Source organism: Streptomyces sp. NPDC104814 (assembly GCF_055583185.1).
In genome coordinates, this window is record NZ_JBVJOL010000003.1 from 282,095 (window position 1) to 337,674 (window position 55,580).

53 protein-coding genes and 1 riboswitch (1 of these 54 cut by a window edge) are annotated in these 55,580 nt (G+C 71.3%); of the genes, 22 read left to right on the plus strand and 31 right to left on the minus strand.

What is annotated here, in order from left to right:
• The 7 genes from ACZ64A_RS14395 to nagB all read right to left on the minus strand — a co-directional run.
• Window positions 1-492, minus strand: the 5' end (the start) of a protein-coding gene (locus tag ACZ64A_RS14395) for a ribonucleotide-diphosphate reductase subunit beta (RefSeq protein ID WP_469810501.1). It extends 522 nt beyond the left edge of the window; the window shows 492 of its 1,014 coding nt (coding positions 1-492); the start codon lies at window positions 490-492; its stop codon lies off the left edge, out of view.
• On the minus strand, window positions 492-2,849 hold the full coding sequence (locus ACZ64A_RS14400; protein WP_469810502.1) for a ribonucleoside-diphosphate reductase subunit alpha: 2,358 nt from the start codon (window positions 2,847-2,849) through the stop codon (window positions 492-494). Before ACZ64A_RS14400 ends, ACZ64A_RS14395 begins: the two co-directional genes overlap by 1 nt.
• A gap of 123 nt (window positions 2,850-2,972) precedes the next feature.
• A riboswitch (cobalamin riboswitch) is annotated at window positions 2,973-3,097 on the minus strand.
• 52 nt (window positions 3,098-3,149) lie between these two features.
• Entirely contained in the window at window positions 3,150-3,656 is a 507-nt protein-coding gene (locus ACZ64A_RS14405; protein WP_469810504.1) for a GNAT family N-acetyltransferase, read from the minus strand.
• A gap of 73 nt (window positions 3,657-3,729) precedes the next feature.
• On the minus strand, window positions 3,730-5,367 hold the full coding sequence (mctP, locus tag ACZ64A_RS14410; RefSeq protein WP_469810506.1) for a monocarboxylate uptake permease MctP: 1,638 nt from the start codon (window positions 5,365-5,367) through the stop codon (window positions 3,730-3,732).
• Complete coding sequence (locus tag ACZ64A_RS14415; protein WP_469810507.1) at window positions 5,364-5,630, minus strand: DUF3311 domain-containing protein; 267 nt, start codon at window positions 5,628-5,630, stop codon at window positions 5,364-5,366. Before ACZ64A_RS14415 ends, mctP begins: the two co-directional genes overlap by 4 nt.
• Before the next feature lie 151 nt (window positions 5,631-5,781).
• Window positions 5,782-6,540, minus strand: a complete 759-nt coding sequence (locus ACZ64A_RS14420) for a GntR family transcriptional regulator (protein ID WP_469810508.1) — start codon at window positions 6,538-6,540, stop codon at window positions 5,782-5,784.
• Window positions 6,541-6,735: 195 nt separating this feature from the next.
• On the minus strand, window positions 6,736-7,521 hold the full coding sequence (nagB, locus tag ACZ64A_RS14425) for a glucosamine-6-phosphate deaminase (protein WP_469810510.1): 786 nt from the start codon (window positions 7,519-7,521) through the stop codon (window positions 6,736-6,738).
• A gap of 823 nt (window positions 7,522-8,344) precedes the next feature.
• On the opposite strand from nagB, the gene ACZ64A_RS14430 reads away from it, so the two are divergent.
• Window positions 8,345-9,820 carry a sensor histidine kinase gene (locus ACZ64A_RS14430; protein WP_469810511.1) on the plus strand — a complete coding sequence of 492 codons (1,476 nt, stop codon included), beginning with the start codon at window positions 8,345-8,347 and terminating at the stop codon, window positions 9,818-9,820.
• Between the two features lie 207 nt (window positions 9,821-10,027).
• On the opposite strand, the gene ACZ64A_RS14435 is transcribed toward ACZ64A_RS14430, so the two are convergent.
• Together ACZ64A_RS14435 and ACZ64A_RS14440 are read right to left on the minus strand one after the other, a co-directional pair.
• Complete coding sequence (locus tag ACZ64A_RS14435) at window positions 10,028-10,285, minus strand: WhiB family transcriptional regulator (RefSeq protein ID WP_003992873.1); 258 nt, start codon at window positions 10,283-10,285, stop codon at window positions 10,028-10,030.
• A 322-nt stretch (window positions 10,286-10,607) separates the two neighbouring features.
• The gene (locus tag ACZ64A_RS14440) at window positions 10,608-11,576 is read right to left on the minus strand and encodes a diacylglycerol/lipid kinase family protein (RefSeq protein WP_469810512.1); all 969 of its coding nucleotides are present in this window, start codon (window positions 11,574-11,576) and stop codon (window positions 10,608-10,610) included.
• A 117-nt stretch (window positions 11,577-11,693) separates the two neighbouring features.
• On the opposite strand from ACZ64A_RS14440, the gene ACZ64A_RS14445 reads away from it, so the two are divergent.
• Window positions 11,694-12,152 carry a hypothetical protein gene (locus ACZ64A_RS14445; protein WP_469810514.1) on the plus strand — a complete coding sequence of 153 codons (459 nt, stop codon included), beginning with the start codon at window positions 11,694-11,696 and terminating at the stop codon, window positions 12,150-12,152.
• Window positions 12,153-12,231: 79 nt separating this feature from the next.
• Here the strand turns inward: ACZ64A_RS14445 and ACZ64A_RS14450 are convergent, their stop codons facing one another.
• The 3 genes from ACZ64A_RS14450 to ACZ64A_RS14460 form a co-directional block, all read right to left on the minus strand.
• The gene (locus tag ACZ64A_RS14450) at window positions 12,232-13,416 is read right to left on the minus strand and encodes an RNA polymerase sigma factor SigF (RefSeq protein WP_469810515.1); all 1,185 of its coding nucleotides are present in this window, start codon (window positions 13,414-13,416) and stop codon (window positions 12,232-12,234) included.
• Window positions 13,413-13,829, minus strand: coding sequence for an ATP-binding protein (locus ACZ64A_RS14455; protein WP_103781358.1), 417 nt, complete (start codon window positions 13,827-13,829; stop codon window positions 13,413-13,415). Before ACZ64A_RS14455 ends, ACZ64A_RS14450 begins: the two co-directional genes overlap by 4 nt.
• A 328-nt stretch (window positions 13,830-14,157) precedes the next feature.
• On the minus strand, window positions 14,158-14,418 hold the full coding sequence (locus ACZ64A_RS14460) for a UBP-type zinc finger domain-containing protein (RefSeq protein ID WP_469810516.1): 261 nt from the start codon (window positions 14,416-14,418) through the stop codon (window positions 14,158-14,160).
• A 61-nt stretch (window positions 14,419-14,479) separates the two neighbouring features.
• Here ACZ64A_RS14460 and ACZ64A_RS14465 point away from each other — a divergent pair, with 61 nt between their 5' ends.
• On the plus strand, window positions 14,480-16,078 hold the full coding sequence (locus ACZ64A_RS14465; protein WP_469810517.1) for a Na+/H+ antiporter: 1,599 nt from the start codon (window positions 14,480-14,482) through the stop codon (window positions 16,076-16,078).
• Window positions 16,079-16,112: 34 nt separating this feature from the next.
• Here ACZ64A_RS14465 and ACZ64A_RS14470 read toward each other — a convergent pair whose 3' ends face one another.
• Window positions 16,113-17,009: a 1-aminocyclopropane-1-carboxylate deaminase/D-cysteine desulfhydrase gene (locus tag ACZ64A_RS14470; RefSeq protein WP_469810518.1), complete on the minus strand. Its 897-nt coding sequence runs from the start codon at window positions 17,007-17,009 to the stop codon at window positions 16,113-16,115.
• A gap of 43 nt (window positions 17,010-17,052) precedes the next feature.
• Window positions 17,053-17,643 carry an N-acetylmuramoyl-L-alanine amidase gene (locus ACZ64A_RS14475; RefSeq protein ID WP_469810520.1) on the minus strand — a complete coding sequence of 197 codons (591 nt, stop codon included), beginning with the start codon at window positions 17,641-17,643 and terminating at the stop codon, window positions 17,053-17,055.
• 293 nt (window positions 17,644-17,936) lie between these two features.
• Here ACZ64A_RS14475 and ACZ64A_RS14480 point away from each other — a divergent pair, with 293 nt between their 5' ends.
• The 5 genes from ACZ64A_RS14480 (at window position 17,937) to ACZ64A_RS14500 (ending at window position 21,918) form a co-directional block, all read left to right on the plus strand.
• Entirely contained in the window at window positions 17,937-19,343 is a 1,407-nt protein-coding gene (locus ACZ64A_RS14480; RefSeq protein WP_469810521.1) for a family 2B encapsulin nanocompartment shell protein, read from the plus strand.
• A complete protein-coding gene (locus ACZ64A_RS14485; protein WP_469810825.1) occupies window positions 19,334-20,482 on the plus strand; it encodes a polyprenyl synthetase family protein in 1,149 nt (382 codons plus the stop codon). The genes ACZ64A_RS14480 and ACZ64A_RS14485 overlap by 10 nt, the downstream gene beginning before the upstream one ends.
• 121 nt (window positions 20,483-20,603) lie before the next feature.
• Window positions 20,604-21,224, plus strand: a complete 621-nt coding sequence (locus ACZ64A_RS14490) for a GNAT family N-acetyltransferase (RefSeq protein ID WP_469810522.1) — start codon at window positions 20,604-20,606, stop codon at window positions 21,222-21,224.
• 60 nt (window positions 21,225-21,284) lie between these two features.
• Window positions 21,285-21,542, plus strand: a complete 258-nt coding sequence (locus ACZ64A_RS14495) for a hypothetical protein (RefSeq protein WP_469810523.1) — start codon at window positions 21,285-21,287, stop codon at window positions 21,540-21,542.
• Between the two features lie 40 nt (window positions 21,543-21,582).
• Complete coding sequence (locus ACZ64A_RS14500; protein ID WP_469810524.1) at window positions 21,583-21,918, plus strand: DUF952 domain-containing protein; 336 nt, start codon at window positions 21,583-21,585, stop codon at window positions 21,916-21,918.
• A gap of 59 nt (window positions 21,919-21,977) precedes the next feature.
• Here ACZ64A_RS14500 and ACZ64A_RS14505 read toward each other — a convergent pair whose 3' ends face one another.
• Genes ACZ64A_RS14505 through ACZ64A_RS14515 form a run of 3 tightly spaced genes read right to left on the minus strand, consistent with a single transcriptional unit; the run spans window position 21,978 to window position 23,657 of the window.
• Complete coding sequence (locus ACZ64A_RS14505) at window positions 21,978-22,808, minus strand: VOC family protein (protein ID WP_469810525.1); 831 nt, start codon at window positions 22,806-22,808, stop codon at window positions 21,978-21,980.
• 35 nt (window positions 22,809-22,843) lie between these two features.
• Complete coding sequence (locus ACZ64A_RS14510; protein WP_469810527.1) at window positions 22,844-23,254, minus strand: VOC family protein; 411 nt, start codon at window positions 23,252-23,254, stop codon at window positions 22,844-22,846.
• A 10-nt stretch (window positions 23,255-23,264) separates the two neighbouring features.
• Complete coding sequence (locus ACZ64A_RS14515; RefSeq protein ID WP_469810528.1) at window positions 23,265-23,657, minus strand: helix-turn-helix transcriptional regulator; 393 nt, start codon at window positions 23,655-23,657, stop codon at window positions 23,265-23,267.
• A gap of 164 nt (window positions 23,658-23,821) precedes the next feature.
• On the opposite strand from ACZ64A_RS14515, the gene ACZ64A_RS14520 reads away from it, so the two are divergent.
• The 6 genes from ACZ64A_RS14520 to ACZ64A_RS14545 all read left to right on the plus strand — a co-directional run bounded on the left by ACZ64A_RS14520 (window position 23,822) and on the right by ACZ64A_RS14545 (window position 30,881).
• Complete coding sequence (locus tag ACZ64A_RS14520) at window positions 23,822-25,312, plus strand: right-handed parallel beta-helix repeat-containing protein (protein ID WP_469810529.1); 1,491 nt, start codon at window positions 23,822-23,824, stop codon at window positions 25,310-25,312.
• A gap of 158 nt (window positions 25,313-25,470) precedes the next feature.
• Window positions 25,471-26,532, plus strand: coding sequence for a substrate-binding domain-containing protein (locus ACZ64A_RS14525; protein ID WP_469810530.1), 1,062 nt, complete (start codon window positions 25,471-25,473; stop codon window positions 26,530-26,532).
• Between the two features lie 140 nt (window positions 26,533-26,672).
• The gene (locus ACZ64A_RS14530; RefSeq protein ID WP_469810531.1) at window positions 26,673-28,010 is read left to right on the plus strand and encodes an ABC transporter substrate-binding protein; all 1,338 of its coding nucleotides are present in this window, start codon (window positions 26,673-26,675) and stop codon (window positions 28,008-28,010) included.
• On the plus strand, window positions 28,010-28,957 hold the full coding sequence (locus ACZ64A_RS14535) for a carbohydrate ABC transporter permease (RefSeq protein ID WP_469810532.1): 948 nt from the start codon (window positions 28,010-28,012) through the stop codon (window positions 28,955-28,957). Before ACZ64A_RS14530 ends, ACZ64A_RS14535 begins: the two co-directional genes overlap by 1 nt.
• Window positions 28,954-29,862: a carbohydrate ABC transporter permease gene (locus ACZ64A_RS14540; RefSeq protein ID WP_469810533.1), complete on the plus strand. Its 909-nt coding sequence runs from the start codon at window positions 28,954-28,956 to the stop codon at window positions 29,860-29,862. Before ACZ64A_RS14535 ends, ACZ64A_RS14540 begins: the two co-directional genes overlap by 4 nt.
• A gap of 38 nt (window positions 29,863-29,900) precedes the next feature.
• Entirely contained in the window at window positions 29,901-30,881 is a 981-nt protein-coding gene (locus tag ACZ64A_RS14545) for a hydroxyacid dehydrogenase (protein WP_469810827.1), read from the plus strand.
• Window positions 30,882-31,049: 168 nt separating this feature from the next.
• Here ACZ64A_RS14545 and sodN read toward each other — a convergent pair whose 3' ends face one another.
• Window positions 31,050-31,445 (minus strand): superoxide dismutase, Ni, encoded by a 396-nt coding sequence (gene sodN, locus ACZ64A_RS14550; protein WP_103781377.1) that lies wholly within the window; start codon window positions 31,443-31,445, stop codon window positions 31,050-31,052.
• A 145-nt stretch (window positions 31,446-31,590) separates the two neighbouring features.
• Here sodN and sodX point away from each other — a divergent pair, with 145 nt between their 5' ends.
• Window positions 31,591-32,034: a nickel-type superoxide dismutase maturation protease gene (sodX, locus tag ACZ64A_RS14555; protein ID WP_469810828.1), complete on the plus strand. Its 444-nt coding sequence runs from the start codon at window positions 31,591-31,593 to the stop codon at window positions 32,032-32,034.
• On the opposite strand, the gene ACZ64A_RS14560 is transcribed toward sodX, so the two are convergent.
• The 4 genes from ACZ64A_RS14560 to ACZ64A_RS14575 form a co-directional block, all read right to left on the minus strand.
• Window positions 31,938-32,567, minus strand: coding sequence for a CGNR zinc finger domain-containing protein (locus tag ACZ64A_RS14560; RefSeq protein WP_469810534.1), 630 nt, complete (start codon window positions 32,565-32,567; stop codon window positions 31,938-31,940). The genes sodX and ACZ64A_RS14560 overlap by 97 nt on opposite strands.
• Before the next feature lie 209 nt (window positions 32,568-32,776).
• The gene (locus ACZ64A_RS14565) at window positions 32,777-33,529 is read right to left on the minus strand and encodes an amino acid ABC transporter ATP-binding protein (RefSeq protein ID WP_361631351.1); all 753 of its coding nucleotides are present in this window, start codon (window positions 33,527-33,529) and stop codon (window positions 32,777-32,779) included.
• Window positions 33,530-33,615: 86 nt separating this feature from the next.
• Window positions 33,616-34,554 (minus strand): amino acid ABC transporter permease, encoded by a 939-nt coding sequence (locus tag ACZ64A_RS14570; protein WP_469810535.1) that lies wholly within the window; start codon window positions 34,552-34,554, stop codon window positions 33,616-33,618.
• A gap of 39 nt (window positions 34,555-34,593) precedes the next feature.
• Window positions 34,594-35,556, minus strand: a complete 963-nt coding sequence (locus ACZ64A_RS14575) for an ABC transporter substrate-binding protein (RefSeq protein WP_469810537.1) — start codon at window positions 35,554-35,556, stop codon at window positions 34,594-34,596.
• 582 nt (window positions 35,557-36,138) lie between these two features.
• Here ACZ64A_RS14575 and ACZ64A_RS14580 point away from each other — a divergent pair.
• From ACZ64A_RS14580 to ACZ64A_RS14595, 4 genes are all read left to right on the plus strand, one after another.
• Entirely contained in the window at window positions 36,139-37,362 is a 1,224-nt protein-coding gene (locus ACZ64A_RS14580) for an NAD(P)-dependent malic enzyme (protein WP_469810538.1), read from the plus strand.
• Between the two features lie 330 nt (window positions 37,363-37,692).
• On the plus strand, window positions 37,693-38,658 hold the full coding sequence (locus tag ACZ64A_RS14585) for a zinc-binding dehydrogenase (protein ID WP_469810540.1): 966 nt from the start codon (window positions 37,693-37,695) through the stop codon (window positions 38,656-38,658).
• A gap of 121 nt (window positions 38,659-38,779) precedes the next feature.
• Window positions 38,780-38,989 carry a helix-turn-helix domain-containing protein gene (locus ACZ64A_RS14590; RefSeq protein WP_014674937.1) on the plus strand — a complete coding sequence of 70 codons (210 nt, stop codon included), beginning with the start codon at window positions 38,780-38,782 and terminating at the stop codon, window positions 38,987-38,989.
• Window positions 38,989-39,555: a Clp protease N-terminal domain-containing protein gene (locus tag ACZ64A_RS14595; protein ID WP_469810542.1), complete on the plus strand. Its 567-nt coding sequence runs from the start codon at window positions 38,989-38,991 to the stop codon at window positions 39,553-39,555. The genes ACZ64A_RS14590 and ACZ64A_RS14595 overlap by 1 nt, the downstream gene beginning before the upstream one ends.
• A gap of 18 nt (window positions 39,556-39,573) precedes the next feature.
• Here ACZ64A_RS14595 and ACZ64A_RS14600 read toward each other — a convergent pair whose 3' ends face one another.
• Window positions 39,574-40,614: a PadR family transcriptional regulator gene (locus tag ACZ64A_RS14600; RefSeq protein ID WP_469810544.1), complete on the minus strand. Its 1,041-nt coding sequence runs from the start codon at window positions 40,612-40,614 to the stop codon at window positions 39,574-39,576.
• A gap of 1 nt (window position 40,615) precedes the next feature.
• Entirely contained in the window at window positions 40,616-41,569 is a 954-nt protein-coding gene (locus tag ACZ64A_RS14605) for a DUF4097 family beta strand repeat-containing protein (RefSeq protein ID WP_469810545.1), read from the minus strand.
• A gap of 139 nt (window positions 41,570-41,708) precedes the next feature.
• On the opposite strand from ACZ64A_RS14605, the gene ACZ64A_RS14610 reads away from it, so the two are divergent.
• Window positions 41,709-42,560: a hypothetical protein gene (locus ACZ64A_RS14610; RefSeq protein WP_469810547.1), complete on the plus strand. Its 852-nt coding sequence runs from the start codon at window positions 41,709-41,711 to the stop codon at window positions 42,558-42,560.
• Between the two features lie 239 nt (window positions 42,561-42,799).
• Here ACZ64A_RS14610 and ACZ64A_RS14615 read toward each other — a convergent pair whose 3' ends face one another.
• From ACZ64A_RS14615 to ACZ64A_RS14635, 5 genes are all read right to left on the minus strand, one after another.
• Entirely contained in the window at window positions 42,800-42,982 is a 183-nt protein-coding gene (locus tag ACZ64A_RS14615) for a DUF6104 family protein (protein ID WP_005312030.1), read from the minus strand.
• Window positions 42,983-43,068: 86 nt separating this feature from the next.
• The gene (locus ACZ64A_RS14620; protein WP_469810548.1) at window positions 43,069-46,902 is read right to left on the minus strand and encodes a multifunctional oxoglutarate decarboxylase/oxoglutarate dehydrogenase thiamine pyrophosphate-binding subunit/dihydrolipoyllysine-residue succinyltransferase subunit; all 3,834 of its coding nucleotides are present in this window, start codon (window positions 46,900-46,902) and stop codon (window positions 43,069-43,071) included.
• A gap of 292 nt (window positions 46,903-47,194) precedes the next feature.
• Window positions 47,195-48,304 carry a sensor histidine kinase gene (locus tag ACZ64A_RS14625; protein ID WP_469810550.1) on the minus strand — a complete coding sequence of 370 codons (1,110 nt, stop codon included), beginning with the start codon at window positions 48,302-48,304 and terminating at the stop codon, window positions 47,195-47,197.
• A complete protein-coding gene (locus ACZ64A_RS14630; protein ID WP_469810551.1) occupies window positions 48,301-49,038 on the minus strand; it encodes a response regulator transcription factor in 738 nt (245 codons plus the stop codon). Before ACZ64A_RS14630 ends, ACZ64A_RS14625 begins: the two co-directional genes overlap by 4 nt.
• Window positions 49,039-49,162: 124 nt before the next feature.
• Complete coding sequence (locus tag ACZ64A_RS14635; RefSeq protein WP_469810553.1) at window positions 49,163-49,840, minus strand: spermine/spermidine synthase domain-containing protein; 678 nt, start codon at window positions 49,838-49,840, stop codon at window positions 49,163-49,165.
• A gap of 223 nt (window positions 49,841-50,063) precedes the next feature.
• Here ACZ64A_RS14635 and ACZ64A_RS14640 point away from each other — a divergent pair, with 223 nt between their 5' ends.
• Window positions 50,064-50,915, plus strand: a complete 852-nt coding sequence (locus tag ACZ64A_RS14640; protein WP_469810554.1) for a rhomboid-like protein — start codon at window positions 50,064-50,066, stop codon at window positions 50,913-50,915.
• A 105-nt stretch (window positions 50,916-51,020) separates the two neighbouring features.
• Here ACZ64A_RS14640 and ACZ64A_RS14645 read toward each other — a convergent pair whose 3' ends face one another.
• The gene (locus ACZ64A_RS14645) at window positions 51,021-51,671 is read right to left on the minus strand and encodes a GNAT family N-acetyltransferase (RefSeq protein ID WP_469810556.1); all 651 of its coding nucleotides are present in this window, start codon (window positions 51,669-51,671) and stop codon (window positions 51,021-51,023) included.
• Between the two features lie 235 nt (window positions 51,672-51,906).
• On the opposite strand from ACZ64A_RS14645, the gene lon reads away from it, so the two are divergent.
• Window positions 51,907-54,321 carry an endopeptidase La gene (gene lon / locus ACZ64A_RS14650; protein WP_469810557.1) on the plus strand — a complete coding sequence of 805 codons (2,415 nt, stop codon included), beginning with the start codon at window positions 51,907-51,909 and terminating at the stop codon, window positions 54,319-54,321.
• 385 nt (window positions 54,322-54,706) lie between these two features.
• On the opposite strand, the gene ACZ64A_RS14655 is transcribed toward lon, so the two are convergent.
• Window positions 54,707-55,528: a lysozyme gene (locus ACZ64A_RS14655; protein WP_469810558.1), complete on the minus strand. Its 822-nt coding sequence runs from the start codon at window positions 55,526-55,528 to the stop codon at window positions 54,707-54,709.
• Between the last annotated feature and the right edge of the window lie 52 nt (window positions 55,529-55,580).

A 55,580-nucleotide genomic window follows, 5' to 3' on the forward strand; every position in this document is an offset into this window, starting at 1 on the left:
CCGGTCCGCCTTGGACTCCAGGCGCTCCAGCTTCTCGACCTCGTTGATCCACTTGAAGCAGAACCCGGCCTTCTCCCGGATGGAGGGGATGTTCTCCACCGCGTCGAAGGCGGCTGCGCGGTCGTCCGGGTCGGGCAGGTAGGTGTCCAGCAGCGTCAGATAGAACTGGACGTGCACGGCCTCCTCGAACAGCTGCCGCGACAGGTACAGGCGCGCCTCGGGGGAGTTGATGTGCTTGTACAGCGTCAGCACCAGGTTGTTCGCGACGATCGAGTCGCCCGTCGCGAAGAACGCCACCAGCCGGCCGATGAGGTGCTGCTCCGCCGGCGTCAGCTTCGCGAGGTCGGCGACGTCCGAGTGGAGGTCGACCTCCTCCACGGTCCAGGTGTTCTTGATGGCGTCCCGGTAGCGCTCGTAGAAGTCCGGGTAGCGCATGGGGCGCAGGGTCAGTTCGAAGCCCGGGTCGAGGAGGTTCGTGTTACGGGTGGTCATCACTGGCAGGCCTCGCAGGACTCGGGGTTTTCCAGGGAGCAGGCGATCGCCTCGTCGGTGGCCGCCTGCTGGACGGGAACGGTGGCCTGCGCCCGGGCGGCGCGGGCGATGCGCGTCGCGGGGCGCGAACGCAGGTAGTACGTCGTCTTCAGCCCGGACTTCCAGGCATAGGCGTACATCGAGGAGAGCTTGCCGATCGTCGGCGTCTCCAGGAACAGGTTCAGGGACTGGGCCTGGTCCAGGAACGGGGTCCGCGCCGCCGCCATGTCGATCAGACCGCGCTGCGGGATCTCCCACGCCGTGCGGTACAGCCGGCGCACGTCCTCGGGGATCCACGCGAAGTCCTGCACCGAGCCGCTCGACTCGCGCAGCGCCTCCCGGGTACGGGCGTCCCACACGCCGAGCTTCTTCAGGTCGGCGACCAGGTAGGAGTTCACCTGGAGGAACTCGCCGGACAGCGTCTCGCGCTTGAACAGGTTCGACACCTGCGGCTCGATGCACTCGTACACGCCCGCGATGGAGGCGATGGTCGCGGTCGGCGCGATGGCGAGCAGCAGGGAGTTGCGCATGCCCGTGTCGGCGATACGGCGGCGCAGCGCCGCCCAGCGCTCCGGCCAGGTCAGCTCCACGTCGTAGTGGTCGGGGTGCAGCACGCCCCGGGCGGTGCGGGTCTTCTCCCAGGCCGGCAGCGGGCCGTTGCGCTCGGCGAGGTCGGCGGACGCCTCGTACGCGGCGAGCATGATCCGCTCGGCGATCCGGGTGGACAGCGCCTTGGCCTCGGGGGAGTCGAACGGCAGCCGCAGCTTGAAGAAGACGTCCTGCAGACCCATCGCGCCCAGGCCCACCGGGCGCCACTTGGCGTTGGAGCGGCCCGCCTGCTCGGTCGGGTAGAAGTTGATGTCGACGACGCGGTCGAGGAAGGTGACGGCCGTGCGGACGGTGGCGTCCAGCCGCTCCCAGTCGATGTCCCCGTCGGCCACGAAGGCGCCGAGGTTGACCGAGCCGAGGTTGCACACCGCGGTCTCGCCGTCGTCCGTCACCTCCAGGATCTCCGTGCACAGGTTGGAGGAGTGCACGACGTGCCCGGGCAGGGCGGTCTGGTTGGCGGTGCGGTTGGCGGCGTCCTTGAAGGTCATCCAGCCGTTGCCGGTCTGCGCGAGGGTGCGCATCATGCGGCCGTACAGCTCACGCGCGGGCAGCGTCCGCTTCGCCAGCCCCGCGTCCTCCGCCTTGCGGTACGCGGCGTCGAACTCCTCGCCCCACAGGTCGACCAGCTCGGGCACGTCGGCCGGGGAGAACAGCGACCACTGCGCGTCGGCGTTCACCCGGCGCATGAACTCGTCCGGGATCCAGTGCGCGAGGTTCAGGTTGTGCGTACGGCGGGCGTCCTCACCGGTGTTGTCCCGCAGCTCCAGGAACTCCTCGATGTCGGAGTGCCAGGTCTCCAGGTACACCGCGGCCGCGCCCTTGCGCCGCCCGCCCTGGTTCACCGCGGCGACCGAGGCGTCCAGCGTCTTCAGGAACGGCACGATGCCGTTGGAGTGCCCGTTGGTACCGCGGATCAGCGAACCGCGGCTGCGGATACGGGAGTACGACAGACCGATGCCGCCGGCGTGCTTGGAGAGCCGGGCGACCTGGTGGTAGCGGTCGTAGATGGAGTCCAGCTCGTCCAGCGGGGAGTCGAGCAGATAGCAGGACGACATCTGGGGGTGCCGGGTGCCGGAGTTGAAGAGGGTGGGGGAGGAGGGCAGGTAGTCGAGGCGGCTCATGAGCCCGTAGAGCGCCGCGACCTCGTCCACGGAACGGACCGTGTCGTCCTCGGCGAGACCGCTCGCCACCCGCAGCAGGAAGTGCTGGGGCGTCTCGATCACCTTGCGGGTGATCGGGTGGCGCAGCAGGTAGCGGCTGTGCAGGGTGCGCAGGCCGAAGTAGCCGAACCGGTCGTCGGCGCCGGGGTCGACGAGGGCGTCGAGCCGCTCGGCGTGCAGCCGCACGAACGCGGCGGTCCGGTCGGCGACGAGCCCCTCGCGGTGCCCCACGGCGACCGACCCGGTGAACGACGTGACGCCCTGGGAGGCGGCCTCCGCGCGCACGGAGAGGGTGAGCAGACGGGCGGCCAGCCGCGAGTAGGCGGGGTCCTCGGAGATGAGCCCGGCTGCGGCCTCCGTGGCCAGCTCCCGCAGCTCCGCCTCGTCGGCGTGCGCCGAGCGGCCGCGCAGCGCGGCGGCGGCGACCCGGCCGGGGTCGGCGTCGGGGAGGTCGGCGGTCAGCTCGGTCAGGGTGCGCAGCAGGGCGGCACCGGGGCCGTCCTGGTCCCGTTGGACGGCTGAGGCCGGATCGGCTGGCGCGATGGTCACGTGGGGCTCTCCCTCGCTCGGCACGGGGCCTCGGCGAGGGCAGGGGGCAGCACACGAGCGCACGCGGCGTCGCGTCCACCGGCCCATTCCACGAGGCCCGGACGTCAGGGCACGCCGGCCGGGTGGCCGGGTGCACTGTCGGCAGGTCCTCGGACTGAACCAGCGTGCGCGAAGCACGCATGTACACCGTTGCGGGACAGTTCCGGATTCGCACCGGATTCCCCTGCGGCGACAGCGAGCATGAGCATACATCTAGTGCCGGGCTGTCGCGTCACCCCCAGATGTTGTGTTGCGCTGATCTCACAGCGTCAACGCGTAGGTGAGCAGCATGATGTCGTCGAGCTCGGGGAGCGGGTTCCAGTCCCGCTCGGGCGTACGGACGAAGCCCAGGCGTTCGTAGATGCGGTGCGCGGCGTGCATGGTCCGCTGCGTCGACAGCACGATCCGCCGGCAGCCCTCGACGGCCCGTGCCCGCTCGACGCAGGCCCGGACCAGCGCCTCCCCGGCGCCCCGGCCACGGGCCTCGCGGCCGACAGCGAGCATGCGGATCTCGGCCTCGCCGGGGCGGGCGATGTCGGCCATGGGACCGCCGTCCGGTACGAAGGTGACGCCGCCGAGGAGTTCGCCGTCCGCCGTGGCGACCAGCACCTCGGCCGCGGCTGCGCGCTTGGCGACGTCGCGCAGCTCACCCAGGTAGGCGTCGCTCTCGCCGAAGTCCAGGAGCCCGTCCAGGAGATAGGCCTGGGCGGTGATCTCACCGAGGGCGGCGTGTTCACGGGGTGCGACGGGCCGGATCACTATGTCCATGACGGCGAGTGTGCCCCACGGGTACGACGACGGGCCGCCGGTTTTTCACCGGCGGCCCGTGCGCTTGGGGTCCTCAGTGACCGGCGCCCGCCGTGGCCGGGGGGAGTTCGGCCTTGACGCCCGGGTCACCGGCGTCCGCCGTGTAGTCCTCCGGGCGCGTCTCGTCGACGCCGTCGGGGGCCTTGACGGCCTTCAGGACGACGGTGAGGACGACGGTCACCACGACGTTCAGGACGAACGCCGTGAGACCGATGTAGCCGATCTCGCCGATGCCGGGGATGTCCTTCGCGGAGCCGCCGAAGTGCTTCTGGCCCGGGTTGGTGGGCGACGGAACCCCGTAGGCGACGAGGGTGCCGTAGACCATGCCGACCGCCCAGCCCGCCAGCAGCGCCCAGCGGTGGAACCACCGCGTGAACAGGCCGCCGACCAGGGCCGGGAAGGTCTGCAGGATCCAGATGCCGCCCAGCAGCTGGAAGTTGATGGCGACCGTCTTGTCCATGGTGAGGACGAAGACCAGCGCGCCCACCTTCACCAGCAGGGAGACGATCTTGGAGACCTGGGCCTCCTGCTTCGGCGTGGCGTCCGGCTTGATGAAGTCCTTGTAGATGTTGCGCGTGAACAGGTTGGCCGCCGCGATGGACATGATGGCCGCCGGGACCAGCGCGCCGATGCCGATCGCCGCGAACGCGATGCCCGCGAACCAGTCCGGGAACATGTCCTCGAACAGCTGCGGGATGGCCAGCTGGCCGTTCTGCACCTTGATGCCGGCCGCGATCGCCATGAAACCGAGCAGCGCGAGCAGGCCCAGCATCAGGGAGTACAGCGGCAGGATCGTGGTGTTGCGCCGGATCACCTCACGGCTCTTGGACGACAGCGTCGCGGTGATCGAGTGCGGGTACATGAACAGCGCGAGCGCGGAGCCCAGGGCCAGGGTGGCGTACGTCCACTGCTGGGCCTCACCCGGGACCAGCGCGCCGCGCGGCTTGTGCGTCTTCGGGTTGACCTGGCTGAACGCGTGGGCCGCCTTGGCGAAGATGTCGTCGAAGCCGCCCAGCTTGATCGGGATGTAGATGATCGCCACCGCGATGACGATGTAGATCAGCGCGTCCTTCACGAACGCGATCAGCGCGGGGGCCCGCAGCCCGGACGAGTACGTGTACGCCGCCAGCACGCCGAACGCGATCAGCAGCGGCAGGTCCTTGACGAACCAGTTGGTGTTCTCGCCGCCGCCGACGCCCATCACGTCCAGCACGGCCTGGATGCCGACGAGCTGGAGCGCGATGTACGGCATCGTTGCCAGGATGCCGGTCAGCGCCACCGCCAGCGACAGCCCCTTGGAGCCGAAGCGGCCGCGCACGAAGTCCGAGGTCGTCACGTACCCGTGCTTGTGCGACACCGACCACAGCCGGGGCAGGAACATGAAGATCAGCGGATAGACGAGGATCGTGTACGGCACCGCGAAGAAGCCGGACGCGCCCGCCGCGTAGATCGCCGCCGGCACGGCGACGAACGTGTACGCCGTGTACAGGTCACCGCCGAGCAGGAACCAGGTGATCCAGGTGCCGAACGAGCGCCCGCCCAGGCCCCATTCGTCGAGGCTGTGCTCGTTCTCGGCCTTGCGCCAGCGCGCGGCCAGGAAGCCCATCACGGTGACGAGCAGGAAGAAGAAGATGAAGACGCCGAGCGCGACGCCGTTCACGCCGTCCTTCACTTGTCCGCACCACCCTTCACGGAGGCACGGGCGCGCTGGTCACGCCGCCACAGCTGGTACGCGATCACCGTCAGCGCCGTGGAGACGACCACCCACAGCATCTGGTACCAGTAGAAGAAGGGGATCCCGATGAACGCCGGGTCCACCTTCGCGTAACTCCCGACCCACAGCATCGCCACGAAGGGCGCGACAAGACAGAGGGCGATGACGACGCGCACGGGCGTCACCGTCGCCGGTCTGGACACATCTGGCGCATTCGTCATCGCGCGGTTCCGTCCCCTCACTGATCACCTGTGCAATGCGCAGGAAATCTAGGTCAGGTGCAGCAGGAACGGAACCCCTCGTCCGGATAACGGGCGTTGACGCTCTGGACCGTTATACGACCGCGACTGCGACGGGATCTGACGGAGCCTCCTACGGCCGCTTCAGGCGGGCCACGAACTTGTAGCGGTCCCCGCGGTACACCGACCGCACCCACTCCACCGGCTCGCCCTGCCGGTCGAAGGAGTGCCGGGAGAGCATCAGCATCGGCAGGCCCACGTCGGTGCCGAGCAGCCCGGCCTCGCGCGGGGTGGCCAGCGAGGTCTCGATGGTCTCCTCGGCCTCGGCGAGGTGGACGTCGTAGACCTCGGCGAGCGCCGTGTACAGGGACGTGTACTTCACCAGGGAGCGGCGCAGCGCCGGGAAGCGCTTGGCGGAGAGGTGGGTGGTCTCTATGGCCATCGGTTCGCCGTTGGCCATGCGCAGCCGCTCGATGCGCAGCACCCGGCCGCCGGCGCTGATGTCGAGCAGATCGGCGAGCCGGTCGTCGGCGGTGACGTAGCCGACGTCGAGCAGCTGGGAGGTGGGCTCCAGGCCCTGGGCGCGCATGTCCTCGGTGTACGACGTCAGCTGCAGCGCCTGCGAGACCTTCGGCTTGGCGACGAACGTGCCCTTGCCCTGGATGCGCTCCAGCCGGCCCTCGACCACCAGCTCCTGCAGCGCCTGGCGGACGGTCGTGCGGGAGGTGTCGAACTCCGCCGCGAGCGTCCGCTCCGGCGGGACCGGGGTGCCGGGCGGCATCGTCTCGGTCATGTCGAGCAGGTGCTTCTTCAGGCGGTAGTACTTGGGCACGCGCGCGGTACGGACGGTGGCGCCACTGTCGTTCTCCGCACTGCTCACGTCGGTGCTCATGCTCTGCCTTCCCGGCTCCGGTGCCGAAGCGGCCGACACGCCATCGGCCGCGGGCTCACATCGTGGCACGGCTTCGTGCGGGGTGACCTCAGTGGGCGCCTCCGCACGCTCCGTGATCTCCTCTGTATACCGTCGGCGCCCTTGCTGGTCTAGTCCAGCGAGAGCGCTGTCCGCGGTGGCCTGCGGCGGGGGCGGTCAGATGCCCTGCCACTCCGGCTTGTTCGCGTACGTGTGCCGGAAGTAGTCCGCCAGCTTGAGCTTGGACGCCGCCGCCTCGTCCACGACCACCGTCGCGTGCGGGTGCAGCTGCAGCGCGGAGGCCGGGCAGACCGCCGCGACCGGGCCCTCGACGGTCGCCGCCACCGCGTCCGCCTTGCCCTCGCCCGTGGCCAGCAGGACCAGGTGGCGGGCCTCCAGGATGGTGCCGATGCCCTGTGTGATCACGTGGTGCGGCACCTGTTCGATGGCGCCGTCGAAGAAGCGGGCGTTGTCCACCCGGGTCTGCTCGGTCAGCGTCTTGATCCGCGTCCGGGACGCGAGCGAGGAGCACGGCTCGTTGAAGCCGATGTGCCCGTCGGTCCCGATCCCGAGGAGCTGGAGGTCCACCCCGCCGGCCTCCGGCAGTGCCCTGTCGTACGCCTCGCACGCCGCCTGCACGTCCTCGGCGGTGCCGTCCGGGCCGAGGAACCGCTCCATGCCGATGCCGAGCGGCTCCAGCACCTCACGGCGCAGCACCGAGCGGTAGGACTCCGGGTGGTCGGCGGGCAGCCCCACGTACTCGTCGAGCTGTGCGACCCGGGCCCGGCCGGTGTCCACGGCGCCGGAGCGCACCTTCGCCTCCAGCGCCCGGTAGATGGGCAGCGGCGTCGAGCCCGTGGCGACGCCGAGCAGGGCGTCGGGCTTGCGCCGCAGCAGCTGCGCCATGGCCTCGGCGATCAGCTCGCCGCCCGCCTCGGCGTCCGGAACGATGACAACTTCCACGCTGGCCTGCCGTTTCGAAGAGGGGACTCGGGGAGGGGACCGGGGTGGCCGGGACCGGGGAGGCGGGGGTGAGCCGCCGGGGGCCCGGTGCCCGGATTCGGGCACTGTGGTTTAGACCAATCTAACAGAGGCGGGCGTCCCTCTCCCAGGGTCTCCGCACCACTTCGCGCCCGCCACCGCCGGGCGGCGCGGTGCCTGCTCCGGCCTCCTGGGCGCCCGCCCGTGCCCGTCCCGGGCGCGCCCCGTCCCGTCCCGTGCCCCGCCGCGGGGCCGCCGGCCGGGGCGTGGGCCGGGCGCGGGCCGGGGCGCGGGACGGGGCGAGCCGGGAGGAACCGGAAGCGTTCGCGGAATTTGCCGCGACGGTGTGGCCCCGTTGCTGACCAGGGCGGGCTAGGCTGCGGTGCATCAACTTCACAGAGGCTGCGCGAGCGCGATTCGCACCGGCGCATGGACAGGCCCAGTGGTCTAGTCCAGAATCGTCAGGACGGTGCGAGCACGACCGAGCGCAGCGATCACAGCCTCCGTCTTCCCCGCACAGGAAGACGGATCGAGGAACCGGAGCTCTCTGCCCTGACTGCCCCGGCTCCTCACCTTCGGCCGACCGGGACCGCACACCCCACGGCCGATATTGCTCCGGGCTGCGGTGCCGGGAGGGTTGAGGGTCCCTCCCAGGCGCCGCGGCCCGCGGGTGTCTCCGGGGCCACGGCCCCGCGGTCACGGGCCCGTCCCTTGCAGGGGCGCCGACCGGCCCGCCCCCTCCCCGCCGCCCAGGTGCGCGCCGTGTATTTCAGGGCCGTACAAACCGCCAGGTACGCTCGCACCCGTGCCCTCCATGAACGAACTGGTCCGCCAGCACACCGCCCTCGACGACTCCGACCTCGAGTGGCTGCATCTGCTGGTGTCGGAGTGGCAGCTGCTCTCCGACCTCTCCTTCGCCGACCTGGTCCTGTGGGTGCCCACCCGCGACGGCACGCGGTACGTCTCGGTCGCCCAGATGCGGCCCAACACCGGCCCCACCTCCTACCAGGACGACATGGTCGGCCACCTCGTCCCGCGCGGCCGCCGGCCCCTGCTGGACGCGGCGCTCGACGAGGGCCGGATCGTGCGCGAGGGCGACCCGGAGTGGCGCGAGGAGGTCCCCGTCCGGGTCGAGTCGATCCCCGTCCGGCGGGAGGGCCGTGTCCTCGGCGTGATCGCCCGCAACACCAACCTGCTCACCGTGCGCACCCCGAGCCGGCTGGAGCTGACCTATCTGCAGAGCGCCTCCGACCTCGCGCAGATGATCGCGGCCGGCTCCTTCCCGTTCCCGGACCAGCAGGTGGACATGGACGCCTCGCCGCGCGTCGGCGACGGCCTGATCCGGCTCGACGCGGACGGCATCGTCCAGTACGCCTCCCCGAACGCGCTGTCCGCCTACCACCGGCTCGGCCTCGCCTCCGACCTGGTGGGCCAGCACCTGGGCCAGACCACCGCCGAACTCGCCCCGACCCGGGGCCCGGTGGACGAGGCGCTCGCCAAGGTCGCCAGCGGCTGGGCGCCGCGGGAGTTCGAGATCGAGGCCAGTGACGGGGTCATCCAGGTCCGGGCGATCCCGCTCAAGCCGAAAGGCACGCGCATCGGTTCGCTGGTGCTGCTGCGGGACGTGACGGAACTGCGGCGCCGCGAACGCGAGTTGATCACCAAGGACGCCACCATCCGGGAGATCCACCACCGGGTGAAGAACAACCTCCAGACCGTCGCGGCCCTGCTGCGGCTCCAGGCCCGGCGCATCGACTCCGACCGGGGCAGGGAGGCGCTTGAGGAGGCGGTCCGCCGGGTCGGCTCCATCGCCATCGTGCACGAGACGCTGTCCCAGAACCTGGACGAGCGGGTGGAGTTCGACGAGATCGCCGACCGCGTGCTGTCCATGGTCGCGGAGATCTCCCCGGGCAAGGTCACCGGCCGGCGCACGGGCCGCTTCGGCATCCTGGACGCCGAGGTCGCCACGCCGCTGTCGATGGTGCTCACCGAGGTGCTGCAGAACGCGCTCGAGCACGGCTTCCACCAGGGCGACACCGGCACGGTCGAGGTCTCGGCGGTGCGCGGCGGTACGACGAAGGAGGCGCGCCTGCTGGTCACGGTCCAGGACGACGGCGTCGGCCTGCCGGAGGGCTTCGACCCGCGGACCGCCGGAAATCTCGGGCTGCAGATCGTCCGCACCCTGGTCGAGGGCGAGCTGGGCGGCACCTTCGACATGGTCCCGGCGCCCGAGCGCGGCACCCGGGTGATCCTCGACATCCCGGTGCGGGCGCAGAAGTAGCGGTTGTCACGCAGAGTAAGTGGCGCCCGCCACACCCGCGTCGAGGGCCACGTCACAACGGTCCGGGGACAGCAAAAAGCCCCGGACCGCCATTGGTCCGAGGCTAGTGCTCGACTTCTTCGTTCACTGCGCGCTGCGGCTCGGGGGCGGGAGATGCGCACGCGATGTGCGCGCCGCCAAGCTCAGGCTGTCAGCAGGGGTGGATCCTCAGGCGGAGGCCTGACGGGCCCGGTTGCGGGCGGCGCGGCGCTTCATGGCACGGCGTTCGTCCTCGCTGAGACCACCCCAGACGCCGGAGTCCTGACCGGACTCGAGCGCCCACTGCAGACACTGCTCGATCACCGGGCAGCGACGGCAGACGGCCTTGGCTTCCTCGATCTGCAGCAGCGCAGGACCGGTGTTGCCGATGGGGAAGAAGAGCTCGGGGTCTTCCTCGCGGCAAACGGCGTTGTGACGCCAGTCCATGGCTGCTACCTCTCCTTGGTATGACTGTGCAAGTTGCTTGTGAATGTGAACGCTTTCACGAATCCCTCAACAAGTGAAGGGCCGACCGCCGAGTCTTCCCCGGCGTGGTCCTGTGTTTTGGTGAGGGGTTCTGGTGATCAGTGGAGGCCGGTCTTGCGGGCCGTCCCGATCGCCACGTAGAGACTCGCAAACCTCAGCGGCGGATACAACCCCTTCAAGAAAGTTTTTTTTGATTCTTCGGTGTCGACTAGGTCACAGCCGTACTTCCATGGGGTGGATCCTGGCCTAAACGTTCGAGTGAAAGGACTTTGGCCCGTTCTGCTCACACAATCACACGCAGTGCACGGCGTACACCTGTGAACGTCACGCTGGTACGCAGCCCCAGATGGTCACCGTCCATCTGGAGGGGGAGCGGCACCTTCGAATGCAAGGTGAACGCGTCCAGATCGTGCAGTGCGACGGCATGCTTGCCCCGGGGTCCGCGCTCCGGGGACGAAGTGAGCAACTGGGTGCCATACCGGGCAACCGCGGCCGTGGAGAGACGGCTGAGACCGAACACATCGAGCCCCGCGTCGAACGAGGCCTGCGGTGAGGCGTAGATCGGACGGTTGCCGAGAAACGTCCACGGCGAGGTGTTCGAGACTATGGACAGGACGAGATCCGTGAGCGGCTCCTCGCCCTCCCGCTCCAGCGTGATGGAGCCGTGCCGGCGATTCGACTCGCCCAGCAGCTGACGCACCACCTGCCGTACGTACAGGGCGTGGGTCGACTTGCTGCCGCGCTCGCGGTGCTGTTCCACCCGGCCCACCACACCCGCGTCGAAGCCGAGCCCCGCGTTGAAGGTGAACCAGCGCCGGGGCACCGCCTCGTCCTCCGTGCCCGGCGTGCCGGAGGCCAGACCCAGGCCGACCGTGCGTTCGCTGCCCTCGCGCAGCGCGTCCAGCAGGGCGCCGGTCGCCTCCACGGCGTCGTTGGGCAGGCCCAGCGCGCGGGCGAAGACGTTCGTGGAACCGCCGGGCACCACCGCGAGGCCGGGCAGTCGCGCCGGATCGGGGCCGGCGTGCAGCAGGCCGTTGACCACCTCGTTGACCGTGCCGTCGCCGCCGAGCGCCACGACCAGGTCGATGTCGTCGCTGGTGGCGGCCTGCCGGCCGAGGTCGCGCGCGTGCCCGCGGTACTCGGTGGTGACCGCCTCCAGCTTCATCTCGCTGGCGAGCGCGTGGATGAGCACGTCGCGTGTGCGCGCACTGGTAGTGGTTGCCGCCGGGTTGACCACGAGAAGTGCACGCATGACGTGCAGCGTACCTACTGAGCGGTACTCGTACGAGGGCGAGGTAGGGAACAGGTAAGAGGAGGACCGGTGGGGCTTGCCCCGGGGGACGCGTCGGGTGAGGGCTACCCTTCAGGGGTGAGCAGTGAGCAGACCCCCACCCCCACGCAGACCCAGGACACCGCCGGCCCGCGCCCGCGGCGTCTGACGTACGCCGCGGTACTCGCCGGCCTCGAAGGGCTCGCGCTGCTCGTCGGCGGGGTGTGGATGCTCGTCCTCGCTCTGACCGGCTCCCCCGACGACCGGCAGCAGGCCGTGACCGGCGGGGTGACGATCGTCGTCCTCGCGCTGCTGCCGCTGCTGGCGGCCCGCGGGCTGCTGGCCCGCCGCAGCTGGAGCCGCGGCCCGGCCGTCATCACGCAGATCATCGCGCTGCCGGTGGCCTACAACCTGATCCACGCCGACGGTGCCGCCATCCCGGCGGGCATCGCGCTGACCGCCGCGGCCGTCACCGCCCTGGTCCTCCTGGTCAACGGCGAGACGACCCGCGCCCTCGGCATCCGGGGCCCGGGGGCGGGACCCGGGGCGCAGAAGTAACGGCGACGGCTCCCGTGGGCGCTCACGCCCGCACCGGGAGCCGTCGGTGACACGGAGGAGTCCGTCACGGAGGAGTCCGTCACTCCTCCACGAGCAGCTTCTCCCGCAGCTGGGCCAGGGTCCTCGCCAGGAGCCGGGACACGTGCATCTGGGAGATTCCGACCTCCTGCGCGATCTGCGACTGGGTCATGTTGCCGAAGAAGCGCAGCAGCAGGATCCGCTTCTCGCGCGGCGGGAGGCCCTCCAGCAGCGGCTTGAGCGACTCGCGGTACTCGACCCCCTCCAGCGCCTCGTCCTCGGCGCCCAGGGTGTCGGCGACCGCCGGGGACTCGTCGTCGGTGTCGGGGACGTCCAGGGACAGCGTGGAGTAGGCGTTGGCCGACTCCAGACCCTCCAGGACCTCCTCCTCCGAGATCCCCAGCTTCTCGGCGAGCTCGTGCACCGTGGGCGAGCGGCCGTGCAGCTGGGACAGCTCCGCCGTGGCCGTCGTCAGCGACAGCCGCAGCTCCTGCAGCCGGCGCGGCACCCGCACCGCCCAGCCCTTGTCGCGGAAGTGCCGCTTGATCTCGCCGACGACCGTCGGGGTCGCGTACGTGGAGAACTCCACGCCGCGGTCCGGGTCGAAGCGGTCGACGGACTTGATCAGCCCGATGGTGGCGACCTGGGTGAGGTCGTCGAGCGGCTCGCCGCGGTTGCGGAAGCGGCGCGCGAGGTGCTCGACGAGCGGCAGGTGCATCCGGACCAGTCTGTTGCGCAGCTCCGCGTACTCCGGGCTGCCGTCCTGCAGCGCGCGCAGCTCGACGAACATCGCCCGCGCCCCGCTGCGGTCCTGCGGGCCGTGCTGCGTGACGTGCACCTCGCGCACGGCCGGCGCGTCCGGCGCCCGCACGTCGCGCACGGCCTGACCGTCCGGCGCCTGTTCCTCGGCGTCTCGCTCGTGCTCGCTCATCGTCCCGCCCGTTGCCCTTCCCCGAGCCCCGGCTTCCGCTGGGACAGGGGTGCCCCCGTTCCGCCAGCCCCGGGGCGTGCCCCGTCCGGCGCCTTCGTCTGGCCGCGGGCCGCCGTCGGCGGTGCCCCGCAGACCGGCGTCCACCGCCCCGGCCCGGGAGGACTCGTCCTCCGGGTGCGGCCGGGCCTGCTCGGGGATGCCGTCGATGCCGTCCGCCGTACGCCGGGAAACACCCTGAGCGCCCAGGGCGTTCTCGGGCGGCAGTTCCCTGGTGCCACGCTCTTCGTCCCGCACCGGCCCGTCCCCGTTCCTCACGCCGGCCCGGGTCCCGCGCCGCGCTGTTTGTAGAGGCTGATCGAAACGGTCTTGTCCTCGTCCACGGCGGAGGAGACCTTGCCCGCGAGAGCGGACAGGACGGTCCAGGCGAACGTGTCCCGCGAGGGGGCGTGCCCGTCCGTGGTCGGCGCCGAGACGGTGACCTCGAGTGAGTCGTCGACGAGCCGGAAGACGCAGGAGAGCACCGAGCCCGGCACAGCCTGCTGCAGGAGGATCGCGCAGGCCTCGTCCACGGCGATGCGCAGGTCCTCGATCTCGTCCAGGGTGAAGTCCAAACGGGCCGCGAGACCGGCCGTGGCCGTCCGCAGCACCGACAGGTAGGCACCCGCAGCCGGCAGCCGGACCTCCACGAAGTCCTGGTTCACCGCGGGCTCGCCTGCGATCTGGGACACCCTCACCTCCAAGGTGGTACAAGCTGTTCGGGGCCGAGGGTCGCCCCCCGGGTCAACGCGAAGTGTGGTACTGCGGTGACGCTATCGCGCCCAGAAGTTTCCTGTCCCGGGACCCCAACCCCTTGCCGTCACTCATAGTAAAGCTCCGGATACGCTCCGTGGCTAGAGGGTGTGCGGGCCCAATTGGGAACAGCGCGCGCCGGATTGACGTACCCAGGCGTCAGACGCTCGAACCGTACCCGGTACGGCACCTTCCGGTCTCCTCACGCGGCCCCTTTCCCGCCCGCACGAACCCCGTGCGCGGCGCCCGGCACCCGTGACCGGCCGCTCACACCAGCACGTGGTCGACGAAGCACCAGCGCCAGTCCTCGCCCGGTTCGAAGGTCCGCATCACCGGGTGACCGGTTTCCTTGTGATGCTCGGTGGCGTGCCGGTGCGGCGAGGAGTCGCAGCAGCCCACGTGGCCGCACGTCAGACACAGCCGCAGCTGCACCGGGTGGGTGCCGTCCCGCAGGCACTCCGGACACGTCTCGCTGAGCGGAGCCGGTTCCGGACGCGGCAGCGCGTCGGCGTGCGTGCACTGTTTCATGATTGCCAGGTTACGACGGGCGTGCGGCGAGCGGCGCCAAGGACGAGGGTGGGCGAGGACGATGGACGTGATGCCACTGCTGTTGCTGGTGGCGGGCAGTGCGGCGGTCGCAGCGGCCGCCCGGCGCACCCCGGTGCCGGCACCGCTGCTGCTGGTCGCGGTCGGCCTCGCGATCTCCTACGTCCCCGGCATCCCCGACTACCGGCTCGACCCCGAGGTCGTCCTGCCCCTGCTGCTGCCGCCGCTGCTGTACACCTCCGCGGTCGACAGCTCCTACCTCGACCTGAGGGCGCAGATGCGGCCCGTGGCGCTGCTGTCGGTCGGCTACGTCCTGTTCGCCACCGTCGTCGTCGGCTGGGCCGCGTACGTCCTGGTGCCCGGCCTGCCGCTCACCGCGGCACTGGTGCTCGGCGCGGTCGTCGCGCCGCCGGACGCGGTGGCGGCGACGGCGGTGGCGCGCCGGGTCGGGCTGCCCTCGCGGATCACGACCATCCTCCAGGGCGAGTCCCTGCTGAACGACGCCACCGCGATCACCGCCTACAAGGTGGCGCTCGCCGCGGCCGTCGGCGAGGGCGCGTCCTGGGCCGGGGGGATCGGCGAGTTCCTGCTCGCGGCGGTCGGCGGCGTGGTGGTGGGCCTGATCCTGATGGCGCCGATCCACTGGCTGCGCACCCACCTCAGGGAACCCCTCCTGCAGAACACGCTCTCCCTGCTCATCCCGTTCGTCGCGTACGCGGCGGCCGAACAGGTCCACGCCTCGGGCGTGCTCGCCGTGGTCGTCGTCGCCCTCTATCTCGGCCACCGGAACTGGGAGGTCGACTTCGCCACCCGGCTCCAGGAGGAGGCGGTGTGGAAGATGGTCGCCTTCGTCCTGGAGTCGGCCGTGTTCGCGCTCATCGGACTGCAGCTGCCGGTCGTTCTGCAGGGCCTCGGGGAGTACGCGGGCGCCGACGCCGCCTGGTACGCCGTCGCCCTGTTCCTCGTGGTCGTCGCGGTCCGCTTCCTGTGGGTCTACCCGGCGACCTTCCTGCCCCGGCTGCTGTCGGCGCGCATCCGCGCCCGCGAGGACAACCCGACCTGGCGCGGCCCGGTGGTCATCGCCTGGGCCGGGATGCGCGGCGTGGTCTCCCTCGCCATCGCCTTCTCCATCCCGCTCCACCTGCACGACGGCGACCAGCCCTTCCCGCACCGCAACCTCGTCCTCTTCCTGACGTTCACCACGGTCATCGGCACCCTCGTGGTGCAGGGCCTGTCCCTGCCGCCCCTGATCCGCCTGCTGAAGTTCCCCGGCCGCGACGCGCAGGCCGAGACCCTCGCCGAGGCCAACGCCCAGGCGCAGGCCTCCCGCGCGGCCGAACAGTGCCTCGACGACCTCCTGGCCGACGAACGCAACGCGCTGCCCGGGCCGCTCGCCGACCGGCTGCGCAGCGTCCTGGAGCGCCGCCGCAACGCGGTCTGGGAACGCCTCGGCCAGGTCAACCCGATCACCGGCGAGACCGCCGACGACACCTACCGGCGGCTGTCCAGCGAGATGATCAGCGCCGAACGCGAGGTCTTCGTGAAGCTGCGCGACGGCCGCTACATCGACGACGAGATGCTGCGCGCCCTGCTGCGCCGGCTGGACCTGGAGGAGGCGGCGGCGTACCGGGAGGCGACGTGACCGCCCGGCGGTGCGCCGGCGCGGACCGGGGATGTCACCCGGGGAAGGGGCGGCCGGTGATCACCGCGGCGAGAGTGGTGTCCCTGGGGAAGGCACCCTCCTCGGTGAGGGTGAGCAGGGCGTACAGCATCTTGGCGACGTAGATGCGTTCGACGGGCAGGTGGTGGCGGTCCTCGAAGTCGTCCGCGAAGGCGTCGAGGGCGGCGGGCACGCGCGCGTAGCCGCCGAAGTGGAACCGGTCGTCGAGCAGCCAGCTGCCGCGCGGCCCGCCGAAGGCCCGCTCCTGCAGCCTCCGGATGTCGCCGGACAGGAAGCCGCCCTTGAGAACGGGGACGCCCACCACGCGCTGCCCGGGACCGAGCCCGGCGGCCAGGCCGGCCAGCGTGCCACCGGTCCCGCAGGCGAGGGCGACCACATCGGCCCGGCCCACCAGCTCCGCACCGAGCGCGACGCATCCGTGTACGGCCGCCGCGTTGCTGCCGCCCTCCGGGACGACGTAGGCGTCCCCGGCGCCCACGGTGTCCAGCACCGCGGCAAGAATGTCCGGTTCCGTTTTACGGCGATACATCGACCTGTCGACGAAGTGCAGCCGCATGCCGTCGGCGGCGCAGCGGGCGAGGGACGGGTTGAGGGGGCGCTCGGCCAGTTCCTCGCCGCGGACCACGCCGATCGTCGGCACGCCCAGGAGGCGGCCCGCGGCCGCCGTGGCCCGCAGATGGTTGGAGTACGCACCGCCGAAGGTCACCACCGGCCGCCCGGCCGCCGCCCGGAGATTCGGAGCCAGCTTGCGCCACTTGTTGCCGGTCAGCTGCGGATGGATCAGATCGTCGCGCTTGAGCAGCAGCCGGACGCCGTGCCGGGCGAAACGGTCGTCCGCAGCCTCCTCGACGGGGGAGGGAAGGCGGGGGTGCAGGGCGTCCAGGCTGGTCACCGCACCATTGTCGAACAGCCGTCCCGGTGAGCCCGTCGGGCCGTCACTTCAGGCGTTCCCCGATCCGCTCCCGCAGCCAGGCCATGGGGAAGCCGCGGGGGTCCACCTTTCCCGGCTGCCACTCCAGGTGGCCGATCACCGACCGCTGCGTCCAGCCGTGCCGGCGGCACACGGCCGCCGCGGCCTTCTCGATCGCGACCAGCTGGGCCTCGGGCCAGGGGTCCTCACCGTCCCCGAGGTTCTCGCACTCGAAGCCGTAGAAGTGGCGGTTGCCGTCGGTGTTCGCCTCGTCGTCGTGCGGCAGCGCCTTCTCCGCGATCACCGCGCGCAGGACGTCGTCGTCGCCCGGCCCGGCGTGGTTGGCGCGGCCGTAGCCGACCAGGTGGACCGTACCGTCCTTGGTGATCACACCGTGGCACAGCGGGCCCGGCAGCCCCGGGCGGCCGTCCCGGCAGAGCTCCACCGTGCGCGCCGCGCCCCGGGTCACCGTGTGATGGATCATCACGCCGTGCACCGGGCCCCACGGACCCTTGTGGTTGCGATGGTGATGCCTCCAGTCGCCGACCTCGACGACCTCCAGGCCCTCGGCTCTCAGAGCGGTGAGGAAGTCGCTCGCGGACAGGGGTGAGGCCATGCCGCCTCCTTCGTGCTGCTGTCCCGGGGCCACGGGGCGCGGCCGCCGTCGTACCCCGCTTGTACCGAAACGGGACGAGACGGACGACATCGTTCGCACGGTGTGCGAGCGGATCCGGACACGTCCGGCATGCGAGGGCGGCCGGGAGGGCCGTTGAGTCTTCCCTCCGGGAAGTGATCCAACCCCGCTCTTTCGTGTAATAGCTCCAGCACGCTCCGTGATGGGAGCCTGGTCACCAGATCGAATGCCTGGCGCGGTTCGGAGCCAGAGCAGCACTGGGAGGGCAATTCTCTATGTCGGTAGGCGAAGAGGTCCGCACGGAAGAGACCAGGCCGCAGCAGAGCCTTGGCACCGCGGCCGCGCGGAACCTGGCCACCACGACCAAGTCCGTGCCGCAGATGCAGGAGATCAGCTCTCGCTGGCTGCTCCGGCTGCTGCCGTGGGTGGACGTTCAGGGCGGCACGTACCGGGTGAACCGACGGCTGACCTACGCGGTCGGTGACGGCCGCATCACGTTCGTGAAGACCGGTGACCGTGTCGAGGTCATCCCCGCGGAGCTGGGCGAGCTGCCCGCCCTGAGGGCCTACGAGGACGAGGAGGTGCTGGCGGAGCTGGCCCAGCGCTGCAGGCAGCACCAGTTCGCCCCCGGCGAGGTGATCGCTTCCTTCGGCAGCCAGGCGGAGGAGGTCTATCTGCTGGCGCACGGCAGGGTGGAGAAGGTCGGCACCGGCCCGTACGGCGACGACCAGGTCCTCGGCGTCCTCGCCGACGGCGCCTACTTCGGCGACCACGCACTGCTGTCCGGTGACGCCATCTGGGAGTACACCGCCCGGGCGGACACCGCCTGCACGGTGCTCATCCTCTCCCGCCAGGACGTCGAGCAGGTCGCCGAGCGGGCCGAGTCGTTGCGCGACCAGCTCCGGGAAGCCCGCGCGATCCCGGCGCAGCGCACCAACAAGTACGGGGAGAAGGAAGTCGAGCTGGCGGCCGGCCACTCCGGCGAGCCGGACATCCCGCACACCTTCGTCGACTACGAGGCCCGGCCCCGCGAGTACGAACTGAGCATCGCCCAGACCGTGCTGCGCATCCACTCGCGCGTCGCCGACCTGTACAACCAGCCGATGAACCAGACCGAGCAGCAGCTGCGGCTCACCGTCGAGGCGTTGAAGGAGCGCCAGGAGCACGAACTGGTCAACAACCGGGAGTTCGGCCTGCTCTCCAACTGCGAGTACGACCAGCGGATCCAGCCGCACGACGGCGTGCCCAGCCCCGACGACATGGACGAGCTGCTCAGCCGGCGGCGCGGCACCAAGATGTTCCTCGCCCACCCGCGCGCGATCGCCGCGTTCGGGCGCGAGCTGAACAAGCGGGGACTGGTCCCGGAGACCATCGACGTGGCCGGCAACCGCATCCCGACCTGGCGGGGCGTGCCCATCTACCCGTGCAACAAGATCCCGGTGACCGAGGCGCGCACCACCTCCATCATCGCGATGCGTCTCGGCGAGCAGGACCAGGGCGTCATCGGACTGCGGCAGTCGGGCATCCCGGACGAGATCGAGCCGAGCCTGTCGGTGCGGTTCATGGGCATCAACGAGCAGGCGATCATCAAGTACCTGGTCACGGCCTACTACTCGGCCGCGGTGCTCGTGCCGGACGCGCTGGGTGTGCTGGAGAACGTCGAGATCGGCCGCTGGCGGTGACCCTCCCGCTCCAGGGACCCCGTGCCCGTCCCTCCCCGGGGCGGGCACACCCTTCGGTCACGCCGGCGGACCGGGACCGGGCGGCGGGGCCGGCCGACCAAGCCGAGGCGGCGGCGCTCCTGGAGCACACGCGGGACTTGGTCGACCCCGAGCTGCGCACGGCGGTCGAGTCCCTGCCGGGGACCCTGCGACGCGTCGCGCGCCGCCACTTCGGCTGGGAGCAGCCGGACGGCGGCCCGGCGGCGGGTCCCGCGGGCACGGCCCTGCGTCCCGCGCTCGTGCTGGCGGCGGCCGACGCCCTGGGCGGCACAGCGGCCCGGGACAGCGCGGTGCGGGCGGCAGCGGCGGTGGAGTTGGTGCACCACTTCACGCTGCTGCACGACGACGTGGTCGACCGGGACCCGGACCGGGGCGTCACCCGCCGGCACCGGCCGGCCGCAGGGACCCTGCCGGGCCACGCCGACGCCCTCCTCACCGGCGACGCGTTCCAGGCGCTCGCGCTCAAGCTGCTCGCCGAGGACCCGCATCCGGCGTCCGGGGCGGCCGCCGCCCGGCTCGCGGCCTGCGTCGTGGAGCTGTGCGCCGGCCGGCACACCGGGACGGCGCTGGAGCGGCGCTCACCCGGTGAGCCGGATCCGACGGATCCGGACGATGTGCTCGCCGTGGCCGAGGCCGGGACGGGGGCGCTGCTGGGATGCGCCTGTGCGGTCGGTGCGCTGTACGCGGGCGCGGCTGCCGAGGACGTCGACGCGCTGGACGTGTTCGGACGCGAGGCCGGGCTCGCCTTCCGGCTCCTCGACGACGTGATCGGTATTTGGGGTGGGCCCGGGCGCCCGGGCAAGCGGGCCGACGCGGACCTCGTGGCGCGCGGCAAGCCGCTGGCGGTGGTGGCCGCGCTGGTCTCCGGCACCGCGGCGGGCGTCCGCCTGCCCGAGCCGCACGGGACATGGCTCGAACCGGAGGACGTCGAGCACACGGCGTCGGCGCTCGAGCGGGCCGGTGGCCGTGACTGGGCACAGCAGGAGGCGGCCGACCGGATGTCCCGCGCGGTCTGCGCCCTGGCCCGCGCGGTGCCGGAGCCGGAGCGGGCCGGGAACCTGCTGAGCCTGGCGGAGCTCGTGACCCGGCGCGGCACATGACGGGTCGCCAGGGACGGGTGGCCAGGGACGGCCGGGGACGGACCGAGCCCTTCCGTCGCGGCCGAAGCGCCCGGGATAAGGTCAACCCCCGTATGCGACGGGCGCGTTGAATGGGGCCGGGATGGGTGTGGCGATACGGCGGGCGAGCGCCGGCGACCGGGAGGCGGTCGTACGGCTGCTGGACGAAGCCTTCCAGGACGATCCGGTCAGCACCTGGGTGTTCCCTGACGAGGAATACCGGCGTGGCACCCACCACCGGCTCATGGCCGCGTTCACCGACATCGCCCTCGGCGACGGCTGGATCGACGTCACCGAGGACGGCGCGGCATGCGCGCTGTGGCTGTCCGTGCCGGCGGGGGAGCACGACGACGCCGGGGACGACGATGCCGGGGACGACGGCCCCGCCGAGCTGCGCAGGGCCGTGGACCCGGACAACGAGCGGGTGGAGCTGATCGGGCGGCTGACGGCCGGGATCCACCCCGCGGACCGCCCGCACGCCTATCTGTGGATGATCGGCGTCGCACCGCACCGGCAGGGTGAGGGACTGGGCACCGCGCTGATCGAGCACGTCCTCGAGCGGTGCGACCGCGCAGGACAGGCGGCATACCTGGAGGCCAGCAACGCCCGCAGCCGGGTGCTGTACGAGCGTCTCGGCTTCACGGTCATGGACGGTGTGCTGGACCTGCCCGACGGCCCGAGGATGTGGCCCATGTGGCGCGAGCCCCGCAGCGGAAAGCACTGAGCCGCGCCTCGCTCCCCGGAGCGGGAAGCGCTGAGCCGGGCAGCGCCCTACGCTGGGGGCGTGGGCAGCGACGAATCCGTGTGTCCGGTCTGCGGGCACCGCGTCGAGACGGTCGTCCGGCGCCACAAGACGCTGGGCGCCTGGGTGCCCGTGTGGACGCCCGGTCCCTGCCGCAACGCGGAGTGCCCGGCCTGCGCGGAACCGTCCACCGGTGGCGCGTCCCCCGCCGAGCCCCCGGTCGTCGCCGCCCCGGCCGAGGACGGCGACACCCCTGGAGCGTCAGGGACACCCGGGGTCTCCGGGGCGGAAGGATCATGACGGCTGGGTCGTAAGGCCCTTCACCGCATAGCGTGGGCGCATGACCGATGCCCCGCACATCCTCCACATCACCGAACGCTCCCTGTGGGAGGCCGCCCGCGCTCAGGGCCGGTACGCCATGTCCACCCGCGGCCGCACGCTGGAGCAGGAGGGGTTCATCCACTGCTCCACCCGCGAACAGCTCGCGCCGGTGGCCGATTTCCTCTACGGCGACCACGACGGCGCAGATGAGCTGGTCGTCCTCGTCGTGGACCCGGCGCGGCTGGACGTGCCGCTGAAGTACGAGGCCGTCGAGCCCGGCGGTGAGGAGTTCCCGCACGTGTACGGGCCCATCCCGGTGGAGGCGGTCGTGTCCGTGGAGCCGTGGCCGGCATGAGCCGGCGCTCCGCACTCTCGTGAGCCCGGGCCCTCGCCGGCTGGCGTGAGCGCCCGCTCTCACCGGGGCGGCAGACCGCCCGTCTCGGGGTCGCGGGCCGTGAGGCAGTACAGGCCGCCCGCCGGGTCTCGCATCACCGTCCAGTGAGGTCCGCCGGAGACGACGGCCGCGCCCAGTTCCTTGTGCCGGGCGCGGGTCGCCGTCCGGTCGGCGCAGGCCAGGTCCACGTGCGCGGAGGCCGGCCGCTCCTCTTCCAGACACTGGAGCAGGATGCGGATCGGCAGCCCCTCGGGCGGGGCGATCACATGGAACTCGGGGCGCGAGCCGGGCCGGGACGCCCACTGCGCCAACAGCGCTGTGAAGAAGGCGACTTCGGCGTCGTACGCCGAAGGCGGCACATCGAGGCAGACCTGGTCGAGACGGCAGCCGTCGACGGCGGGCGGGCGCCGCTGCTCGCCGTGCCACGGCACCGCGCAGAACAGCTGCCCGCCGGGGGAGCGCAGCACCGCCCAGCCCTCGTGCCGGGCCTCGACGCTGCCGCCCAGCCGCAGCGCCGACGCCACGAATCCCGGCACGTCGGCCACGGCGAAGTCGAGGTGTGCGCCGCCCGGGCCGGACGCGACCCCTTGCGCCTTCACACAGGCGTCGGCGTCGCCGTCCGGGAGCAGGGTGGTGAACTCCCCCTGGTCACCGCGTGCCGGGGACAGCCGGGTGCCGGTGACGACCGTCCAGAACGCGCAGGCATGGTCCAGGAGTCCGGCCGGGCGGTCGACGAACGCGTAGGTCCAGCGCACCTGCCGGTCCCCGCCCGGGTCCGCGTCCGGATGCACGTCCGGGTTCACGTCACGGCCCTGATCCAGGTCCACGTCCCGGCCTTGATCCAAGCCCATGTCTCGGTCCACGTCTCTGGCCAGGGCGGAAATGGTCAGCTCTCCGTTCGTTGCATGAAGCGCAGCAGATTGCCCGCCGGGTCGCGGAAGGCGCAGTCGCGGACCCCGTAGGGCTGGTCCATCGGCTCCTGGAGGATGTCGGTGCCGGCCTCGCGGACCTTCTCGCACAGGGACTCGCAGTCGGGCGTGGTGAAGATGACCCCGCGCAGCACCCCCTTGGCCAGCAGCCGGGTCAGCGTCTCCCGGTCGGCTGGGGAGGCGTCGGCGGCCGGCGGTTCCAGGACGATCTCCACGTCCGGCTGGAGCGGGGAGCCGACCGTGAGCCAGCGCAGGCCCTCGAACTCCACGTCGTTGCGCAGTTCGAGGCCGAGGACGTCCCGGTAGAAGGCGAGCGCCTTGTCGGGGTCGTCGACGGTGACGAAGCACTGCTTCAGTTTCACATCCATGACGGTCACCCTAGGGTCGGCGCGGTCGCGTGAGCCTGCGCACCACGCAGGGCGGAATGGTCGCGACCGCCTCGTGCGGACGGGCCCGGTACGCGGTCGGTGTCATGCCCACGAGCTGGGTGAACCGGGAGCTGAACGAGCCCAGTGAGGTGCAGCCGACGGCGAGGCACACCTCGGTCACGCTCAGGTCCCCGCGCCGCAGCAACGCCTTGGCGCGTTCGACCCGGCGGGTCATGAGGTAGCCGTACGGAGTCTCGCCGTACGCCTCGCGGAAGCTGCGCTGGAAGTGACCCGGTGACATAAGCGCCGTCCGGGCGAGCACGGAGATGTCCAGGGGCTCGGCGTACTCGCGGTCCATCCGGTCGCGTGCCCTGCGCAGTCGCACCAGGTCCTCGGGGGTCACCCGGCCAGCATGCCACGCCGGGCCGACTCCGGGCAGGCCGATCAGTCGATCGACAAGTGAGCGAATGTCGATCGTTTGATACGAAACCATTGACGTGATCCGCGTGCCTCCCTAGCTTCGGGCGTCGTCCCGGTCCCCTGAGCCACCAGAGAGGTGGACGCGTCATGAGGATCACCCCCGCCCGGCGCCGGCTGGCCGCCGTCGCGCTCGCCGTGATGGGTACGGCCGCCCTGCCCGCCGTCCCCGCGTCGGCCGCCGGCACCACCACCTACGTCGACTGCTCGCGGGCCACCGCGGGCGACGGCAGCCTCGCCGCCCCCTTCAACAGCCTCGCCCAGGCCGGTGCCCGCACCTACGGCCCCGGCGACACCCTCGCCCTGGCCGCCGGTACGACGTGCACCGGCGCCCTCACACCCCGGGGCAGCGGCACCGCCGCCGCCCCCGTCACCCTGACCGCCTACGGGACAGGGGCCCGGCCCGTGATCGACGGGGCCGGCGCGCCCGACGCCGTCGCCTTCACCGACCAGGACCACTGGACGATCAGCGGCCTGAAGATCACCAACCCGGCCCCCGGCCTGGCCCGGCGCACCGGACTGCGGGTGTCCGCGACCGACGGCCGCGTGCACTCCGGCTTCGACATCGGCGATCTTGTCGTGGACCGGGTCGCCGGGCAGACGAACAAGAACAGCCCGACGACCGACGACTACGTCCAGTCCGCCGGCATCGTCACCGGGGCGAGCGGCACCGGCTCCGCGCTCGAGGACATCCACGTCCACGACAACGCCGTCAGCAACACCGGTGGTGGAGGGGTCAAGGTCAGGGCCGGTTCGACGGCCCTCAAGGGCAGCGGGGTGCTGGTCGAACGGAACACGATCACCGACGTCGGCGGTGACGGAATCATCGTCAGCTACGCCGAGGCACCGCTGATCCAGTACAACACCGCCGCGGGCGTCGGCAACGGCGTCTACCCGTTCTCCGGCGGCAACTTCGCCGGGATCTGGGTGCTCGGCGACCACGACCCGGTGATGCAGTTCAACGCCGTCCACGACATCACGCGGATGTCCGTCTTCGACAGCGAGTCCTTCGACTGCGACTGGGGCAACACCGGCACCTGCACGATCCAGTACAACTTCAGCCGCGACAACATCGGCGGGTTCTTCCTCGACTGCGACGGCTGCGGCACCAGCGGCGCGGCGACGCAGGTCATCCGCTACAACGTGTCCGAGAACGACTGCCGCATCGTGCACGCCTCCGGTGGCCGGTCCGCGCTGCGCATGTACAACAACGTCTTCTACTGCCCGGACAAGAAGTTCGACGTCACACTGCCCGCCACCGCGCTGGTGGAGAACAACATCTGGGTGGGCACCGCCGACTCCAGGCTGCCCACCGGCTCCGGGATCTCCTGGCTGTGGAACGTCTTCCAGGGCGTGCCCCGGCCCACCGCCAACGGGATCGCCGGCGACCCGCAGTTCACCGCGCCCGGCACCGGCGGCGACACCCTCGCCTCCGCCGCCGGCTACCGGCTGAAGGCAGGCTCCCCGGCGCTCGGCAACGGTGGTGTCGTCCAGGACAACGGCGGCCGCGACTACTGGGGCAACCCGGTCTCCGCGACCGCCAAGCCGCACCGGGGCGCCTACAACGGTCCCGGGCTGTAGCCGGTTCCCGCCAGGCCGTGACGGAGGGGGCCGTCGCGCTGTGATCGAGCGGATTGATCAGATGACCACGATGTGATCGGATACCGTGAGGGCGGGAGGTCGTGAGCCCCCGAAACAGAGGGCGACGGGCGCCGCCGCGCCAGGATCAGGAGGACCCGATGGCCACTTCGGCGCAGGAACGCCGTACGCGCATCCTCGATGTGGTGCGGGAGGCCGGGTCCGTCCGGGTCGTGGAGCTGGCCGAACGCCTCGGCATCCCCGCCGTCACGGTCCGCCGCGACGTGGCCGCGCTGGCCGAAGAGGGCCGGCTGGAGCGCACGCACGGGGCGGTCTCGCTGCCCGCGGGGGCGCCGGCGGCCCGGCCGGGCGGACAGGGGCGGGTGATCGGCATGCTCGTGCCGTCCGTCGGGTCGTACTTCGACGAGGTCGTCGCGGGCGCCAGCGCCGCGGCGACCGCCGCCGGGGCGCGGGTGGTGCTCGGCATCGCCCCCTATGAGACGGACAGCGACCGCGCCCAGGTGCAGCGGCTGCTGGAGTCGGACGTCGACGGGCTGCTGCTCACCCCCAACTGGTCGGCGGACGGCGGCCTCGCGGGCAGCGACTGGCTGGGCGGCCTGCCCGTCCCGGCCGTGCTGGTCGAACGCCGGGCCGCCCCCGCGAGCGCGGCCGCGGGTCTCGACGCGGTCTGCTCCAACCACCGTCACGGCGTGCTCCTCGCCCTGCGCCGGCTGGCCGAGCGCGGCCATACGTCCGTGCTGCTCGCCGCCCGCTCCGACACCCGCACCGCGCACGAGGTGCGCGCCGGGTACGCCATGGCGGTCGAGGGTCTCGGACTGGCCGACCTGCCCGTGATCGACGTGCCGACACCGGCCGCCGCGCACCCCGCGAACGCCCACCAGGAACTGGCCGCGCGGATCGCCGAGGCCGCGGCCTCCGGCGTACGGGCCGTGCTGGTCCACAACGACCAGGACGCCATCCAACTGCCGCCGCTGCTGCGCACGCACGGCCTCACCGTCCCCGACGACCTGGCCCTCGTGTCCTACGACGACGTCTACGCGAACCTGTCCGACCCGCCGCTGACCGCGGTGGCCCCGCCCAAGCGCGCCGTCGGCGCGGAGGCGCTCAGGCTGCTGCTGCGCCGGCTGGACGAGGGCGACGCGCTGCCCGTCCACCAGATCGAGCTGCTGCCGACGCTCACGGTGCGCGCGTCCTGCGGCTGAGGGCAACCCTGCGCGCGAGCGGCGCGGTCCTCGGACGCCCCGTCTGATCACTTCAGATCATTTGATCGAAGAGTCTTGACTCCGATCAAATGGCGCTTGAGGATGTCACTCGATCCCGCCCCGTCCAAGGAGCCGCGCCCATGACTTCCTCCGCCACCTCCCGCAGAGTCCGCTCCACCGCTCTCGCCGCCGTCACCGCCCTCTCTCTCGGCACGCTCGCCGCCTGCGGCTCGGGCGAGGACGCGGACGCCGGCGCCGCCGGCAAGAACGGTCCGGTGACGATCACCTTCTGGGGCTGGGCCAAGGGCACCAAGGACGTCGTCGACGCCTTCAACGCGGCGCAGAGCGATGTGAAGGTGCAGTTCCAGGAGATCCCCTCCGGCAACGCCGGCGGCTACGCCAAGATCTCCAACGCGGTGAAGGCCGGCAACGCTCCCGACGTGTTCAACGTGGAGTACCCGCAGCTGCCGGACTTCGTCAGCCAGGGCGCCGTCAAGGACATCAGCAAGCTGGTCCCCGCCGGTCTGAAGGCCAAGTACCTGCCGCAGGCCGTGCAGCTGACCACGCTCGGCGGGTCGACCTGGGCGCTCCCGCTGGACGCCGCGCCGCAGACCTTCTACTACCGCAAGGACGTCTTCGCCCAGGCGCACATCACCGCGCCGCCGAAGACCTGGACGGAGTTCCGCGCCGACGCCGAGAAGATCAAGCAGGCCGACCCCAAGGCCCGTATCGCCACCTTCTTCCCCGACGACCCGAGCACCTTCGAGGCGATGGCCTGGCAGGCGGGCGCCCAGTGGTTCAAGACCGAGGGCGACTCCTGGAAGGTGGACTTCACCGACTCCGCGACCCGGCAGACCGCCGACTACTGGCAGAAGATGATCGATGACGACCTCATCGACGTCGCCCCGTCCTTCTCCCAGCAGTGGACGGCCGCCCTGCAGAAGGGGCAGACCGTCGGCTACCTCGGCGCCAGCTGGGGCGCCGGCGTGCTCGGCGGCACCCTGCCGGACCAGACCGGCAAGTGGGCGGCCGCGCCGATCCCGACCGCCGACGGCAACCCCGCCAGCGGCATGCTCGGCGGTTCCACCTTCGCCGTGTCCAAGGACAGCAAGAAGGCCGAGGCCGCGGTGAAGTTCGCCGAGTGGGCGACCACCACCGAGGCCGGCATCAAGGCCCGTATCGCCAGCGGCACCTCCTCCGCCTACCCGGCCGCGCCCGCACTCGTCCCGGTCGCCAAGGGTTCCTTCAAGGGGCAGCTGTTCGCCGGGCAGGACGTCTACACGCTCTTCCAGAACGCCGCGCAGTCCATCCGCACCGACTGGAGCTGGGGCCCGGCCATGGGCGTCACCAACAATTCGCTGAAGGACTCCTTCGCCGGCATCAAGGGCGGCAAGGGCAGCATCTTCGACAGCGTCGAGGGAGCGCAGAGCGCGACCACGAAGGAGCTGGGCAACCGCGGCATCAAGGTGACCGGCTGATGGTCGCCCCGACGCTGCCCCGCGGCAGCGCCCCGGCCTCCCGCCCCGCCCGCAGGCGCGGGAGGCCCGGCGCCCCGGTGGTCCTGCTGCTGCCGTTCTTCCTGCTCTTCACCGCCTGCACGCTGATCCCCATCGGCAACGCCGTCTACCTCAGCCTTTACCGCGAGCGCCGCTCCGGACTCGGCTTCGGCGGCGTGCGGGACGTCTTCACCGGCCTCGGCAACTACACGCAGGCCCTCGGCGACGCCGCCTTCCGGGACGGCTTCGTCAACCTCGCCCTGTACTGCGTGCTGTACATCCCGCTCATGCTGGCCCTGTCCCTGCTGCTGGCCCTGCTGCTCGACTCCACGCTCGCCCGCGCCCGGCGCTTCTTCCAGCTGGCGCTGTTCCTGCCGCACGCGGTGCCCGGCATCATCGCCGCCCTGGTGTGGATGTACCTGTACACACCCGGCGTGAGCCCCGTGATCGGCGCCCTGCACTCCGGCGGCATCGAGGCCGACCTGCTCGGCCACCCGGTCCCCGCGGTCGTCAACATCGCGCTGTGGGAGTGGACCGGCTACAACCTCATCATCTTCTTCGCCGCCCTCCAGGCCATCCCGCGCGAGGTGCTGGAAGCCGCCGTCGTGGACGGCGCCGGCCCGCTGCGCACCGCGCTCGGCATCAAACTGCCGCTGATCCGGCCCTCGCTCGCCATGGTCGGCCTGTTCACCGTGATCGGCTCGCTCCAGCTGTTCACCGAGCCGACGATCCTGCACGGCGCGGCCCCCGGCGTCGTCACCACCTGGACCCCCAACATGTACGCGTACACCGCGGCCTTCGAGCGGGGCGACTACGGACTCGCGGCGGCCGCCTCCGTCCTGCTCGCGCTCGCCGCCGCCCTCCTGTCCTTCGTGGTCACCCGGCTGACGGGCGGCCGCAGTGCCGAGCCGAAGGGAGCGAAGGCATGAGCACCGCCGCGCCGGTACGGCCGCAGCCGCTGAAGACTCCCGCACACCACGCCCCGCCGCCCGGACGCAGCCCCTGGTCGCTGTCCAAGGCGGCCGTCAACGGCATCCTGCTGCTGGCCACCGCCTACACCCTCTTCCCGCTGCTGTGGCTGCTGACCGCCGCCGCCAAGAACACCGGCGACCTGCTCGGCGGACGGACCCTGTCGCCGTCGCGCTGGCACCTCGGCGACAACCTCGCGAACCTCGCCGCGACCGGCGACGGCGTGTACTTCCGCTGGTACCTCAACTCCCTGCTGTACGCCGGCGTCGGCGCCCTGCTGTGCGGGCTGATCTGCGTCGCGGCGGGGTACGCCTTCCACGTCGCGCGCTTCCCCGGCAAGGAGAAGCTGTTCGGCCTCGTGCTGCTCGGCGTGCTGGTGCCGACCACCGCGCTCGCCCTGCCGATGTACCTGCTCGCCTCCAAGATGGGAGTGGTCAACACCTTCTGGGCGGTGTTCCTGCCCTCCCTGGTGAACCCGTTCGGCGTCTACCTGGCCCGCGTCTTCTGCGCCGGCTATGTGCCCGGCGAGGTGCTGGAGGCCGCCCGCATGGACGGCGCCGGGGAGCTGCGGACCTTCTGGTCGATCGGGCTGCGGATGGTGATGCCGGGGTTCGTGACGATCTGCCTGTTCCAGTTCACGGCGATCTGGAACAACTTCTTCCTGCCGCTGGTGATGCTGTCCGACACCAAGCTCTTCCCGGTCAGCCTCGGCCTGTACGCGTGGAACACGCAGACGCACTCGTTCCCCGAGTACTACCCGCTCGTGGTGACCGGTTCCCTGCTCGCCGTGATCCCGCTCGTCGTCGCGTTCGTCGCGCTGCAGCGGTTCTGGAAGGCGGGCATGACCGCGGGGGCCGTCAAGTGACCACTGCGCCGCCGCGCCGCCCGCGGGCCCTGCTCGCCATGCACGCCGACCTGGCGGCCAAGCTCATCGACCCGGCGACCATGACCCGGCTCACCGACCTCGCCGACCTCGACCCGAAGCTGGTCGCCGAGGACTTCACCGAACCCCGGGCGGCGGCCGCGCTGCGCGAGACGGAGGTCATCGTCAGCAGCTGGGGCTGCCCGCCGCTCACGGCCGGGGTACTGGCCGCGGCTCCCCGTCTGCGGGCGGTCGTCCACGCGGCCGGCTCCGTCAAGCACCACATCACCGAGGCCTGCTGGGAGCGCGGCATCCAGGTCACGTCGGCGGCCTGGGCGAACGCACTGCCGGTCGCGGAGTACACCGTCGCCCTGATCCTGCTCGCCAACAAGCAGCTGCTGCGCATCCGCGACGACTACCGGCGCCGCCGCGCCCCGCACGACTGGCAGGGCGCCTACGCCCGGGCCGGCAACTACCGCCGTACGGTCGGCATCGTCGGCGCCTCCCGCATCGGCCGCCGCGTCCTGGACCTGCTGCGCCCCCACGACCTGGACCTTCTCCTGTACGACCCCTACGTCCCGCCCGCCGAGGCGCAGGCACTGGGTGCGCGGCCGGTCGGCCTGGACGAGCTGTGCGCCGCGTCGGACGTGGTCAGCGTGCACGCCCCCGAGCTGCCCGAGACCCGGCATCTGATCGACGCGGACCGGCTGGCGCTCATGCACACCGGCGCCACGCTCATCAACACCTCCCGCGGCTCCCTGATCGACCAGGAGGCGCTGACGGCGGAACTGACCGCGGGCCGTCTCGACGCGGTCCTGGACGTCACCGTCCCGGAGGTCCTGCCTCCCGACTCCCCGCTCTACGACCTGCCGAACGTGCTCCTGACCCCGCACATCGCGGGCTCCCTCGGCAACGAACTGCACCGCATGGCCGCGGCCGCGGCCGACGAACTGGAGCGGTACGCCACGGGCCGCCCCTTCGCCCACCCGGTCGGCCGAGCGGAATGGCACCGCTCGGCGTGAACGGGGCGCACGGCGGTGGTGAACCGCTCCGTGCGTGAGCCGCACGCCCACGGTGGTCGCGCACGGCGCGCACGGCGAAGGGGCCGGTCGGACGAACCGACCGGCCCCTTCGTGCACGGGCCGCACCCCGCGGCGGTGCACCGACCGCGGGCATGGCGAACGCCGTGATCAGGCCTTCTTGGTCTCCCAGAAGATCTTGTCGATCTCGGCGATCAGCTCGAGGGCCTTCTCGCCCGTCTTCGGGTCGGTGGAGGCCTTGGCGGCCGACAGGGCCTTCAGGGTGTCGTTGACCAGCTGGTGCAGCTGCGGGTACTTCTCGAAGTGCGGGGCCTTGAAGTAGTCGCTCCACAGCACGGAGACGTGGTGCTTCGCGAGCTCGGCGCGCTGCTCCTTGATGACCGTGGCACGAGCCTGGAAGTGCGGGTCGTCGTTGCCGGCCATCTTCTCCTGCACGGCCTTCACCGACTCCGCCTCGATGCGGGCCTGGGCCGGGTCGTACACGCCGCAGGGCAGGTCGCAGTGGGCGCTGACCTTGACCTTGGGGGCAAACAGGCGGGAAAGCATGGAGCATTCCTTCCTCGTGATCGTCTTCTCAGGTGGGACATTACTCCCTGCGGCACGGCTTTTCGCGAGTGCCCCCTTGGGCTTAGGACAAAAGTCCAGGGTCAGACTGGGACTGGTGGACGATCGGACCGGGGAGGTACGGGTGATGCCGGAGCTGTCGCAGGGCACCGAGCAGGGCAGGGGCGCCGACCCGCCCTTCGGCTGGGTGGAGGTCACGGGCCCGTCGATGGTGCCGACGCTCTACCACGGCGACCAGCTGCTGGTGCGGTACGGGAGCCGGGTCCGCCCGGGCCACATCATCGTCCTGCGCCATCCGCTGCAGCAGAACCTGCTGGTCGTCAAGCGCGCGGCCGAGCGCCGTGAGGGCGGCTGGTGGGTGCTCGCCGACAACGCCTTCGGTACGACCACCGACAGCGAGGACTACGGCGTCGTACCGGACGAGCTGGTCGTCGGCCGGGTGCTGTTCCGCTTCCGCCGCCCGCCGGAGCCGGATCAGCGCTCGCCGCTGGCCGTCGTGCGCTGGGCGCTGTCGGCCGCGAGGCCCGTGTTCGCCGACCGGTCGGCCTCCAGGCGCTTGCGGGCCCGGTAGGCGGCCACGTTGGCGCGGGTGGCGCAGCGGTCGGAGCAGTAGCGCCGGGAACGGTTGGTGGAGGTGTCCAGGAACGCGTTGCGGCAGGGCGCGGCCTCGCACAGGCCCAGGCGGTCCACGCCGTACTCGGTCAGGTGGAACGCCAGGCCCATCGCCGCGATGGCGGCGTAGCCGGCCGTCGCGTTGGACGGGTGGTCGGCCAGGTGCATGTGCCACAGCGGGCGGCCGTCGTCGTCGCGGTGGTCGTGGCCGGAGACCTGCGGGCTGACCGGGAACTCCAGCAGCAGCGCGTTCAGCAGGTCCACCGCGCGGGTCTCGTCGCCCTCGGCGGCGGCCTCGAAGACGGCGCGCAGCCGCGCCCGGACCGAGCGGAACCGGGTGACGTCCGCGTCGGTGGCCCGGCGGGCCGCCGACTGGTTGGCGCCGAACAGCTCCCGGACGGCCTCCACCGAGGTCAGGGAGTCCTTGCCGCGGGCCGGCTCTTCGCTGTTCACGAGCCGTACGGCGTAATCCGAGTAATAGGCCAGTTCCACTTGTAGTCCTTACGAGGGCGCTCTATGGTCGTGGGTGCGGTCGCGTAACAGCCGGTCGTGGTTACAGGGTATTACGGTCATCCATGACGGAGGGGCAGCGGCGACGGGCGCGCTGCTGCGCGCGCTCACGTAGCGGAGCTCCGGGGGTGGCGGGACGCGAAAAGGGCGGTACGGCCAGGCCGTACCGCCCCTTCCCCGTGTGCGTGCGCCTACAGCACCTTGGACAGGAAGGACTTCGTCCGGTCGTGCTGCGGGTTGGTCAGGACCTCGCGCGGGTGGCCGGACTCGACCACCACACCGCCGTCCATGAAGACCAGGCTGTCGCCCACCTCGCGGGCGAAGCCCATCTCGTGCGTGACGACGACCATCGTCATGCCCGACTCGGCCAGGTCCCGCATGACGTCGAGGACGTCACCCACGAGCTCGGGGTCCAGCGCCGAGGTCGGCTCGTCGAACAGCATCAGCTTCGGGTCCATCGCCAGCGCCCGGGCGATCGCCACGCGCTGCTGTTGGCCGCCGGAGAGCTGCGAGGGGTAGTTGCGCGCCTTGTCCGCCAGGCCCACGCGCTCCAGCAGCTGCATGGCGCGTTCCCGGGCCTGCGTCTTGCCGGTGCCCTTGACCTGCATCGGCGCTTCCATGACGTTTTCCACGGCCGTCATGTGCGGGAAGAGGTTGAACCGCTGGAACACCATCCCGATGTCCCGGCGCTTGCGCGCGACCTCGCTGTCCTTCAGCTCGTACAGCTTGTCGCCCTTCTGGCGGTAGCCGACCAGCTCGCCGTCGACGTACAGCCGGCCGGCGTTGATCTTCTCGAGGTGGTTGATGCACCGCAGAAAGGTCGACTTGCCGGAGCCGGACGGGCCGATCAGGCAGAACACCTCGCCCTGCTTGACCTCCAGGTCGATGCCCTTGAGCACCTCGACGGCGCCGAAGCTCTTGTGGACGCCCTCGGCCTTCACCATCGAGACGGTGGACTTCGCGGTGGCGGTGTCCGTCTGCACGGGCTCCGCCGTCTTGTCGGTCTTCACCGGCTTCGCCATCTTGTCGGTCATGCCGTGGCCCCCTTCCGGCCGGACAGGGAGAGCACGTTCTTCCTGATCTTCTGCCACGGCGTCGCCGGCAGCTGGCGCGTGGAGCCGCGGGCGTAGTAGCGCTCCAGGTAGTACTGGCCCACGCTGAACACCGAGGTCAGCAGCAGGTACCAGGCGGCGGCCAGGAACAGCATCTCGGCCGGGGCACCGGAGGTCTGACCGATGTCCTGCGCGACGCGCAGCAACTCGGAGTACTGGACGACCGAGACCAGCGAGGTCGTCTTCAGCATGTTGATGACCTCGTTGCCCGTCGGCGGCACGATCACGCGCATCGCCTGCGGGATGACGATCCGGCGCAGCGTCTTGCTGTGGCTCATGCCCAGCGCGTGCGCCGCCTCCGTCTGGCCCTCGTCGACCGCGAGCAGCCCGGCGCGGCAGATCTCCGCCATGTACGCGGCCTCGTTGAGGCCGAGGCCGAGCAGCGCGGTCAGGAACGGGGTCATGAAGTCCGACCACTCGTCCTTGTAGATCGGCCCGAGGTTGATGTACTCGAAGACCAGACCCAGGTTGAACCAGACGATCAGCTGGACCAGCACCGGGGTGCCGCGGAAGAACCAGATGTAGAACCAGGCGATCGACGAGGTCACCGGGTTCTTCGACAGCCGCATCACCGCGAGCACGATGCCGCCGACCACGCCGATCAGCATGGACAGGATGGTCAGCAGCAGGGTGTTGCCCACGCCGCTGAGCACGCGGTGGTTGAAGAAGTAGTCGGGAATCGCACCCCAGTTGATCTTGCCCTGGGAGAACGCGTAGACGATGCCGCCCAGCAGGGCGAGCGCGATGACGGCGGAGACGTACCGTCCGTAGTGACGCACCGGGATGGCCTTGATGGCCTCCGCACCGGCCGGCGGGGTGGCCGCCGGTTCCGTCGTCTTGTCTATGTCAACAGTCACGGGTGCTGCCTTTCAGTGCCCGCAGATGCGTACGAGCGGTCACTTGCCGCCGTTGACGGCGGCCTGCTTCACGGCACCGGCCGTGACGCCCCACTTCTGGAGGATCTTGTTGTAGTCGCCGTTCTTGATGATCGCGTCCAGCGCGGCCTTCAGGGCGTCGCGCACCTGTGTGTTGCCCTTGGCGACGGCGATGCCGTACGGGGCGGCCTCGACCTGGTCGCCGACGATCTGGAAGTCGTTGCCGCCGCCGGAGGTCTTCACCGCGTACGCGGCGACCGGGAAGTCGGAGGAGCCGGCGTTGGCGCCGCCCGCGCGCAGCCGGGTCTGGGCCTGCTGGTCGGTGTCGAAGGCCTCGATCGACAGCGTCTTGCCCGCCGGGCACTTCTTCGCCTCGCCCTTGGCGAGGTCCTCGGAGGTCGTGCCGCGCTGCACCACGATCTTCTTGCCGCACAGGTCGGCCCAGGTCTTGATGCCCTGGTCCTTGCCCTTCTGGGTGTAGATCGAGACACCGGCGGTGAAGTAGTCGACGAAGTCCACGCCCTCGCCGACCTTCTTGCCCGTGTCCGCGTCGATGCCCTGCTGGCGGTCCTTGGTGTCGGTCATCGCGGACATGGCGATGTCGTAGCGCTTGGAGCGCAGACCGGTGATCAGGGTGTCGAAGGTGCCGTTCTCGAACTGGAACTTCACGCCGAGCTGCTTGCCCAGGGCGTCGGCGATGTCGGGGTCGATGCCGGCCGTGTTGCCGGAGCTGTCCCGGAACTCCACCGGCGCGTACGCGATGTCCGAGCCGACCTTGATGACACCCTTGTCACGGACGGACTTGGGGAGCAGGTCGGCGAGCGGAGCGTTGGTGGAGGCCCCGCCGCTGCTCTGGGAACCGCTGTCCTTCTTGGTCTGGTCACCACAGCCGGTGAGCAGCAGTGCGCCTGCGACCGCGATCGCACCGACCGCTGCTAGCCGTGAGTGCGCGGCGGTCGTACGACGGGTGGAGCTTGCGGTCATCGTGGGTTCCTCCGGCGGGATGGATGGTGCCGATGGTTACGGCAGTGCCGATGGGTCGACGAGAACACACACCTTCGAGTGTCGCGACCTCGTGTGATTACGGCATCTTGCCATTCGGACTCCGACATTCAGGTGACTCGCCATGTCAAAATCGGATAACGGGCGACACCCGAACCGCATCACTCCGGTACATCACAGCGCATGTTCTGCGGGAATCCAGGCTTCCGGCCGGAAGATCTTCGGCGCATCTCACGATGTGGGCCACAGGTGCGGCCTGGACGTGTCCGCTTGAGTCTGTGTTGAGGGTTTGTCCAGACCTTGTCCGCATATTCGGCCATGAGCGAAGCCGCGCCATGCGTCTGACGTGTGACCTTCGCGGTATCGACTCGTCGGCGACACCGTCCGTCGGGTAAGAAGGTTCTTTACACCCCTCATCCGGGGCTCAGGGCGCGTGTGCGGCGCGCCCGTCGCGTAGCTGCCCGTACGCATCAGTCAAACCGGGCCGTACGCGGTGCCCGCCCGCCCCTCACCAGGGGCGGTCACAAACCCTCAAACCATGAACACTTAAGGGGTAAAGAGAAAGTGGCAGCGGAGATCGTCAATCCTCGCAGCGAGAGCAAAGCGGATCAGGAGGGCGGTGCGGAGCCCCTCGATTCCTTCGATCCGGTGTTCGCGCTGCACCGTGGCGGCAAGATGGCCGTGCAGGCCACCGTGCCGGTCCGCGACAAGGACGACCTGTCCCTCGCGTACACCCCCGGCGTCGCGCGCGTGTGCACCGCGATCGCGGAGCAGCCGGAGCTGGTCAACGACTACACCTGGAAGTCGTCCGTGGTCGCCGTGGTGACCGACGGCACGGCGGTGCTGGGACTCGGGGACATCGGCCCCGAGGCCTCCCTTCCGGTCATGGAAGGCAAGGCGATCCTCTTCAAGCAGTTCGGCGGCGTCGACGCGGTGCCGATCGCGCTCGCCTGCACCGACGTCGACGAGATCGTCGAGACCGTGGTGCGCCTCGCGCCGTCCTTCGGTGGTGTGAACCTCGAGGACATCTCGGCGCCGCGGTGCTTCGAGATCGAGCGGAAGCTGCAGGAGCGGCTGGACATCCCGATCTTCCACGACGACCAGCACGGTACGGCCGTGGTGACGCTCGCCGCGCTGCGCAACGCCGCGCGGCTGAGCGGCCGGGAGATCGGGCAGCTGCGCGCCGTCATCTCCGGCGCGGGTGCGGCCGGTGTGGCCATCGCGAAGATGCTGATCGAGGCCGGGATCGGGGACGTGGCCGTCACCGACCGCAAGGGTGTCGTCTCCTCGGACCGTGAGGACCTCACCTCCGTGAAGCGTGAGCTGGCGTCCTTCACGAACAAGGCCGGGCTGAGCGGGTCGCTCGAGGACGCGCTGGCCGGGGCGGACGTCTTCATCGGCGTCTCCGGCGGCACGGTGCCGGAGGCCGCGGTGGCGTCCATGGCCGAGGGCGCGTTCGTGTTCGCCATGGCCAACCCGAACCCGGAGGTCCACCCCGACGTCGCGCACAAGTACGCGGCGGTCGTGGCGACCGGGCGGTCCGACTTCCCGAACCAGATCAACAACGTGCTGGCGTTCCCGGGCATCTTCGCGGGCGCGCTGCAGGTGCGGGCCACGCGGATCACCGAGGGCATGAAGATCGCGGCGGCCGAGGCGCTGGCGTCGGTCGTCGGGGACGACCTGGCGGCCGACTACGTCATCCCGTCGCCCTTCGACGAGCGGGTCGCCCCGGCCGTCACCGCGGCGGTCGCGGCTGCGGCTCGGGCGGAGGGTGTGGCTCGGCGGTAACGCCTGTCGCTGCGCCGGCCTGACCGGCTTTGCCGATGACCCCGTCCCGGGTGGGCGGGGTCGTTCGCGTTGTGCCTGCCGGCGGCGCGTGCGTTGTGCCTGCGGCGCCGGGTCGTTGTTCGTCTGCGGGTGCGTTGTGGCTGGTCGCGCAGTTTCCCACGCCCCTTTTTTGCCTGCGGCGGCCCGTTTTCGCCTGCGGCGGCCCGTTTCCGTCCGGTGGACGGTTGCGCCGTGTGCGGCCACCGCTTGTCGGGGGGCGGTGCGCAAGAGGGTGTGTGTCACAGCGCGGTGGCGTTCCGTATGGGCCGTGGGGAACCTATCGTCGGGGGCATGTTCGCTGTCTATGCCGCTCGAATCGACCGCGACCAGCCGTTGAACGGACTGGAGTTGGGGGAACGCCCCGCTCCCGAGGTCCGTCCCGGGTGGAGCACCGTCAATGTCAAGGCCGCCTCCCTCAACCACCACGACCTGTGGTCCCTGCGCGGCGTGGGCCTCGCAGAGGACAAGCTGCCGATGATCCTCGGCTGTGACGCCGCGGGTGTCGACGAGGACGGCAACGAGGTCGTCCTGCACTCCGTGATCGGCCAGAGCGGCCACGGTGTCGGGCCCAAGGAGCCCCGGTCGATCCTGACCGAGCGCTACCAGGGAACCTTCGCCGAGCAGGTGGCCGTTCCCACCTGGAACGTGCTGCCGAAGCCGAAGGAGCTGTCGTTCGAGGAGGCCGCCTGCCTGCCGACCGCGTGGCTGACGGCGTATCGGATGCTGTTCACCAATGCCGGGGTACGGCCCGGCGACTCCGTGCTGGTGCAGGGCGCCGGCGGAGGTGTCGCCAGCGCGGCGATCGTGCTCGGCAAGGCCGCCGGGCTGCGGGTCTTCGCGACCAGCCGGGACGAGGCCAAGCGGAAGCGGGCGCTGGAGCTCGGCGCCGTGGAGGCCCTGGAGTCGGGGGCGCGGCTGCCGCAGCGGGTGGACGCGGTCATCGAGACCGTGGGCGCCGCCACCTGGTCCCACTCCGTGAAGTCGCTGCGGCCCGGGGGCACGCTCGTCATTTCCGGGGCGACCAGCGGCGACCGGCCCTCGCACGCGGAGCTGACGCGGATCTTCTTCCTGGAGCTGAAGATCGTCGGCTCGACCATGGGCACCAAGGACGAGCTGGAGGATCTGCTCGCCTTCTGCGCCGCCACCGGCGTACGGCCCGTCATCGACGAGGTGCTCCCCATGGACCGGGCCCGTGAGGGCTTCGAGCGGATGGAGTCCGGGGAGCTCTTCGGGAAGGTCGTGCTCACCAACTCCTGACAGGGGGGAAGTCCTCCCGAGGGTGTGCGGCAAGGCGGGTCCGCGGGTCGGGCCCGCCTTTTTCGCGCCCCTGCTGTCAACTTCTGTTGACAGGGCGCAGATGTCAACGTAGGTTGACTGCATGAGTGAAGCCACCGATCTCGCCGAGCGGGCGGGAGACCGGGATCCGCGGGTGGGACTGCGGGCCGTGGCCGCGCTGCGCCGGCTGCTGGAGCAGCTGGAGGCGGTGCAGGTGCGCAGCGCCCGGAACCAGGGCTGGTCGTGGCAGGAGATCGCCGCGGAGCTCGGGGTCAGCAGGCAGGCCGTGCACAAGAAGTACGGGAGGCATTGATGTTCGAGCGGTTCACCAAGGACGCCCGGGACGTCGTCCAGGGGGCGGTGGCCCAGGCGGGCCGGGAAGGCGCACAGAGCGTCGATGCCGGGCATCTGCTGATCGCCCTGCTCGACCGGGAGGGCAGCCGTGGGGCGTTCGCGCTCGCTGCTCTGGGCGGCGAGAGGTGGCGGGAGTCGGTGCGGCGGGACGTGGGTGAGGCGCGGCGGCGCGGCGGACTCACCCGGGCCGACGCGGACGCCCTCGCGGGGCTGGGGATCGATGTGTCCGAGATCGTGGCCCGTGTGGAGGAGACGCACGGCGTCGGGGCCATGGCCGGTGACAGCGGGGACGGCCGGTGGCGGTCCGGGCGGCGGCCGAGTTTCGGCCGGGGAGCCAAGGACGTGCTGGAGAAGTCGCTGCGGATGGCGCTCGCGCGGCGGGACCGGCGCATCGGCGACGAGCATCTGCTGCTGGCACTGACCGTCCTGCCGGGGATCGCGGGCGAGGTGCTCGCCGACCACGGGGTGACGCACACGTCGGTGAGCCGGGTGCTGTACGGCGGGGGAGAGGCGAAGGCCGGCTGAACCGGCCCCGCCGTCCCGTCACACCTTCGGCGAGCGCAGTATCGCCCCGATATGGGCGGCCGCCGTGGACAGATGGCGGCGCGCGTCACGCAGCTGGTCGGCGTCCACGCCGTGGTCGCGGGCGGCGTCGCGGATGTCGTCGCGGAAGCGGTCCAGGAGCCGGTCGAGGTCACGGGCCGGCTCGCCGGTGAGGGGCTCATGGGCCCAGGAGGGCTCGTACACGGCCGGGAAGTCCTCCGGCGTCCGCTCGTACTCCGGCTGCGCAGACGGCTTCCCGGGGGCCGTGTAGCCCCACCCGAAGTCCTTGCCGAAGTCCTTGCCGAAGTCGCCGAACTCCTTGGCCAGCTCGGTCAGCCCCTCCTTCACGCCGGTCGGCCAGTCGCCGCGCGCGAAGTGGTCCTGCACGTGCTCCTGCACCCGGTGGGCGATGCGCTGCAGCTCCTCCTGCGCCTGGGCGCGGGCCTGCTCCTGGGCCTCCTTGGCCTGGCGCCGGGCCCGCTGGGCCTCCTCGCGGGCCCGGCGGCTCTCGTCCTTGGCGCGCCGGGCCTGCTCCTTCCACTCCTGCTTGACGCGGCGCATCTCCTCCTTGGCGGCGCGCCACGCCTCCCTTTCGTCGCCCTCACCGAGGCCGGACAGGTCCGGGGCGTCCTGGGCGCGGCTCGTCCGGCCGCGGCGGGCCTCGCTCGCCGCGGCGCGCATCTCGCGGCGCAGGTCGCCCGCGGCGCCGCGCACGTCGGCGCGGATCTCGGCGGCCAGTTCGGCGACCGACTCGCGGATCTCCAGCTCGAGATCGGCCAGTTCCCCGCTGCGGTCGGCCAGCTCGGCGCGGCCGGCGTCGGTGATGGCGTACACCTTGCGGCCGCCCTCGGTGGTGTGGGTGACCAGGCCCTCGGCCTCCAGCTTCGCCAGCCGCGGGTAGACGGTGCCGGCCGACGGCGCGTACAGCCCCTGGAAGCGCTCCTCCAGGAGGCGGATCACCTCGTAGCCGTGGCGGGGGGCCTCGTCGAGGAGCTTCAGCAGGTACAGACGCAGGCGGCCGTGGGCGAAGACGGGAGGCATCTCAGAGCACCTTCTTGTCGGTCGTGCCGTCGGCCGGGGCACCGGATCCACCCGCGCCCGGACCGGAAACGGAATTCTCCCCCGAGGTGCCGCCGGAGCCCGCGGCCGGGCCGTCGTCGTACGGCCGCGCCTCCCAGGGCTCGTCCTCCGCCAGGGGCCGTCGCAGCAGGGCGATGGAGCCGGAGACGGTGGTCGCCTTCAGCCGGCCGCTGCCCGCGCCGAGCCGGCCGGTGATCCGCTTGGCGCCCCACTGGCCGGTGACGCGCAGGTCCTCGAAGGCGTTGGAGACCGAGCCGCTCGCGGTGTTCGCCTCCACCCGGGTGTCCGCCGGATGCGGCAGGCGGATGGCGATCTCACCCGAGACGCTGGTCAGACTGACGTCGGTGGGATGGCCGGCGGGGTCCAGGTCCACGATCATCGAACCGCTCACCGAATCCGCTCTGACCGCTGAACCGGAACCGTCCACCACGGTCAGGTCGCCGGAGACGGAGTTGAAGCGCAGATCGCCGCGCAGGGCCTGCGCCTCCACGTTCCCCGAGACGGTGTCGGCGCGCACCGGGCCGCCGAGACCGACCAGGGTGGTGTCCCCGGTGACCCCCTTGACCTCGGCGCGGCCGTCGATCCCGGACACCACGGCCTCGGCGCCGACGACGCCCACCTCCACCCGGGTGTGCGCGGGCACGGCGAGGGAGACGACGGCGCTGCGCCGCCGGCCCTTGCGGTCGAGCCACTTCAAAAAGCCCTTCCAGGGCAGGTCCTCGTACGCCACCGTCAGGGTGCCGCCCTGCTGGGTGACCAGCAGCGGCGGCCCGTCGATCTCGGAGACCTCCAGGCGGGCGGCACCCTCGTCCGTGCCCACCACGTTCACCGTGCCGCTGACGATGCGCACATGGAGCTCGCTCACCGGCTCGTCGAAGGTGAGCTTCTGCGGCTCTGCGACGGACCACTCGGACATGGGAGACCTCCTCGACCTCCTCGACACGCCATATCGCGTCTTACGTGATTCACGATATATCGCGGTGGCGGGAAGTCAAGACACCCGTTCTGGTGATCAGGGAGAGCGGGGGACGGCGGCACGGCCTTAGCGTGGGGACATGCCGACGGAAGACGCCCCTGGCCGCGGCCGCCCGCCCGGCGGCGCCGCGTCCGGCGGGCTGCTGCTCTGCCGTGCCGCACCCCCCGCCGTCACCCCCACCGCCCACCTGCTGCGCGAGCCCATGCTGCTCGCCGGGGCCGGCGAGGGGTGGACCGTCCTGGTGCCCGAGGGGCGTCCCTGGCGCGACGGCGGCGAACCGGTCGACCGGGTCCTCACCGGCTGGGCCACCGCCCTCGCCGTCGCCGCGCCCTGGCCCGTACTCGCCCTGTGGTGGGACACCGACCGCGCCGGCTACACCCTCGCCTCCGGGTTCCGCCGCCCCGTCGGGTACGTCTGGCTGGCCAACGGCACCGCCGCCGGCGAGGACGAGGCGATGCGTACCTTCGCCGCCCGGCTCGGCCTCGACCCCGTCCTGGACGTGCAGGCCCTGGACCACCTCACCCGCCCCGACGCGGCCGCCGACGCCCGCGCCCGGCTGCGCGGCCTCCTCGCCGTCCTCACCCGGGCCGGCGTCACCCTGCCGTCCGGCCTCGACCCCGGCGCCCCCGGCGACCGGCTGCGGCAGGCCGCCCTGCGCCACCCCGGCGTCCGCGAGCTTCAGGCGCACACCCTGCGCGAGACACTGCGCGGCGAGCTGGACGCGGTCGAACGCGCCGCCCTGGCCCCCTGGCTGCCCTGGGCCACCACCCCGCAGGCACGCGCCCTGGGCGTCGCCCAGCTCGCGACGGGCCTCTCGCTCGCCCTGTGGGGCCTGCGCCGGCACAGCGGCGGCTGGACGGCGGCGGGGACGCTGCTGCTGGCCCACGGCGCACTGGGCCTGACGTACGCACTCAGCCATCCCCGCGACTGACCGCCGGCTGGAGGATGGAGGAGCGCACCCACCCGCGCGTGCGCGACTGACAGTCGGCTGGAGGAGCGCACCCACCCGCGCGTGCGCGACTGACAGCCGGCTGGAGGAGCGCACCCACCCGCCTGCGCGGACGGCGCCGGCGCGAACGGCCCCAGAAACGGCACAGGGCGCCCGTGGGCGCCCTGGCACGCAGGCCCTGGCACGCAGGCGCCCGCACGCACGCGCGCGGTGTTGCCCGGCTACTCCTCGTCGTCCTCGTCGTCCAGCCGCGCCAGCCAGGTCGCAAGGCGTTCCACCGGGACCTCGAAGTCCGGGTTCAGATCGACGAACGTCCGCAACTGCTCGGCGAGCCACTCGAAGGTGACTTCCTCCTCGCCGCGCCGCTTCTCCAGTTCTTCGATGCCACGGTCGGTGAAGTACATGAGGTCAAGGATAAGTGGGCGCAAACGGCCGGGCCGCACCCCCTGAGCAGGGGTGCGGCCCGGTCACGTACGACCCGCCGGAGCGGTTACGCCTCGAACACCTCGCGCACGAGCTGCTCCTGCTCGGCCTGGTGCCGCTTGGCCGAACCGACCGCCGGGGACGAGCCGTGCGGACGCGAGATGCGGCGCAGGCGCTCGCCGGCCGGGATGTCCGCGCCGACCGCCAGGTCCAGGTGGTCGATCAGGTTCAGGGCGATGAACGGCCAGGCGCCCTGGTTGGCCGGCTCCTCCTGGGCCCACAGGTACTTCTCGGCGTTCGGGTACTTCGCGATCTCGGCCTGCAGCTCCGCACCCGGCAGCGGGTACAGGCGCTCCAGACGGAGGATTGCGGTGTCCGTGACGCCCCGCTTCTTGCGCTCGGCGTCGAGGTCGTAGAAGACCTTGCCGGAGCAGAAGACGACCTTGCGGACCGCGCTCGCCTCCACCGAGGAGTCACCGATGACCGGCTGGAACTCGCCGGTGGTGAAGTCCTCCGCCTTCGACGCGGCGGCCTTCAGACGCAGCATCGACTTGGGCGTGAAGACGACCAGCGGCTTGTGGTGCGGGTTGTGCACCTGCCACCGCAGGAGGTGGAAGTAGTTCGCCGGGGAGGTCGGCATGGCGACCGTCATGTTGTTCTGCGCGCACAGCTGCAGGAACCGCTCCGGGCGGGCCGAGGAGTGGTCCGGGCCCTGGCCCTCGTAGCCGTGCGGCAGCAGCAGCGTGACGCCGGAGGTCTGGCCCCACTTCTGCTCGGCGGAGGAGATGAACTCGTCCACCACCGTCTGGGCGCCATTGACGAAGTCGCCGAACTGGGCCTCCCACAGCACGAGCGCGTTCGGGCGGGCCAGCGAGTAGCCGTACTCGAAGCCCATCGCCGCGTACTCGGACAGCAGGGAGTTGTAGACGTTCAGCCGCGCCTGGTCCTCGGAGAGGTACTGCAGCGGCGTGTACTCCTCGCCGGTGCTGCGGTCGATGATGACCGCGTGGCGCTGGCCGAAGGTGCCGCGCTGGGAGTCCTGGCCCGCCAGACGGACCGGCACGCCCTCCAGCAGCAGCGAACCGAACGCCAGGGTCTCGCCCATGCCCCAGTCGATCGTGCCGTCCTCGACCATGGCCGCCCGGCGCTGCAGCTGCGGCTGCAGACGCGGGTGGACGGTGATGTGGTCGGGCACGTTGACCTGGGACTCGGCGATCCGCTTGACGACCTCCGCGGAGATCGCGGTCGGCACCGCGACCGGGAAGCCGTCCTGCGGCTCGGCGGCGTCGCCGCCGGCCGGCTGCGAGGTGGCCTCGCGGACCTCGGTGAAGACCTTCTCCAGCTGGCCCTGGTAGTCCTGCAGCGCCTGCTCGGCCTCTTCCAGGGTGATGTCGCCGCGACCGATCAGGGACTCGGTGTACAGCTTGCGAACCGAGCGCTTCTTGTCGATCAGGTCGTACATCAGCGGCTGGGTGAAGGCCGGGTTGTCCGACTCGTTGTGACCGCGGCGGCGGTAGCAGATGAGGTCGATCACCACGTCCTTGTTGAACGCCTGGCGGAACTCGAACGCCAGCCGCGCGACGCGGACGACGGCCTCGGGGTCGTCGCCGTTCACGTGGAAGATCGGGGCCTCGATCATGCGGGCCACGTCCGTCGCGTACATGGAGGAACGCGAGGACTCGGGGGCCGCGGTGAAGCCGACCTGGTTGTTGATGACGATGTGGACCGTGCCGCCGGTGCGGTAGCCGCGCAGCTGCGACATGTTCAGGGTCTCGGCCACCACGCCCTGGCCCGCGAAGGCCGCGTCGCCGTGGATCGCCACCGGCAGGACCGTGAAGTCCGTGCCGCCCTTGTTGATGATGTCCTGCTTGGCGCGGGCGACGCCCTCCAGGACCGGGTCGACCGCCTCCAGGTGCGAGGGGTTGGCCACGAGCGAGACCTTGATCTGCTCGCCGTCCAGGCCGGTGAAGGTGCCCTCGGCGCCCAGGTGGTACTTCACGTCGCCGGAGCCGTGCATCGACTTCGGGTCGAGGTTGCCCTCGAACTCGCGGAAGATCTGCGCGTACGACTTGCCGACGATGTTGGCCAGCACGTTCAGGCGGCCGCGGTGGGCCATGCCGATGACGACCTCGTCCAGCCGGGACTCGGCGGCGGAGTCGATGACCGCGTCCAGCAGCGGGATGACGGACTCGCCGCCCTCCAGCGAGAAGCGCTTCTGGCCGACGTACTTCGTCTGCAGGAACGTCTCGAAGGCTTCCGCGGCGTTCAGGCGGCGCAGGATGCGCAGCTGCTCCTCGCGCTCCATCTTGGAGTGCGGGCGCTCCACACGGTCCTGGATCCACTTGCGCTGCTTGGGGTCCTGGATGTGCATGAACTCGATGCCGGTGGTGCGGCAGTACGAGTCGCGCAGCACGCCGAGGATGTCGCGCAGCTTCATCATCGACTTGCCGGCGAAGCCGCCGACGGCGAACTCGCGCTCCAGGTCCCACAGGGTGAGGCCGTGCTCGACGATGTCCAGGTCGGGGTGCTTGCGCTGCTTGTACTCCAGCGGGTCGGTGTCGGCCATGACGTGGCCGCGGACCCGGTAGGAGTGGATCAGCTCGAAGACGCGGGCGGCCTTGGTGACGTCGTCGTCGTGGCTGGCGTCGATGTCCTTGAGCCAGCGGACCGGCTCGTAGGGGATGCGCAGCGCCTCGAAGATGTCGTCGTAGAAGCCCTTCTCGCCCAGGAGGAGGTTCGCGACGATCCGCAGGAACTCGCCGGAGGCGGCGCCCTGGATGACCCGGTGGTCGTAGGTCGACGTGAGCGTCATGACCTTCGAGATGCCGAGCTTGTTCAGGGTGTCCTGGCTGGTGCCCTGGAACTCCGCCGGGTAGTCCATGGAGCCGACGCCCATGATCACCGACTGGCCGGGCATGAGGCGCGGCACGGAGTGGACGGTGCCGAGGCCGCCGGGGTTGGTCAGGGAGACCGTGACACCGGTGAAGTCGTCCATCGTCAGCTTGCCGTCGCGGGCGCGGCGGACGATGTCCTCGTAGGCCTGCCAGAACTCGAAGAAGTTCAGCGTCTCGGCCTTCTTGATCGCCGCGACGACGAGCTGGCGGTCGCCGTTGGGCTTGACCAGGTCGATGGCGAGACCGAGGTTGACGTGCTCCGGCTTGACCAGGGTCGGCTTGCCGTCCTTGAGCTGGTACGACCAGTTCATCGCCGGCATGGCCTTGATGGCCTGCACCATCGCGTACCCGATGAGGTGCGTGAAGGAGATCTTCCCGCCGCGGGCGCGCTTGAGGTGGTTGTTGATGACGATGCGGTTGTCGAAGAGCAGCTTCACCGGGACCGCGCGCACCGAGGTGGCGGTCGGCATCTCCAGCGAGGCGTCCATGTTCTTCGCGACCGCGGCGGACGGACCGCGCAGCGTCACGAGCTCCGGGCCGGCCGGCGCCTCCTTGGCGGGCTGCGCCTTCGCCGCGGGCTGAGCGGGCGCCTGTGCGGGACGCGCCGGCTGAGCCTGGGCGGGGGCGGCCTTCGCCGCGGGGGCGGGAGCCTTGGCCGGAGCGGCGGCCGCGGGCTTCGCAGCCGCGGGAGCCGGAGCGGCGCTCGGCGCCGGAGCGGCCGGCGCGGCGGCCTGCGGGGCCGGGGTGGGGGGCGTCGTGGTGGGGGTCTGCGCGGCCCCCGCGGCCGCGCCGCCCGACGCAACCGGGGCTCCTGCGGCCCCCGGCTTGTAGTCGGCGAAGAAGTCCCACCAGGCACGGTCTACCGAGTTCGGGTCCTGGAGGTACTGCTGATAGATCTCGTCGACGAGCCACTCATTCGGACCGAACGCAGCAGCGGGGTTCTTTCCCGCTTGGTCGGCGTCGGTCGTAGGTGCGCTCGATGCGTTACTGGGGGACTGTGGCGACACGGCGGCAACCGCCCTCTTCCGCTTCACAAGGTGATGGACAGCGGGAATAAAGGCTACGCCTCCCTGAGGGTGAAGGTCAGGCCGGGCCCGTTCATCGTCGCGTAAGTCACATCTCAGCCCGTGTTTCGGGGCTTGAAATGGCGGGAAACAAGCGTGGTTCCGGTGTGAAAGAGGCGTGCCGGGGTACGGCAACGGGGGCCCGCCGCGTGCAGCGTGCGGGCCGTGTGCCTGATCACACGTGTCCGTCGGCGCGGATGCTCGTGGATCTTGAGGCTCCGCTTCGAACCCTACGTCAACTTTGAACGGTTGGGTCTCCCGGAAGAGTGACAAGAATCCGGCAACCTCGCTCGGATTCGGCCACCCCGATGCGGCCCCCGTGCAGGTCCACGGCCCAGCGTGCGATCGCCAGGCCCAGCCCGGTGCCGCCGTCGCTGCCGGGACCGTGCGGCCGTGTGACCACACCCCGGTTGAACCGCTCGAAGACGCGGTGCCACTCCGACTTCGGAATGCCGGGTCCCTCGTCCAGGACCTCCAGCTCCAGCGAGCCGGGCGCCTTCCCGCTGCGCGCCCGGACCGTGACCCGGCCGTGCGGCGGGCTGTGCTTGACCGCGTTGTCGATGAGGTTCGCCACGACCTGGTGGATGCGCTCCGGGTCGGCGTGTGCGGTCAGGTCGCTCGGGAAGACGTCCAGGTGCAGATGGACGTCGGCGCGGGTGTGGCTGCCGGAGCCGGAGGCGATGCCCGCGCGCGCCGAGGCGACCATGTTGGCCTCCTTCAGCACGCCGGACAGATACGGCCACACCTCGAAGCGACGTTTCTTCAGCGGTACGACGCCGTTGTCCAGCCGGGACAGGTCCAGCAGCGTCTCCACCAGCCGGCCCAGCCGCTCGGTCTGCTTCAGGGCCGTGCGCATGGTCTCGGGATCGGCCTCGGTGACGCCGTCGACGATGTTCTCCAGCACCGCGCGCAGGCCCGCGATGGGGGTGCGCAGCTCGTGCGAGACGTTCGCCACCAGCTCCTTGCGCTGGCGGTCCTGCGCCTCCAGCTCGTCCGCCATCACATTGATCGTCTGGGCGAGGTCGCCCAGCTCGTCCCAGCGGCTCTCGCGCACCCGGCGCGTGTAGTCGCCCTGCGAGATGGACCGGGCCACGGTGTTCATCTCGTCCAGCGGCGCGGTCAGCGAGTGCGCCACGAACTGGGTGATCAGCAAGGTGGCGATCATGGAGAAGACCGTGATGAAGCGCAGCTCCGTGCGGGTGCGCATGGCGATCATCATCAGTCCCGTGGTGATCAGCACCGCGATGACGACCAGCGCACCCAGCTTGGTCTTGATCGAGAACGGGCGAACGCCGCCCCAGGGCTCCCTGGGACGGCGTCGTGCGGCCGGCCGCCCGTCGCTCATGGCGCCGGCGTCTCCAGCGCGTAGCCCACACCGTGCACGGTACGGATCCGCTCGGCGCCGATCTTCCGGCGCAGCGCCTTGATGTGGCTGTCGACCGTGCGGGTGCCGGAGGCGTCCGCCCAGTCCCACACCTCCGCCAGCAGCTGCTCCCGGGAGAGCACCGCGCGCGGGGTGTTCGCCAGGCACACCAGCAGGTCGAACTCGGTGGGCGTCAGATGCACGTCCTCCGACTTCACCCGGACCCGGCGCTGCGCGTGGTCGATCTCCAGCTCGCCCAGGCGCATCACACCGCTGCGCGGCGTGGCGGCGGCCAGCGCGGCCCGCTCCACCCGGCGCAGCAGCACGTGCACGCGTGCGGCCAGCTCCCGCATCGAGAACGGCTTGGTCATGTAGTCGTCGGCCCCGACGCCCAGCCCGACCAGCATGTCGGTCTCGTCGTCGCGGGCGGTGAGCATCAGCACCGGGACCGGCCGCTGTGCCTGCACCCGCCGGCAGACCTCGAGCCCGTCGAAGCCGGGCAGCATGATGTCGAGGATCAGCAGATCGGGCTGCCAGGCCTCGGCGGTGTCGACGGCCGCCGGGCCGTCACCCGCGGTTTGCACGAGGAATCCCTCGGCGCGCAGGCGGGCCGCGATGGCGTCGACGATCGTCGGATCGTCCTCGACGACCAGGACCCGCCGCTGCGCGCCGGGGCTCGCCGTCGTGCCGCTCTGGGAGGTGTGTGTCTGCTCCATCGCCCGCCCCTGAAGTGTGCTTTCCGGAATCAGTGGGGTGATCCCTCGGTCTGCGCGTGACTGCGATTGACGCTTGAATGATCGGCGTCAGGGAAGCAGCGTACGGGGAGTCACCACGGCTTTGCTATTCAGGTCGGATCCCGAGGTGCACGACGTCGGGAACGCCTCGGGCAACGGGGATCTCTTCCGTACGCACCTGCTGGAACCCGACATTCCCCAAGGTTTCTTCGAAATCCGGAGACGGCTGGGCCGACCACACCGCGAGCACCCCGCCGGGCCTCAACACCCGTACGCAGCTTGCCAGTCCGGCCGGTGAGTACAGTCCGTCGTTGCCTTCCGTGACGGTCCAGCCGGGGCCGTTGTCGATGTCCAGGCACAGCGCGTCGAACGTGGCGGATGTCTCATTGACGTAGTCCACCAGGTCGTCGTGCACGATCTCGGTGCGCGGATCGGCCAGTGCCTCGCCGGAGAGTCCGCCGAGCGGACCGGTGCGGTGCCAGTCGATGACGGCGGATTCCCTTTCCACCACGGTGATCCGGCCCCACCGTGAATTCGCAGCCGCATGGGCCAGCGAGAAGCCGACACCGAGACCGCCGATCAGCACGTGCGGCGCGGTGCGGTCGCCGAGGGCTTCCAGCGCCGCGTCGACCAGCAGCCGCTCGCTGCGGCCGTCGGAGGTGTCCATCAGGAAGCAGCCGTTGGCGATGATCTGCAGCAGCTCGCCGTGCCGCCGCAGCACGACCTCGCCGTAGGGACCCTCGCGGCGGTCCAGGACCTCGGGACTGTCGTACGTCGTGGACATGGACCCCATCCTGCATGAACGCGGCTTTGCGGGAACCGGAATTACCTGCGACGGCGTGATCGGCGAGGCGTCCGTGCGCTCCCGCGCCCCTGGAGCGCCGGCGGCCGGCGGACGCGTAAGAACATTGAGAGGTTGCTGAGAATCCGGTCACGCGTGGCGTGGATCACAGACAGCGGGCAGTCGGGACCCGAAAGGTGGGCCGTGACGGAAGGAGCTCCTCACTGTGGAACGCACTGCGAGGGTCGACACCGCACCCGCCGACGCGCCCCTTCCGGCCGATCTGCCGGGCCTCGCGCAACTGCTGGACGGCATGCCCGGCCAGCCCCGGCGCAGAGGCCCGCGGACACACGTCGAGCCACTCGCCGATGCGGCGAAGGCCGCCCCGGCTCCCCGTGACCGGCTGCGGGCGGTACGGCCCTCGCGGCTGCTGCCACCGGCGGTTCGCCCCTGGCAGTGGCTGCCCTCTCCCCGGGCGACCCCCTTCACCTTCGCCTACGCCGCGGTCCTCGCCGTCACCTCGCTGGTCGCCGCGTACGCCGACCCCGCGGTGGTGCAGGCGCTGCAGCAGGGGTCCAGCACGGACGTCGCGCACCTGGCGCGGCACCCCGTGCTGGTGCTCGTCGGCAGTGCGCTGTGGATCGCCGGCGGGGTGTTCTCGCCGTACACGCTCGGTTTCCTGCTCGTGCTGAGTGCGCTGGAGCGGCGCATCGGCGGTCTGCGCACGGCCGGTGTCTTCCTGTGCGGGCACGTGCTGGCGACGCTGGCGACCGAGGTGCCGGTCGGGGTCGCGGTGGCCACCGGCCATCTGCCGGACACCTCGCTGCACCGCCTCGACTACGGCATCAGCTTCGGCGTCGCCGCGGGGGTGGGCGCGCTGGCCGGGCTGCTGACCCCCTGGCTGCGCTGGCCGCTGCTGGCCTGGGTCGCGCTGATCATCGGCCAGGACCTGCTGAGCTCCTACGATCCGCTCACCAGCTGGGGACACGCGATGGCGCTGACCATCGGCATCACCACCTGGCCCCGCCTGCGCCGCTGGACGGCGCCCGCACCGCACGGCGGCCGGCGCCGCATCTGAGACGGCCCAGCAGCGGCGGCGGCCCGGCGCGAGCCCGCGGGCGGCGCACGCGGGTGGCGCACGCGGGTGGGTGACGGACTGCGCAGCCCCGTGCCGTGCCGTCGCTCAGTCCGCCAGGCGTCGCGCGCTGGTCAGCGGTGCCACCACCCGCCATCCCAGCGTCTCGTACAGCGCCCGCCCGTCCGGAGTCCCGGCCAGTACGCTCGTGCGCGCGCCCGCGTCGGCCGCACCCCGCTGGAGGGTGCGCATCACCAGCGTGCCCAGCCCACGCCGCCGGTGCTCCGGCGAGGTCTCGATCATGTCCGCCACCGCGGTGCGGCCGGTCGGCGCGATCTGCCCGCTCGCCGCCCAGGAGCCGTCCGGCGCCGTGACGAGGGCGCGGAGCACGCCGCCCCGTGTCCAGGTGCGCAAGCGGTAGCCGTCCGGGACGGCGGGCGGGGCCGCGGAACCCGTGAGCGGGACGGACATCAGCCAGCCCGGTTCCGGGTCGACCCCCCAGCCGGCGCCGAGCCAGCCGCCGGCCTCGGCCGGATCCCGGAACGCCTTCAGCTGCACGCCCGCCCCGGTCACCGCGTCCGCCACCTTGCGGACGACGGCCTCCTGCACGGCGTCGCCGACCCCGGCGAACACATGGCGGCCGACGTGGTCCGGCCGTCCGACGTCGATGGTCCAGCCCCAGCCCTCGTCCACCGGCGGGGCCGCGCCCCGCGAGACGACCCACCCCTGCACCCAGGCCCGCACGATCGTGTCCGACACCCCGGTCGCCTCCTTGTCCCCGCCGTATCCCGTCCCCGCACCTCTTACCCGGATGCAGAGTAATACTCGCCAGCAGGTTTCAGTTATTACATTTCTGCCCGCCATCTCCCCGTCGCATCCCCGCCGCTTCCCCTCCGGTTCCTTGATCGCTCACAGCGAACATCCGTCTGGGAACATCCCGCGCTGCCCAAGCATTGAGTCGGTACAACTCAACTTGACTGCCGAAAGGGAGATCATGGCTTCGACGTCCGCATCGCTCACCCTCCCTGTGCTGCCGCTCGACGACGAGGTCGTGCTGCCCGGGATGGTGGTTCCGCTGGACCTGAGCGACTCCGAGGTCCGCGCCGCCGTGGAGGCCGCGCAGGCCGCCGCCGGCTCCCAGGCCGGAAAGCCCCAGGTCCTGCTCGTGCCACGCATCGACGGGACCTACGCGAGCACCGGTGTCCTCGGCACCGTCGAGCAGGTCGGCCGGCTGGCCGACGGCGACCCCGGCGCCCTGATCCGCGGCCGCGGCCGCGTCCGGATCGGCGCCGGCACCACCGGCCCGGGTGCGGCGCTGTGGGTCGAGGGCACGCGGCTCGACGAGACACAGCCGGACCCCGTGCCGGGACACGTGCAGGAACTGGTCAAGGAGTACAAGGCCCTCGCCACCTCCTGGCTGAAGAAGCGCGGTGCCTGGCAGGTCGTCGACCGTGTCCAGGCCATCGACGACGTGTCCGCCCTCGCCGACAACTCCGGCTACTCGCCCTTCCTCACCACCGCGCAGAAGGTGGAGCTGCTCGAGACCGCCGACCCGGTCGCCCGCCTCAAGCTCGCCACCCAGCAGCTGCGTGACCACCTCGCCGAGCAGGATGTCGCCGAGACCATCGCCAAGGACGTCCAGGAAGGCGTCGACAAGCAGCAGCGGGAGTTCCTGCTGCGCCGCCAGCTGGAGGCCGTCCGCAAGGAACTGCGTGAGCTGAACGGGGAGACGGAGGGCGAGGAGTCCGACGACTACCGCGCCCGCGTCGAGGCCGCCGACCTCCCCGAGAAGGTCCGCGAGGCCGCCCTCAAGGAGGTCGACAAGCTGGAGCGCGCCTCCGACGCCTCGCCCGAGGGCTCCTGGATCCGCACCTGGCTCGACACGGTCCTGGAGATGCCGTGGAACGAGCGCACCGAGGACGCCTACGACATCCAGGGCGCCAAGGCCGTCCTGGACGCCGAGCACGCCGGGCTGAACGACGTCAAGGAACGCATCACCGAGTACCTCGCCGTGCGCAAGCGCCGCGCCGATCGCGGCCTGGGTGTCGTCGGAGGCCGCCGCGGCGGTGCCGTGCTCGCCCTGGTGGGGCCGCCGGGCGTGGGAAAGACGAGCCTCGGCGAGTCGGTGGCCCACGCCATGGGCCGCAAGTTCGTCCGCGTCGCCCTCGGCGGTGTGCGCGACGAGGCCGAGATCCGCGGTCACCGCCGCACGTACGTCGGCGCGCTGCCCGGCCGGATCGTGCGGGCCGTCAAGGAGGCCGGCTCGATGAATCCGGTGGTCCTGCTCGACGAGATCGACAAGGTGGGCTCGGACTTCCGGGGCGACCCGGCGGCGGCCCTGCTTGAGGTCCTCGACCCGGCGCAGAACCACACGTTCCGCGACCACTACCTGGAGGTCGAACTCGACCTGTCGGACGTGGTGTTCCTGGCCACCGCCAACGTCCTGGAAGCCATCCCGGAGGCGCTCGCCGACCGCATGGACATCGTCCGCCTCGACGGCTACACCGAGGACGAGAAGGTCGTCATCGCCCGCGACCACCTGCTGCCGCGGCAGCTGGAGCGGTCCGGCCTGAGCAAGGACGAGGTCACCCTCGACGAGGACGCCCTGCGCAAGCTGGCCGGCGAGTACACCCGCGAGGCCGGGGTGCGCACCCTGGAGCGCTCCATCGCCCGTCTGCTGCGCAAGGTGGCCGCGCAGCACGAACTGGGCGAGCGCGCGCTGCCGTTCACGGTCACCGCGCAGGACCTGCGCGACCTGATCGGCCGACCGCACCACGTGCCCGAGTCCGCCCAGGACCCGGCCGAGCGCCGCACCGCCGTCCCCGGTGTGGCGACCGGTCTCGCGGTCACCGGCGCCGGCGGTGACGTCCTCTACGTCGAGGCGTCCCTCGCCGACCCGGAGACCGGTGCGGCCGGACTGACCCTCACCGGTCAGCTCGGCGACGTGATGAAGGAGTCCGCGCAGATCGCGCTGAGCTTCCTGCGCAGCCACGGTGCCGAACTGGAGCTGCCCGTCGGCGATCTGAAGGACCGGGGTGTGCACATCCACTTCCCGGCGGGCGCGGTCCCCAAGGACGGCCCGAGCGCCGGCATCACCATGACGACGGCCCTGGCATCCCTGCTCTCCGGCCGTCTGGTCCGCACCGACGTGGCGATGACCGGCGAGGTGTCGCTGACCGGCCGGGTGCTGCCCATCGGCGGTGTGAAGCAGAAGCTGCTCGCCGCCCACCGCGCCGGGGTGACCACCGTGATCATCCCCAAGCGCAACGAACCCGACCTGGACGACGTCCCGGCCGAGGTGCTGGACAAGCTGGACGTCCACGCCGTGACCGACGTGCGCCAGGTCCTGGAGCTGGCGCTCGCACCCGCCACGAGCGAGGCGGCGCCGGAGGTTCCGGTGGCGGCGTGACGGACGCCGCCGGACGAGGGAGGGCCCCGGGTCCCGTGAGGGAGACCCGGGGCCCGTCCCCGTCCACAGCCGTGGCGGGCCGCGGTCAGGTCCGCACAGCCGCGCCGCCCCCCTCAGACCGGCCCCGGCCGCCGACCGCCGCGCCCCCAGCGCCGCGGCCCGTCCGGGCACCCAGTGGCGGCGACCGCCCCGGCGCCGGCGCCGCGTCCCCAGCGCCTGGGACCGCCCCGGGGCCCAGTGGCGCCGGCCGTCCCGGGCCTCGCATCCCCGAGCCGGTGCCCGGAAGGCGGCCCCCGCATCTCCGCGCCGGTGCCCGAGGCCGCCCGTGTCCGACGTGCGCCCCGCCGGCGTCCCGAAGGCCGTCGGCGGGGCGGGTAGCGGGGCGTCAGCCGAGGGCCAGGGCCTGGAGCCGGTCGTAGGCGCCGTTGAACTTGTCGTGGTCACCGACCGTCGGTCCGGACGACGTGTACTGCCACATCGTGTAGTACGCCCAGCCGGCCGGCAGCGTGCCCGGATCGGTGGAGTACCGGGCGATCCACAGCGGGTTGGTGGTGGCGAAGCCGCCGTAGTTGCCGGTGCACTGGGTCCACCAGCTGGTCGCCGTGTAGATGACGGCGTCGCGGCCCGTACGGGCCTTGTACTGGTTCAGGAAGTCACGGATCCAGCTGACCATGCCGCTCTGCGTCTTGCCGTAGCAGGCGGCGCCGTACGGGTTCCACTCGATGTCGAGGGCGCCGGGCAGGGTCTTGCCGTCGCGGGACCAGCCGCCGCCGTGGTCGACGAAGTAGTTGGCCTGGGTGGCGCCACCCGTGGTGTCGGGTGTCGCGAAGTGGTACGAGCCGCGGATCATGCCGACGTTGTAGGAGCCGTTGTACTGCTGCGCGAAGGAGGGGTTCGTGTAGTACGTCCCCTCGGTGGCCTTGACGTAGGACCACTGCACGCCGCTGCTCCACAGCGTGGACCAGGCGACGTTGCCCTGGTAGCCGGAGACGTCGACGCCTTCCGTCTGGGTGGCGTCACCGGTGCTGGGCGTGCCGCCCTGGCCGTCGTGGGCGATCACGCCCATGCCCATGTGGGCGGAGCCGCGCGTGGGGACGTCGGCTGACCGGGCGGACGCGGGCAGGGCGAGGGAGAGCACCGCGAGGCCGGCCGCAGCGAGCGCGGCGAGCAGTCGGCGGTGTGCGGAACGGGGTCTGTGCACGGGCATGACGTGCCTCCGAGGGCGTCGGTGGGGAACGCTGGACGACGTGCTGCACAGG

What these genes read in the sequence shown, in the direction of transcription:
- ACZ64A_RS14545 (WP_469810827.1), top strand. Translation starts at nt 29,901, where the DNA reads ATGCACGCCGACCTGGCGGCCAAGCTCATCGACCCGGCGACCATGACC.
- ACZ64A_RS14490 (WP_469810522.1), top strand. Translation starts at nt 20,604, where the DNA reads ATGGGTGTGGCGATACGGCGGGCGAGCGCCGGCGACCGGGAGGCGGTC.
- ACZ64A_RS14525 (WP_469810530.1), top strand. Translation starts at nt 25,471, where the DNA reads ATGGCCACTTCGGCGCAGGAACGCCGTACGCGCATCCTCGATGTGGTG.
- ACZ64A_RS14610 (WP_469810547.1), top strand. Translation starts at nt 41,709, where the DNA reads ATGCCGACGGAAGACGCCCCTGGCCGCGGCCGCCCGCCCGGCGGCGCC.
- ACZ64A_RS14465 (WP_469810517.1), top strand. Translation starts at nt 14,480, where the DNA reads ATGGACGTGATGCCACTGCTGTTGCTGGTGGCGGGCAGTGCGGCGGTC.
- ACZ64A_RS14475 (WP_469810520.1), bottom strand. Translation starts at nt 17,643, where the DNA reads ATGGCCTCACCCCTGTCCGCGAGCGACTTCCTCACCGCTCTGAGAGCC.
- ACZ64A_RS14605 (WP_469810545.1), bottom strand. Translation starts at nt 41,569, where the DNA reads ATGTCCGAGTGGTCCGTCGCAGAGCCGCAGAAGCTCACCTTCGACGAG.
- ACZ64A_RS14565 (WP_361631351.1), bottom strand. Translation starts at nt 33,529, where the DNA reads ATGGTGAAGGCCGAGGGCGTCCACAAGAGCTTCGGCGCCGTCGAGGTG.
- ACZ64A_RS14590 (WP_014674937.1), top strand. Translation starts at nt 38,780, where the DNA reads ATGAGTGAAGCCACCGATCTCGCCGAGCGGGCGGGAGACCGGGATCCG.
- ACZ64A_RS14575 (WP_469810537.1), bottom strand. Translation starts at nt 35,556, where the DNA reads ATGACCGCAAGCTCCACCCGTCGTACGACCGCCGCGCACTCACGGCTA.
- ACZ64A_RS14595 (WP_469810542.1), top strand. Translation starts at nt 38,989, where the DNA reads ATGTTCGAGCGGTTCACCAAGGACGCCCGGGACGTCGTCCAGGGGGCG.
- ACZ64A_RS14540 (WP_469810533.1), top strand. Translation starts at nt 28,954, where the DNA reads ATGAGCACCGCCGCGCCGGTACGGCCGCAGCCGCTGAAGACTCCCGCA.
- ACZ64A_RS14625 (WP_469810550.1), bottom strand. Translation starts at nt 48,304, where the DNA reads ATGAGCGACGGGCGGCCGGCCGCACGACGCCGTCCCAGGGAGCCCTGG.
- ACZ64A_RS14585 (WP_469810540.1), top strand. Translation starts at nt 37,693, where the DNA reads ATGTTCGCTGTCTATGCCGCTCGAATCGACCGCGACCAGCCGTTGAAC.
- ACZ64A_RS14415 (WP_469810507.1), bottom strand. Translation starts at nt 5,630, where the DNA reads ATGACGAATGCGCCAGATGTGTCCAGACCGGCGACGGTGACGCCCGTG.
- ACZ64A_RS14655 (WP_469810558.1), bottom strand. Translation starts at nt 55,528, where the DNA reads ATGCCCGTGCACAGACCCCGTTCCGCACACCGCCGACTGCTCGCCGCG.
- ACZ64A_RS14460 (WP_469810516.1), bottom strand. Translation starts at nt 14,418, where the DNA reads ATGAAACAGTGCACGCACGCCGACGCGCTGCCGCGTCCGGAACCGGCT.
- sodX (WP_469810828.1), top strand. Translation starts at nt 31,591, where the DNA reads ATGCCGGAGCTGTCGCAGGGCACCGAGCAGGGCAGGGGCGCCGACCCG.
- ACZ64A_RS14405 (WP_469810504.1), bottom strand. Translation starts at nt 3,656, where the DNA reads ATGGACATAGTGATCCGGCCCGTCGCACCCCGTGAACACGCCGCCCTC.
- ACZ64A_RS14435 (WP_003992873.1), bottom strand. Translation starts at nt 10,285, where the DNA reads ATGGACTGGCGTCACAACGCCGTTTGCCGCGAGGAAGACCCCGAGCTC.
- ACZ64A_RS14420 (WP_469810508.1), bottom strand. Translation starts at nt 6,540, where the DNA reads ATGAGCACCGACGTGAGCAGTGCGGAGAACGACAGTGGCGCCACCGTC.
- ACZ64A_RS14505 (WP_469810525.1), bottom strand. Translation starts at nt 22,808, where the DNA reads ATGGGCTTGGATCAAGGCCGGGACGTGGACCTGGATCAGGGCCGTGAC.
- ACZ64A_RS14600 (WP_469810544.1), bottom strand. Translation starts at nt 40,614, where the DNA reads ATGCCTCCCGTCTTCGCCCACGGCCGCCTGCGTCTGTACCTGCTGAAG.
- ACZ64A_RS14535 (WP_469810532.1), top strand. Translation starts at nt 28,010, where the DNA reads ATGGTCGCCCCGACGCTGCCCCGCGGCAGCGCCCCGGCCTCCCGCCCC.
- ACZ64A_RS14440 (WP_469810512.1), bottom strand. Translation starts at nt 11,576, where the DNA reads ATGCGTGCACTTCTCGTGGTCAACCCGGCGGCAACCACTACCAGTGCG.
- ACZ64A_RS14500 (WP_469810524.1), top strand. Translation starts at nt 21,583, where the DNA reads ATGACCGATGCCCCGCACATCCTCCACATCACCGAACGCTCCCTGTGG.
- ACZ64A_RS14480 (WP_469810521.1), top strand. Translation starts at nt 17,937, where the DNA reads ATGTCGGTAGGCGAAGAGGTCCGCACGGAAGAGACCAGGCCGCAGCAG.
- ACZ64A_RS14630 (WP_469810551.1), bottom strand. Translation starts at nt 49,038, where the DNA reads ATGGAGCAGACACACACCTCCCAGAGCGGCACGACGGCGAGCCCCGGC.
- sodN (WP_103781377.1), bottom strand. Translation starts at nt 31,445, where the DNA reads ATGCTTTCCCGCCTGTTTGCCCCCAAGGTCAAGGTCAGCGCCCACTGC.
- lon (WP_469810557.1), top strand. Translation starts at nt 51,907, where the DNA reads ATGGCTTCGACGTCCGCATCGCTCACCCTCCCTGTGCTGCCGCTCGAC.
- ACZ64A_RS14510 (WP_469810527.1), bottom strand. Translation starts at nt 23,254, where the DNA reads ATGGATGTGAAACTGAAGCAGTGCTTCGTCACCGTCGACGACCCCGAC.
- ACZ64A_RS14530 (WP_469810531.1), top strand. Translation starts at nt 26,673, where the DNA reads ATGACTTCCTCCGCCACCTCCCGCAGAGTCCGCTCCACCGCTCTCGCC.
- ACZ64A_RS14520 (WP_469810529.1), top strand. Translation starts at nt 23,822, where the DNA reads ATGAGGATCACCCCCGCCCGGCGCCGGCTGGCCGCCGTCGCGCTCGCC.
- ACZ64A_RS14615 (WP_005312030.1), bottom strand. Translation starts at nt 42,982, where the DNA reads ATGTACTTCACCGACCGTGGCATCGAAGAACTGGAGAAGCGGCGCGGC.
- ACZ64A_RS14635 (WP_469810553.1), bottom strand. Translation starts at nt 49,840, where the DNA reads ATGTCCACGACGTACGACAGTCCCGAGGTCCTGGACCGCCGCGAGGGT.